Below are 57,671 nucleotides of genomic sequence, written 5' to 3' on the forward strand. Positions count from 1 at the left end.
GCCCTGATCAACCGGCGGATAAAATATAGTATTGGGATAACTGAAACCGTATGCCGAGTACAATGACGCTGTTGGGAAAAAGTTGCTTTTTACACCCTTGATCCTGGCCTCCTGGATTCTGATACTTTCACTGCTTTTACGGATAGCGTAGGCATTTACGGCCGTTGTGGTAACCAAACCAAGCAGGGTATCCACAATAGGCCTTGGCATAGCGGCCGAGTCGGTTGTAATAATACGGGTTGAATCTGGCAGGTTAAGCAGCACATTCAATTTCTGATTGCTGATGGCAATATCGTTTTGAACCTTGTCGAGATTTAGATTTACTGCCGACAGGTTAAGTTCGGCCCGCAAAACATCGCTGCGGGTAACTTTTTGGTTCCGATATAGCGCGTTAATATTTTTCAACCTTGTTTCTGCACGGATGATTTGCTCATCGATAAACCTTTTCTGATCATTTAACCTGATCAGATCAAGGTATTGGGCGGCCGATTGCAGGCTAACGCTGCCTGCCTGCTCCTGAGTGCTAACCGCTGCTAGGTCCTTTTTGCTGCTTTGCTCGGTTTCAAAGGCTTTTTGCCTTCCGCCTGCATATAGGTTAAAATTGGCCGATACACCCAAATCATCACCATTTGAAGTCGGCCTTTTAGGTACCGAGCGAACATCGCTTAATCCGTGACTGTAAAGTGTTAAACTGGAAAAGCGCTGGTAATCGCCGCTGGCCAGTATGGTGGGCAGTGCCGCGGCTTTAGCATCTTTAAAATCAGCATCACTGGCACTCTCTTCGCTTTTTGCAGCCTGTACCTGCTTGTTTTGAATTTTGGCGAGGCTTACCGCTTGTTGCAGTGAAAGCGGGTATACCGGGTTTTGCTGGGCCAAAACAGGCAGCTGGCATACAAAAACAAGGCAAAGAATGATTCCGGTAAGCCTGCTTGTGGCATGCCTAAATAGTATGATTTTCATGAAATTTATATTTAAGAATTAGGATCTGTAGATTATTCCACTTGATTGTTTTGCAGGGTATTATATAAGTAGGTCTTAATTTTTTCAACGGTGAACATCTGCCCGCCCGGATCAAAATGAGTATTAATGATCTCGTTCAATGGTGACTCGCAAACCAGGATTGTGAACAGCCCCAGAATACCAAAATAGGCCAGGTGTGCATCGCTACTACTAAAATAGCCTTCTTTTACGCCATCATTTACAAGCGTTTTTACTGTAGTTAAAACATTATCCCAGTAATTCCTGATCAGATCTTTTACCGGTGACACGTCCGAAAAAGCAAATTCCCGATTTAATAAAGTGAAGAATTTATTATTGCCGGATGTTTCCGCGTAAACATCCATGAATCCCAAAAGCCTATCTGGTACCGAGCCGGCCAATTTAGGGATGGCTTGTAAAGCTGCATTTAATTGCTGCAACCTGATGCGGAAGATCTCTATCAGCAGTTCATGTTTTGAACCAAAATAGTAGCTGATCAGCGACAAATTCAAACCTGCCGCTCCGGCTATCATACGGATGGATGTTCTGTCGAATCCATATTCAGCAAACAGTTTTTCGGCCACATGGAGCAGCAGTTCCCTGGCACCGCTTTTTTTAGTTATTAATGTATTCATTTTACACTATCATTTAAATTGTCCGGTAACTGAATAATTAGCAGATCTGTCTCTTTTTCAAAGTGGATGGTAATTTTCTCCTTTAACGACAGGCTCATTCCATCCCGATAGGTCATTGGCCTGTTATTCACGGTCATAGAGCCGCTTAAAACAAACAGGATGAGGTTATCATTTAATGAAGTCTGGTCAATAACATAGTCGGAATCCCCAACAAATCGACCTCTCCACAACCAGCTGTCAGTGTTCAAATCAATGCTGTCATCGTTTAGGGCTGGTATTGAAAATGAAAGTTTTGCTTCATCTTCTTCGCTTACCCTGGCCGGAAAAAACTGTCTCCTTCTTTCGGTAGAGTCTGTTGTCAGCCAAATCTCCAGGAATTCATTTTCCTCGTTCTCGTTGTAATTAAAGATGATAGTTTGAACCCCATCGCTGCCGTAGCCTACTAAAAGCGTATCTTTCTCCTTCAGTATTTTCCGATAACCTGTTGAATCGTAGTAAGCAGCTGCCCCACTGATTAATATAATAACCATTAATATGGGGCTGCCTGTAAAGTTTTGTATATCCTGCCTTCCGGGTAAAATAATTTTGTCATCAAACCTAAAAATATTGCCCCATGCTGTATCTGTGGGAGGAAATTTTACAGGAAAAATAGAATGATGAACCTTCAGGTCTATCATATCGATAAATTTCCTGTCTGTTTCTGCAATCTGTTTCATAAACATCGGTTTTGTGGTTCCGGATCAACTAAATCCTTTCCCTTATTGTACAAAACAAATGTCGGGACAATCAATGCCCTAAAAAGGGCGGCATGGCTGTACTTTTAGTCGTTTTTACTGTTCCTTCAATGTGTAACCGCTTATTTAACAGTTTCAAATCATTTGAACGTTAAAGAAATCTTTCGCATTTATTTAAATACATATAATCAGCAAGGGCGATGACTTAACCCGCTATTGCTTGAGACGAAGAAAAAAAAATAACTTATTTACAATCGCTTCCGATACTCCAAGGGAGAGATTCCTTCATGAGTTTTGAAAAACTTCCCAAAAACGGACTGGTCGGAAAAATTTAGCTGGTCACTCACCTGGGAAATACCGAGTTCTTTGTTCTGAAGCAATACTTTAGCTTCAAGAATAATGGCGCGATCTATCCACTCTCCAGCAGTTTTACCGGTTTGTTTTTTAATTAATTCTGAAAGATATTTTGGAGTAACGTTTAAATTGTCAGCGTAAAAACTCACCGACCTGTGTCGCCAGAACTCTTTGGTCAGTAGGTTACGAAATCTGATAAAAATCGAGCTCTGATCATCCGTTTTACTTACAACAACCGTCCTGTTTTTGTGCATGGCATCTACCTCGTGAATAAGCAGGTACGAATAACTACGCATTAATACCAACTCGTTCGGGTGATCTTTGTTATAGGTAGCGGCTATCAAATCGAAAATAGCGCTCAGCCTTCCCATTTCATGTTCATTGAGAACTAGAAAATGACGGTCATTATTTTCAAAAAAACGGTACTTATTAAGGTAAAATATATTAGCCCTTGTTTCCAACAGAAAGGAGTCGGTAAAAAAAAAGATCAATATTTCTGTCTCCCCTTCGCATTGCTGAAAACTGCGCGTAACGTTAGGGCCGATAGTCAACACTGCCGGCGCATCTATTATAAAATTAGTAAGATCGGCATGAAGATTCATACGTCCCTTTTTCAGCAACAGTATGGTATAAGTCTCCGTACGGAAGGGCTCGTCATTATACAACGGTTCTCTTCCCGGCCCGACATAAAAATAATCGGTTTTTCTCGTCGCGAGCTCAAAAGCCTTTTGCAACCTTGAAATAGAATATGTACTGATCTCGTCCATGGATAATTAAATTTACTGGGATTTAATTAGAGTATATCATAACCCGATCCATTTTAAACTTATGATGACATATCACGTCGAAATTTGCCGGTAACCGATAATTGGTACATCGCCACAAACGAGAAGATGTCGTTTTTATACCTGCTGCCCCTTTTTCAACGAAAGATACCTTTTGTAATAAGGCCTGTAACCTAAAGCATATGCAAAGGGCTTTAACAGCACAAAAACTATTCGTTGCAGCGCAAATGGCGGCCGCGCCAGCCGTAGAACATTGTTGAATTTGCCAGCCGTAAGTACCATCTGTAAAAACCTGGGCGTGCCCTGTTCATTAACTTTGCCATCATTAACCAATGCAAACATAGTTTCCAGTAAAAATTCTGTATTCATAGGCCTTGTAACTTTCCAATTTACAGCAGCCTTGCTCTCCCCATCGTTCCAAATGCTATGAATGCGGTTTGGTGATATGTGAAAGCTTTCGCCTGCCTTGTAAACGCTTATTTTGTTATCCATCCGCACCTTTATTCTGCCAGAAATTATTCTGAAATCTTCCGCACTATCAGGATGATAATGCATAGGGGGTTCTTTTGACAGCGCGCTATAAGTTGATTCCATCTCGAGCAATTGGCCTGAAGTATCCCAACTTGTTTGAATGAACTTGATGCTTTGTCCCGTTACCGGATTATAAATGATTTGATTTTGATAGGCCACCTTTATAAAAAATTATTTGTGTATATGCGATTAGGTTAGAAAGTAGAAAAAAAGATGCCTGGTGAATTCAATCAATCAATTATCATTAAACAGACTGTTGCTCAGCCCTGTATTAAAAAACAAATGCTATCTTCTTTGGCCAACAACCCATGCAGCACATTTACAGGTATTTCAAAATCATCATCCTTTTTAAGGTCAACAGTACGCTCCAGTTCGGAGTAAAGAATATGACCTTCGCTTACGATCAGGGTAGCTGGCACCCCGGTTTTATGTTCTTTCCAAACCATCCCTTTTTTTAAGCCGATGACTATCACCTTATAATGATCTGTATGTTTTATAAGTTTAGCTACTGGCCCCTGTGTAAGTTCAATTTGCTCCCGCACTTTTTTAATTATCATATATATATATTATTTAAAATTTAATTATAGATGCTTCTGATTTTCCTTGTCAACCCAAAACTCGTCTTCATAAAGCTCTGTGTAAGGCTGTTGGTGCGATTTCGTCAGCGCCTCACCAACATGGGCAAGCGTTTCTGGCGATAACTCGCTTTCGAGGCAAGGAAAAAGTTCCCGCTCTTCAAACCTTATATGGCTGATGAGTAGTTCAACAAACCTTATGTATTCATCATTACTGCCCAGTTCGTTATTTTCAGCCTTGACGAACCAGGCCTCAAGCTCTTGATGTTCACGCTTAGCCTTCTGAATCAATTCATTATCAAGCAGGCAAAATAACAGATGTTCTTCGTCTTGGAAATGATTCCGCAGGTGCGCTTTCCAAAAAAATCCGATATACTCATTAATGCGAGAAAATGCGATCTCCTTTTTAACCCCTTCCTTGATTTTCCATCCAAATAAAAGACCTGAATGATGATCACGGGAGAGTGGCATGATATGCGCGTTTCTTTTAATAGGCATTTCTGATCTCGATTAATTAACAACAATGGATTCTGGTTCTGCGTATCTGATCTGCGCGCCTTTCCCCAAAACGATCCACGCTTTAAAATCCGCGATGATCTTTAACATATGTTCTTCTCCCGAAGGAATCAAAAATGTTTGTCCCTTGTTCAATTCGTAAGTTTCGCCTGCGTAAATAAGCAAAGCGCTACCCTCCCCTACAATCAGGCAGGCATCGGAAGTTGCTATATGCCTTTTCATATGTGTCCCGGCAGTCAATTCAATTTTAACCACCTGGAAATTTTCATTTGCTTCAATCTGTTTCATTGTTTTAATTTTTAAAACTTATATATCTGCAGCTAAACAATCACTTTATCTGCTTCGTCTCCTACTTGCCCGCTCGCTCTGAATCATCCCAGTAAAAAAGTTCCTTTAATGAAGTTTAACGGAGAGTGATGTGATGATGAAATAACCCGTCCACGCTACAAAAAGGATGATGCCCACCACCAGCCACCATGGAATACTATGAGGTGTTTCGCTGCCTTGCAGCATAAAGCTTTTTTGATCGCCTTTGCCGTATGCGTTTATCATAAGAGGTAACACACCCTCCACAACTTCATCTTTTCTTAAACCCTCAATGGCAATAGCTGGGCCGTTACGTACTACAAATGGAATAAACTTAACCCCTTCTTTACCCAAATGATCTTTGCTTACTACTTTAAGCACATGGTTACCATCTGTTAATTTTTTGGTATCCAGATCAAATGCAACAGGGGCCGGAAACTCGCCCAGCGGCCTTGGGTCATCATCAATAAATAAGGTTATAAAACTTTGATCTCTCATTGGTTGGCGTCATTTAATATCATTCGTTTGATGTGCTCTTTATTCTTCTCCGCAGGGCGGGCTAAACATTTGATAGATGCTATCAAAACATACAAGGTTATAACAACCATAATGCCTACTATCAGGTAATCCCAGTCGCTATCCGGTCCGCTGCCATGTGTAATACCCCTTAGTAATTTGGGCTGCTGCTTATCACAAGCATCACAGGCTAATGCATTTATTTTAATTGATATTATGAGTAGCAGTATTGTGATTTTTTTCATTTTGCTTCTGTTTAATGATCCTATTTTTTAGCCGTTGTGGCTTCCCCTTTACCAAACGACGCGATGATCTTCTTCACCTCATCGGCAGTTACCATTTTGGAGTTATTACCCCAACTGCTTCGCTCGTGGTTTACAATAGCGGCAACCTCTTCGGATTTGAGGTTGTTGTTAGTACCCACTGGTGGCATAACGCCGTAACCCTCACTTGCCCTGCCGTTGTAACCTTTCATAATAATAGTTACCTGTACCTCTGCACTTGGGTCAAGTACTACTTTGCTATCTTTTAATGATGGGAAAGCGCCGCGTAAGCCTTCGCCGTTTTCCTGGTGGCAAGCCTGGCAATTGGTTGCATACAGCGCGGCACCATCAAGCCCGGCTTTGCCTGTACCTGGTTTACCTGGGGTTGAACCTGAAATTTCCGCAGTTTTTCCGTAAAGGAATATCGGCACCGGTTTACCATCGGGCAGTTTCACCTGTTTTAATGATTTTAAATAGGCCACCAGCGCCAGGGCTTTATCCGAGGCTACTATCCGGCCGGTAATCCTTTTCCTGAAATCATCGGGTACATTAACAACAACTTCACCTGGCCATGGATAATCCCGAACGGTAAAAAGCCACTCATACGAGGGCATAATTGAGGCCGCTACAACTGAACGCGGATTAAACAAATGCAGCAGATGCCAATCGGAACTGGGCTGACGAAGACCAATATTGGTTAAATCGGGGCCAGTACGTTCAGACCCCATCAATGTGGCGGTATTGCGCCATACATCCGTGCGGCTATTGTTTGCATAATCGGCCGAAATTCCTGGCCGAGTGCCCCAAACTTTATCCATATCCAGGTTACGCACTTGCTGGGTATGGCATGCTACGCATCCTTCGGCAATAAAAACGTTCTTGCCCTGGGTTTCCAGTTTGGTTAGCGGGATGCTGCCCGGTAAGGGTGCATTGTTATTTTGGTTTGATGTTGCGGGCACAATGGCTACAAAAAACGTGAGCAGCACAAAAAAGCACAGGGCAACGGTAAAAAGTTTTCGATGGTTATTGTAAATCTCCATGGGGCGGTGCTAATTAAATTTCTGCGTTTATGGGTGTGTGACTCAATTGGTCAAAAATCTGGTTCTTCATTTCAGATTCGGTACGGTTGCCGGCAAACATTACATACATGTTCCAGGCAAATACCAGGTGCGATGCCCACATCAGCGAGCCGCCAATTGCGCGCCATAACCAGTAAGGTGCCATTAGCACTACACCATCAATAAAAGGCTTACCCTGGGTCCAGGCTATACCTTTTAAAGTACCGCCAATCATCAATGGGATAGTATAAAATAACACGCCAATTAAGGCCATCCAAAAATGCGCACCCACAAGGCCCTGTTTGGGTTCTTTACCGGTAAGGCGCGGTACCAGCGTATAAATACAAGCCCAAAGCATAAATGCAATAATGCCGTACATGGTAAGGTGCGAGTGGGCTACTGTAAAATCGGTAAAGTGCCAGACGAGGTTGGTGCTCCTGAAAGCTTCGGCTGTTCCCTGTGTTGATCCTGTAAAATAAAACAGGACGCCTACAATGTAAAACGGCAATGTATAGCTTCGGCCTATTTTATGGTAATTGCCCTTAAAGGTCATTAAGAAATTGGTAGTGCCCGCAAAAACCGGGATCAACATGCCCATGCTACCCACAATAGCCACCGTTTGCAGCCACCAAGGTATCGAACTGAATAAAAAATGATGTGTACCTATCAGTGTATAAAATAAAATTTGCGCCCAAAAGGCCAGGATGCCCAAGCTGTAAGAGTATATGGGGGTATTTAGCTGCTGTGGCAAAAAATAATACACTAACCCCAGGTTAAAAAGCATAAACCACATCCCTACTGCCTGGTGCATATAATAGCCTTGTATAATAGTTTCGCCAAGACCATTTTGATATAAGGGAATATAGCCAACTACAGCAATCACCGTGATAAACATCATGGCCGAAATGATATACCAATTAGAGATGTAGATCTCTTTTGTTTTACGATCTGCAACGGTTTGCAAATAATTTACAAGCGATATCACAATGCCGGCGGCAAACAGCCCCATTACCGGCCATGTGTACTCCCTGTACTCGCCGCCACCATTATTAATACCCGCCATAAGCGATAAGCTGCCGGCAACCACTGCTGAGTTAATAAGCACCAGCGATTGATACCCCCTTTTGATGCTGCGTATTGCGGTATTACTTACTGTAGAAACTACATAATAACCCAGACCGATCATCGCCAGGGAGGACCAGCCCCAGAAAACCATATTAGTATGTACCGGCCTTAAGCGGCCAAAACTTAACCAGCTTACATGATCAGCATCGGGCGCTACGAACTTTATTCCTATATACTCCCCAATAGAGGTACCTACAACCAGCCATAGCGCCGCGGTACCTAAATACCACATAATAAGCTTAACCAATTCTGGATCGGCTTGGTGCCTGGCCGCCGCTTTGCGTTTGGCAGCAAAGAAACGCGGAGAATTGATTTCACCTACATTGAGCAGCATACCTCTCGCATCTTCCGGATCAACCTTACCGGAAAGCTCTTTGTTAGTCAATTTGTAATCAAGCGCTTGTTTTCTCTTTACCAGTTCTTCAAAAACAGCATCGTCGCTATCAACCGTTTCCGCCAGGTCATGAGTTTCTTTTTTGATGCGGCTATACCGGGTTTTATTAGCCAAATGCTGAAGCCTTACTCCAACAAAAAACATCACAGCCAATAACGGGATACAAATCAGCGCAAGCATAATGATCATGCCCGGGCTTGTTAAAACATGCTCTCCGCCATCCTCTGCGGTTTGCGCCCTGGCGGCTATGGATAACAGGCAAAACAATATCACAATGACGGTAGTTTTAAGTCCCGGCCTTTCAATATTTGGCTTACCCTTTCTTCTTTTAGAGTTCCTCCGTCTGATCAACAGCTCCAACTGTCTGGAGTCTAAGCCATTAATCTGCCGAAATCGCCATTTCTCCACCGTAATTTCCTTACTAGAGGTGTCTTCATTTAACTCTTTTGCAAGGCGGATAATCCATACCAGCATCAGCAGTATAAAAAAAACTGTGAACGCCACTATAAGACAGGCTATCACATTTACCTGCGGATTGATCTCAACCGGCACAACGGCATATACAGTATTAAAGGGGCTACAAGCCAGCAGGGCCGTAACCAAAATAAAAAATAAATAAAATCTAATTTTCATAATAAAATACATTAATACCTTTTATTTTTAGGATGAATTATTTTAAACACTTATTTTCGGACATCAAAAGCTAAAGTGGTTGCAGATATAAATCTGCTAACTCAAAAAATCAATTAATTTCAGAGCACCTGGGTTCAAATTTTCATTGAACTATCTATTGGTTATATTTTGTAGCATGACATGCAATTGGTTGTCATTCGTCAAAATCAAAGTCCGGAGAAATCCACCCTTTAAAGACTATTGCCAGTGTCTGATTGCAGGCGATTTCTATCTTATATTTCTGCAGTTTGCCGGGCGATAAATAAAACTACCCGAACTGTATACTCACATCTTTTTTTAATATTCCCGTTGCTTATAAGCAAATGTAAACATCAGGATTGATAATAAAAGATATTTTTATCTTTTATTATCTTCTTGCTTTTGGATGACTGTTCAGGCCGTAAGTTTCACCGCCTCCTGAACGGGGCAATTAAGTGTAATTTCCTGAAATACAGGCAAACTGAAATAAAATACAGCTCCTGCAACAGGGCCATTTTCTGCCCATACTGCCCCTCCATGCTTTTGAATTATGTTTTTTACTATGTAAAGACCAAGTCCTTTACTGTTTTTTTGCCTGGTAGATTGGCTATCGCACTGATAAAATTTTTGAAAAACAAGCTGCCCCTTTTCCTCATCAATTCCCGGTCCCTCATCTTGTACAGATACCGTTATTTCGGACGGTGCTTTGGTAACGCTGATAATAATATTAGAACAGGCAGGAGAAAATTTGGCTGCATTGGTCAGGTAGTTGATTAACACCCGAATGATCTTGTATTTATCTGCCCTTACAAGGATTGTCGCTTCTGCCGGGACTTTACGAAACCGGTGACCAGGATAAAGAAGCTTTACTTCATTGATAACTGTATTCACCAGGTTATCCAAATCAAAAACAGTTAAATTGAACCGGGGTTCCCGCTCATCATCAGTTGAGGTTGTAAGGTATTCATCAATAAGCTTTGTCATTCCATCAACATGATCATCAACCATATTTAAAAGCCTTACCGGCCGCTTATTAACACAATGCGACAGCTCGTTTATCAGGAATTGGGTGTTTAGTTTAATAAGTGTCAATGGAGATCGCAACTCATGGTTTACTATTGCCATACTCAGGCAGTCTTCTTTAACTTTTTGAGTAACATCCTCGATAGTGCCAACCATTTGTTCCGGTGCTCCCCATCTTCGGGAGTAAAGGATTCCCGAAAGTTGTATCCATTTTTCGTTCCCAAACTGAGTAACTATATGTATCTGTTTTTCGAAACGTGTACCATTAAAACAAGCCAGTTTAAATTCATGGATAAGCTTTCCTGCATGTGACGACTTTACCTGGGTCAAAAGATCTTCCAGGCCTTCATAGTCTCCTTTTTGCAACTCCAGTATTTTACGCATGCGCGGGCAGATAGATATTTTACCGGAGCTGAGTGCTATCTTCCAGTTACCTATATAATTGCCGCCAAGCATATAGTCGTTTAAAATATGCTGTTTATTGGCCTTGTATCTGATCTCCTTACTCATACTAAAATTCTTTTTTCGCTTTTAGACAATCCACCTGTATTTACATTTATCCTGAAAGTGTTATTAAACTTTGGCCACAAATGGATGAACATTCCATTTATATATGACCGATAGGAGCTCATCAAAATACCTTTTATATCATAATTGGTTAAGATTATAGCATATATGGCGCTGCCATTTCCCGTTGTGCTTTTACTTTCGCCATAGTATGTTTCAACGATTTCAAAATCGTCGGCTGCTATCAACACATTGCATTGCAAGCAACGGATATATTTTTGCTCCACGATAAAATCGTGATCGAATCCGCGTTCGTGCAGTGAAATTATGATATCAATTATTTTATCATCGTTTTTCATACCGATTTCTTAAACACCTTCCAAAACAATCTGAACTGCATCCGGAATCGGTAATACGTTTTCTCTGTTTATTACATTTTCGGTTTTACGATTAAGAGCAAGTAAGGAAACCTGCATGATCAGAAGGTATAGCGGAAATACTTCCGTACCGTTACGTACTACGATCCATAATCCAATGGTAATGTCCGCAGTCAGGAAACCAAGTGCGATTTGCTTTAGACCGGCTTCCGATGGTAATAGGGCCAACGTGCCTGCAGAATATTTTACTGTCAGCAACAATTGCAATATAAACAAGGTCACACTACCACCCAGCGCCAGTCCGGTTTGATCCTGTACCAACTTAATGGATAAACTTCCAAAGGAAAATGTGATAATGCCAGCTATAAAAGCGATTAAAAGACAAGTATTCTTTTTCATTTCAGGAACGATTTAATTATCCAACTAATGATTTGTCACTTATCATAAACTGTTGTAAAGTTCCGTTTGAATTGTTTTTTTATCAATGTATCAATTATGCATATAATAGTATATTTTACATATTTCGCCGCAATTAAGAAATTGTTGTAAAAAAAAAAACGCCCCTTAGTGGGACGGCGCTTGTGAGTTAATTTAAATGTTGAATAATACTTATTGAGTTAAGCAAATTAGCCGTCATTGGTGTATATCAAAATAAGTCTTCTTTTTTTATTCCCAATTTTTTTATTCTTGAATGCAAAGTAGTAGGTTGAATATCCAAAATTTCCGCAGCACCGCCTTTTCCGCCAATCCTTCCTTCGCACTTTTTTAATACCGTCAAAATGTGCTCCCTGCTAATTTCATCTATTGTTTTCAGCTTTTCCGTGTCTTCAAACATTTTAACAACCGGTTTATTACCATTGCCATTGTAGGGCTTTGGTAAAAATACCTGCCTTATCACCGTTTCATTGGTGAGCAGCACCGTTCTTTCAATAAGATGTTCCAGTTCCCGCACATTTCCAGGCCAGTGGTAGGTACGAAGTTGATCCATCACTTCTGGAGATACATCCGTTACACTTCTGGAGCTTTTAAGTGAAAACCGATGAATAAAGTGTTTCACCAAAAGAGGCAAATCTTCAATGCGTTCTCTTAATGGCGGAATGGTTATGGGAAAAACGTATAACCGGTAATAAAGATCGAGTCTGAAACGCCCCTCTTCAACCTCTTTTTCAAGCACCCGGTTCGTTGCGGCTATAATGCGAACATTAATTTTTATCGGCGCCTTACCTCCTATCCGTTCAATTTCCTGTTCTTGTAATACACGCAACAGCTTTACCTGCAACTCCGGATGCATTTCTCCAATCTCATCCAAAAAAACAGTTCCTTTATCGGCAAGCTCAAATTTTCCAATTCTTTTTTCGTTTGCACCCGTGAAGGCCCCCTTCTCGTGGCCAAACAACTCAGACTCAATCAGCGTTGCCGGAAGAGAGGCGCAATTAACAATAATCAAAGGTTTAGTACGCCGGGGTGATAAGTTATGTATGCTTTTAGCTATTCGTTCTTTTCCTGTTCCGCTCTCTCCTAATATCAAAACCGAGGTATCCAGCGGGGCCACTACCGATACAAGATCCTGAACAGTTAAAATCTGATGACTGTTCCCTATAATACCATCAAAAACAGATATTGTTGCCGCAGTTTGATTATTAACCGTCACCGGTAACGATATAGGCCTGTCTTGTCCACTATTTTCGAGTTTCAATATAGATTCAACAATGTTTGTAAGCGTTTGTTGAAGGCGGCTGAGCAATGCCAGGTGATCATTTGTATAGCAATTGCTTTTTCGACTGTAAAACGAAAACGTCAACACTTCACTATCAGCCATTAACAGCGGATAGTTTAAAAAGGAATTCATTTGAAACGTGTTTGCTATCGCCTTTTTAATAGGGTATCGTTCACCTATTTCCCTGAACTCGGTATTATTATAGAATTTTGTTTTAGTACTTAGCGGCGTCTTTTTTACCATGTTCTCAAAATCCTGTGCCGACAATCTGGCAGCGCTGAGAAAATCCTTAGCTCCCAACATTTGATATTCATCGAACCCTGTTCTGTAAAATGATATACCTTCAAATGATGATACGGTTTCTACGTTCAGGATTATACTCAAATAATCAAATGGTAGATATGGTTGCAAGCTGCTTGATATTTTGCGCAATTTTTGTCGCCAATCAATTTGCTCCTGCTCAATAGCTTTAAATTTCTCTTCAAGGGCAAACTCGCGTCGGAACCTCGATTCCATACTATTCCGGTGGCGGTAAAAGGCAACCTCTATTGCAATCAGTAGTTCGTTTTCTCTAAAGGGTTTCACCAAAAATCCATACGGCTGCGTACTCTTTGCCATATCCAATATACTTTCCTGGAAATTTGCTGACAGGTAAACAAACGCAATGTTCTGGGCGGTCAGATCGCGTGCTAGGTCTATCCCTGTTAGTGGGCCTTTCAGAAATATATCCAGTAAAACCAACTCCGGCTTCTCCTCATTAATAATTTCCAACGCTTCTTTAACGGAATCAGCGATTCCGCAAATTTGATATCCGGCCCTGGTTAGTATCAGCTTCAGATCAAAGGCGACTAATGATTCGTCCTCAACTATTAGTATTTTTTTTTCCATAGTGAATTACCTAATACTATTTAATCCTTCGCACGGTATTTAATCTATCATTGCGAAAACCTATCTCACTATATCCGCAGCTAAATGCAAAACAGGATACAACTCTACAATGATACTTCTAAGCCGCTATTGCCTTTTCATAAGCTTATTAAATAAAAATACGTTCTTTTTTTCATCATAAACGTAAAAACTTTCCTCAGGAGCAACATGAGGTTACCCATCGCGATGAGCAGTTCTTCAAGTGGTTATATTGAAAAAGTTTAAATCCATTTAACTGATATTTAGCATTCTCTGCAACACGGGTAGTCTTGTAACTAAAATTAAGTTGCGTTAAAAATGAATGATATTATGTGATATTAAAATGTACCCGTTATAGATTCTAATGTACTATTTACACCTTGCTTAAACTCTGCCGATTAGCTTTCCATAAGCTTTCTGTCGTTTCGGGTCCAATCCCGCTGTTATATGTTCATCAAATGGAGATACGAAATATCGTAATTCAATTCGCCGTTTTCGATATTTCGTATTTAAAAAAAGGTCTTAACTTTACAACCATACTAATAATCAACTAATTATAAGCTAAAATATAACTGGCATAGAAATAGAACATCGTTTACCGCCTTGAAACTCCTAAAATCAAAACCATGGAACAGTTAGAAACATTTTCGCCTTTGTATGTTGAAAACAAAAGAAGTGATCTTCCCTTTGATATGCAGAACCTGCACTGGGTTAACGAGGAACTTGGATATAACATAGACAGGTATCGCTCAAATAACCGCTACACTATAATATGGATTGTAGATGGGTTTGGCAATTATTATCAGGATTTCAACGAACAGATAATCGGCAATGACCATTTATTGTTCATCAGGCCAGGTGAATTGGCCAACCTGAAGCTTCCTAAACGCCTCAAGGGTTACATTATATCATTTACATCCGGATTTTTTGATTTTAACGACCATGACCATATCAACACAAGAATTCATCAGCTTTTTCACCAGACACATTATATGGAATTCAATAATGATACTATAGATGAATTTCAGGATATTATGGATATCGTTATGAAAGAATTCAATAAATACAACCTTTACAGGCCTGAAATTCTCAGGCGCTATTTCACCATATTCCTTATTTATTTATCGGGGCAGGCTCAGCCGCAAATTACTGCAAGGTATTCCCGAAATGAAGAGATATTTCAAAACTTCAGTTCGATTGTTAACAAAAACTTCAGGACACAGAAGATGGTCTCTGATTATGCTGATCAATTATTTGTAACTCCAAATTACCTGAACCAACTTGTGAAAAAGCTAACCGGCTATTCGGCAGGATACCACATCAGGCAACGAATTGCCGCCGAAGCCAAGCTTCAGGCAACTCAACCAAATAATTGTATGAAAGCTATAGCATATAATCTGGGTTTTGCCGACATGGCGCATTTCAGCAAGTTTTTTAAAAATACAACAGGAATTAATTTTTCTGATTTTAAGAAAAACAGCCCAATCCCCCAGCCTATTTGATCATTAATTCTGCAAAATGAGTAAAACACCAACCAATAAGGAGTTAAAATGTTGCGATCATCGGCGGAGGGTTTGCGGGGAATGAATAAGAGGATAATTTATCCGCATTCAAATATTTTGATCAGGAGCTAAATAGCTATTGCAGGGCGTCAAAATGCGATGGTGGACATATCCGAACAGGTAAAGTGCATGAGAGCGGCATTGTTATGGCTTTTGGTACCCCTGATATCAATTATACAAACTAAGTAAAGACATCGCTCAGCTGGATTACCGCTTATCTAACAAAAAATCAATCATTAAGAATGATTTTTAGGTCATAATTATAATCAACAAAACAATTAACTCAAAACCAAAAACAATGTCAACATTAGTAGAACTTATCCCCGGCAATTCCCTGATCACCGCAACGCCCGAAGAAGGCAGGCAGCTGGCCATCAAATTATCCAGACTCATTATTAAAGTCACACAACCTGACGCGGCAATACGGGAAAAACTACGCCCGGTTTATGCGGAAGATGCAGCGATGCTTATAGCTATTGGCCAAACAGTAGCTATTGAATTTGCAACTATCGCAGCCGCAAACAACTTCTGGAAATGATAATGGCTTTCTGATTCAAAGGCATTGCATAAAAGTTCAGGTAAACACCGTTGCTTCCTGGACTTGGGGTTTGAGATTGCCTGCTAACCCGCCCGGTTTAAAGTGCTGTTATTAGTTCCTCGCAATCTTGAATTGATCGGCATGGGCATGATCAAGCAAGTACTTCAAATGGAAAAGTCATCGATGACTTTTCCATTATTATACACAGATAGCAAGAAGCTCCTATAAAAACGGCCGGCGCACGTAACAGGTCAGCTAAATTCAACGGCCAGAAATAAATGCAGATACAAATGTGTCCAAAGGATTTTCCTTTAAGCCCGATGTCCGTCGCCATGGCTTCTGATACCATTTACCCTGCTATTATTACCGGCTATTTTTGACCATTTCAAATCGCCTAATAGCAAGGGTAGCCAAATTAAAAAATAATTATTCTGGTTGATTTCCAAAAGATACCCCCAGCCTGTTCCATGCGTTCATCATGGTAATGGAAAGGATAATGTTCGCAGTTGTTTTTTCACCAAAAATTTCAACAGCTTTTTCAAAGAGCTCATCAGTAACGCCGTGATTAGCTATCATCGTAACTTGTTCCGTCAGTTCAAGAATAACCTGGTCCTGCTCATTAAACCAATTCCGTGCTTCGCGCCACGCACTCATCACAAAAATACGTTCCTGCCTTTCACCATATTTAAGCGCATCTTTTGAATGCACATTAAGGCAATAGGCACATCCATTGATCTGCGACGTGCGTATCTTAATCATTTCCTTTTGAATTTTGGTAAGCTCTGTTTCCGCAAGAAGCTTATCAAGTTCTATTAAAGGTTTGTAAACCTGTGGCATTACCTGCGCTAATTTAAATCTGGGTTTCATAATTTATAAGTTTTATTATTATTTTTCTAATTATTGTAATTAACCATTGGCTATCAATGGCCCTATGAGCATTTTAATGATCCTATCGATTGTTCCTTAACCAATTTACATGGCAATTAGTGGCACTATCGAATATCTTACAGAACTGAGATAATTTATGTTGTTTTGCGGCTTTCACTCCCTAAAAACGGACGGACAGAAACAGCATGCGCTGCAAAACAAATTCGCATTAACCCCTGCTCCTTACTTTGTTTAAACGAATTGCAGATAATAAGTAATAAAATGCGCCAAATGCCGCATATCCGGCCAAACTTGCAATTCCCATTGTTGGCAAATGCGCCAGAATAATAAAAGAGCTGCCACCAATCATCGATTGTCCGCCGCTAATTATCATCGGCCACTGGCCGGCAACCTTCTTTTTGCGCCTTACTGCCATAATCAACTGTATGAGACCTGTCAATATCGCCCAGGCACCGAACACAATCAGCGCCTCAGGAACTCCGTTTTGTAGTGCTATTGCAACTGCTATTGTGGTTATAGCACTGATTATAGCATTAAAATACTGTGTTTTGCTATTCTCTACGTTGTTGGATACTTTGATGTCAATCAACGTGCCGACAACATCCCATGCCGGGTATAAGATCAAAAGGCCTATAGCTACTGATGCGTTATTTTTGGCGAAAATTGAAATTAATACCGCCCAAATTACCGAAAAAGCACTGCGGAGATAATAAAGGGTTCGCAAATTGGTTGCAACGGTAATATCATGTTCAATTAAGTAGGAATTTGATTGAATTGTTGTTTTCATTTTTTGTTGATTTAATTTTACTTGTAAATAATACTGTAAGGCCTTGTGATTCAATTTTATTCGTAACTTTTTTTCCTTAGCTTTAAATTAAATCACAAAGCAAAGCTGAGCAGATTACAGGACGGAAAAAGGTCGATAATGCTGTTAGTTTAGTCGGAATAGCTGTTTTGGTTAATTAACCTGTTCCAATTAAGATGTCCCAGGATACAAACCACTTATGCTCCTATGTGATGACCAGCCGCATTACTCATCAAATTTTGACCGATGCTTATTTATGGGTAAATTAAATACCAGTTATCAAATTAATCACACCGTGAAAACAAAGTTTCTAATTTGTTTTTTGTGTTTATTTTCAACTTTTAAAGTATTTGGGCAAAATACTTTGGGTGGCTTAGAAGTCCCTGCTGAAGATGTTACATTATTAAATAAATATGTTAAGAACCTTGATCGCGCAACGACCGATACCGAGAAGGTTAAATTGTGCCTTAAGTTAAGCCGAATTTACTGGTATAAAAACACCATAGGCGCTAAAGACAGCAGCATTTATTATGCTCAAATGGCCTATGATATAAGCCCTTCCGCAAATATGAGCGCTTCAAGAAAGGAGGCCCTTTTTCTGATCTGTAAAGCAATGGCTGAGAAAAACAACGTCGCAGGGGCCGATAATTTGATAGCAAGCGTAAGTGGTGAAGAACGCGCCAGGCTAATGCTTGTAATGGGTGAACATTTTGTATTCTCCAACCACAAATCGATCTACCAGCAGGAAAAAGGGTTGCCCTATATCTTTCAGGAGATTATCTTAAGTAAAAATATCAAATCGGAAAAATGGAAACATGAAGGATTAATGCTTTTAGGAAAATATTATTTCTCGCAGGGAGATTTTAATAAAGGAAAAAAAACCATTTTCGAAATCATATCAGACTATAAAACTACCGGTAATTCAAAGATGGAAGCACATTACTGGTCAGAGTTAGGCTTGTACATGCCGGAAACTGACAGCACTTACAAAGAAAAAATATTTTGCCATCAGGCAGCCTTTTCGATATATTATCGAATTAAACTTTACAAAGAAGCTGCTTACACCTTACGCGACATAGCTGTTCTTAACAAAAACCATAACAATCTGGATACCGCTGAAAGGCAAATACTTAAAATGCTTGCCATCCTAAAATCGGTCAATATTCGTCCTTCATTTACTACTTACCGGATAGCAGGAGATATTTCCCGGATTAAAGGTGATTACAATAAGGCGCTTTCTTATATCCTGGAAGCCCTAAACACTCCAGAGATATTACTTGACAGAAAAATGAACGGCTATGAGACATTAGCGGACATTTACAGTGAATTAGGTTTACCTCAAAAAAGCCTGTATTACTACAGGTTAGTGCTCAATTACGCAGTTTCCAGCGATAAACCTGGGATATTCCTGCTCTGTTATGAAGTGGTGAGAGAACAGATCAATAGCGGGGATGCCAAAAACGCTTTGCAGTTTTTAATACAGTTTACAGTTAAACACCCCCCAATTCTTACGATACAGAAAGAGTTATTAGCCGGCGCATACGGAGATGCCTACAGTGCTATGAATCAATTTTATAATGCTGAAAAATACTACCTCCAGATGGTTAGTCTTGACCGCGTTGTGCAAAAAGAATTAAAAAAGGAAATAGGTGATCATAGCTCAATTTCTGGAAGTGAGGCCTATTTTACAATTACAGGCAGCGAAGCGTATTATAACATTGGCAGGTTTTATACAGCGTTTAAAAGGTATAAAGATGCAAAACCTTACCTGCAGCAGTCGTTGACATTATCACCAAATTTACCCTCAGTAAAAAGAATAAAAGATATTGAATTCTTACTGTTCAAGGTCGATTCGGCGTCCGGGAATTATTTATCTGCAATTAACCACTTTGAGAAACATAAAAATTTAAACGATTCCATATTTAACGCCACTAAAAGTAAACAGTTAACTGAATTACAGTTAAAATATGAGAGTGCCCAAAACGCCCAGTCCATCAGACTTTTAAAAATTAAGAGTCAAAGCCAGCAAACCGAAATCCAGAAAGTAAATATGCAGCGGAATATTACTTTTGGAGGTATTGGAATGCTCATGGTTATTGCAGGCGTTACCTTTTACAGTTACAGGAATAAGCAACACACCAACCTAATGTTACAGTTTAAACAAAACCAGCTTGAAAGCAAACAAACTGAAATAAATGACAAAAACATCTGGCTGCAGAATTTACTCCATGATAAGGATAAGCTGATAACCGAAAAGGATTGGTTGTTAAAGGAAGTTCACCATCGTGTAAAAAACAATCTGCAGGTTGTTATCAGCCTGCTTAATACACAAAGTAATTTTCTTAGCCAGGGGCCAACATTTAATGCGCTGCGTGAAAGCCAAAACAGGGTGCAGGCAATTGCATTAATTCACCAGAAGCTTTATGGATCCAGTATGACAACATCTATTGAAATGCATATTTATATCAGTGAACTGGTCAGTTATCTCAAAGCTTGCTTTGATACTCGGAAAAGACAGATCAGTTTTGAACTTGACATTGATCCAATTTCCATGGATGTTATTCAGGCGATCCCTATCGGCCTTATTTTGAATGAAACGATAACCAATTCCATCAAATATGCTTTTACGGAACAGCCCGGTGAAATTAAAATTGAACTTAGCAAAAAAGATGAAAAAAATCTGTTGTTAACAGTCGCAGACAATGGTAAAGGTCTTCCGGATTTATTCGACCCCAAGAAGGCAAACACGATGGGCATGGAAATGATCAAAGCCCTTAGCAAACAAATCAACGGTATTCTTCTGTTTAGTGGTAACAACGGGACTATTATCTCTATTGAATTTCCTGATAAAAATTAAATTCACTGTCCATTTAATTGAAGCTTCTCAGCGCACAATATTAAAAAGAACGGAAGGTACAATATAGCAGTAGAAGCCCCTATCAAGAGCCCCCCTACTGGTACCCATGCATAAAACAGGAAGTAACCGACAATATCCTTTTCCTTGTATCTTTACTTGCTGTTCCTTCGGTAGCTTTCTAACGGCGTTAGTTCAGTTATATATTACTGATAGCATTGTTTAATTGCGTTGAAAATCAAATCTTCTTATGTTCAGCGGAGGTAAATGTGAATTTGCCTTCCAGTTTTATGGGGGTGCCGTCACCAGCATAGGTGACCTTTCCGAAGGATCGGATCCATCTTTCCGGCTTTCCATCCTTAGGTATAATTTTATAGGTCATAGAGAAGTCTGCTCCGGTCTTTAGCGAAATGGCTATAGCTGCCTCCACCTGCTTTCGGTATTGATTATCAACCAGATCCAGGGATTCCATCCATGTGAGTTTTGTATCCTCGGGATAACCACGAATCCGCAAACCATAATCAGAAAATAAAAGCTCATTGCTATAAAAATCGATCGACCAATTCCATAACTGGTTGTCATAGGACATGTTTAAATCCAGGCAATCCAATATATCTGATAATTGATCGCTAAGCCGATTCGATTTCATATGCATTAGTAATAATTCCTCTCCTAATGTCATTACCTGGGTTTTTAAAGCGGCAGCTTCTGCTTCTAATTCAATGTTTCGTTGGAGTAGGCCTTCATGTGCTAACTTATTAATATGATCAAAAAAAACATCGTCCTTGAGCTTGCCGTTATTTCGAATTTCTTTTTTAGCTGTACGTCGCCTCCCTTTAACTAAGAGTATATTTATTAATATCAGTAAGAGTATTAAACTATAAAATATTATGTTTTGTAAAAAGCTTCCTACACTTAAATACTTTACAAGAAGCTGGTAGAGCTGGGCAACGCTGATATTCATGATAAGGAGATAAGGATAGGCAAATTAACAGACGAAAGTTAACGATTAATGGTGTATTATCTGCTATCCTGGCATGGTGAGTGCATTTTTAGTGACCCTTATATTTTAAGCTGGGGCGCTAGTTTTCCAACGCGTTCCACTAATTGTAATATTTGATCTTTAAAATCCATGGTGATATTTTATTAGGGTGTAGTATTAGTCAGATTAATTTCATGATGCCCGGAACAGATTAAATAGTCTGCCAAGGGCGACGATTTATGCTCCCCCTTACCCCCACCAGGAGATTCGGCGTTGGTATTAAAAAAATGGCCCCGGTGTTTTCCGGGTCCAAATGATTTGCGATAAGGCCAACTCATCATTGGGCAAGGTTTAGGTTAATTTTTTTTTCATAGAGACTCGAAATTCCAAAGCATTCATTGTTGATTGCAAATCTTTCCATAGTTTCCCTCGTTGTGACTTTTCAAAAGTAGCCAGGACCACCGCGTTTTTTATACGGGAAACCGTAAATCACGAATTATTTTATAGATAATCAAACGCTGTTTGACAGATGTCCATACACTTTAGCTGTCTGATTATTGCCGTTACTCTTATTTGAATTCAGCTGGGGCTTTTTTTCGGAACGATCAACAACGACGATGTTAAAATGGGAACAAAGAAAATAAGTACGGCAACCAGACCACAAATAATATTTCACCAGGAACTTATCATCAGAACAGTTTATCAAGAAGATTATTTTTCCAACCCGCATAAAGTTTTCTGTTCTTTCTTTGCTCGCTCCAGCGTTATTTTTATGGTGCGGCCGGTACAATTACTCAGTCCGCGACAGCTTGATTTGTAATGGTACGTGGTGGCGCTCCTGCTATCACAGATGTAAACTATTGTTGGCCTTTTGCAGTTGATGCCGGCAAGCAAAATCAGCACAAGTAAGGCTGTTTTCAGGTATACTGTCCTTCACATGGCAAAAGTCCTTCCGTTCATGATGGGGTTATAACCACGCATAATTCATCAGGTGAGCAAGATTGTCGGTCATCTTATTATCCGGGTTTGATCTTAAATATTTCCTGTTGAACACTTCTACCTGCTCTCCATCCCGCCAAAAGCAGGTTTGGTAATCCCATATCCAGGTTACCGCTTCGTTCAGCGGATTACTGAGTAATTTTAAGGCGATAGTCTTGTCTGTTTTTTCTGCCCTGTAAATAATTGGTTCGATTACTTCATGAACTGCATAGTGCGTGATCACACCATTCGCATCTTTCCATACTCCTGAAATTTTAAACTTTGCCATTTTTTAATAAATCTCTCATTGGTTTAACAACTCAAAGTTATCCTGTCGGAAAGTTTATTTTTTACGGGAAACCGTAAAGGCTGGAATTATTCTTTTCTGGAGATCAGCGCTTTATTATGTTAACAGTGTAATAGTGTATTTAACGGCTCCTTATATTTATTGCTCTGTCGAAATTATGTAAATCATGCCAATCGACATAAAACATGGGTGAGATATGCTGTTGCCAACGCGGAACGACCGGTATGGAACAGTGCAAACAATCAGATAATTCCCATGTCTTTGCAATAGGCGACCAGCTGTTCGTTCTTGAAAAAGCCGAGGGTTTCCCTGATCTGGTTTAGCCGTTTTTCCATACTGCTTAAGCTGGCCGGGCGTACCTGGTTTTGCTGGAGATAGGCCGGGATATCTTTTTGGTGCATGCCTTTGGAAAGCTGGGAAATGATCAGGATATCATAAGAGGTAAAATCGTGTGCGTTTTTTTGTTTCATGGCCTGCCTGAACTCTATGGGAAAATGTTGTTTGTTTTTATAGATGTTCTCGATGGCGGCTTTGAGTTCCTGGGCATCACGCCGGGCTTTGCGGACGTAACCGTTGATATGACAGCCCTCCACAAGGTCCCCGATAACGGCTGTTTTATGCTCGGCTGAAAACACGATCACTTTCAGGCCGGGCTGCACCTGCCGGGCGGCGGCAATAAGGGCCGCCCCGCCAGCGAGTTTTTGCTCCCGGCCATCGTCCTCAAAAGAAAGATCGGTAATCAGCAACTCGTAAGGCTGCTCATCCCGAAGGCCCTGTTGGATGCGCAGGAGGGCGTCATCACAGTAATAGGCATAGTCTACATCGACGATACCGAGGTCCTTCAAGGTTCTTTGTACAGAAATATTGGCGCTTTCCTGGTCTTCTGCTATAAGTACGGTTTTAAACATAATGGTGCTATTTAGGCAGTCGGGAAGGCTATCTGAATGCCGAGCCCTTTGCCTGCGTTGTTGTCAAAAATAATACTGCCCCGGATCACTTTTATACGGTTTCCCGTATTGTTCAGGCCATTTTTATGCGGCGCGTTTTTGGGGATGCCGACGCCGTCATCACCATAGTGAATACGTATCCGGTGATCGTGCCTTTCAAACAGGATAGCAACATTAGCTGCCCGGCTATGTTTTTTCATATTCACCATTAGCTCCTGCAGAATATAGTATAATTCCTGCCGGACAGTGACGCTGACCGCTTTCCATAGCGCTTCAGTGTTTCCGACCAGGGCCACCCGGACCTGGTCTGTGGCGAAGGAGCTTAGCAAAGCAGATACCAGGGTATGGAAATCCTGTCCGCTGAGCCAGGGTTCGTCATAAGAGATATCCCGGGATTTTTCATACATCTCCTCTATCCTGTCCAGTAAATGCTCTTTATCCAGATCGACCTGGTTTTCAATCTCCGACATCATCCGGTATAAGCCGTTGGCGACGACGTCATGTACTTTTTTGGAGGTCCGGAGCTGGTTTTCCCGGATCTTTTCCTGGGCTTGGCGCTCCAGTCGCCTTTTTCGTTTTCGGTACCACCAGGCAGCAAAAACAGATCCGGCTGTCAGCAGAAAAAGGGAACTATACAGCAGCACGCCCTGTTTGAAAAGCTGGTATTTTTTTTCGGTATTGTCTTTTTGCAACCGGAGGTTGTCTATTTTGTTCTTTTCCACGCCATAACGAATGAGCGCGAACTGGTTTTTGGCCGCCTTGCGTGCCGCCTGCACGCTGTCACCGAGATGCTGGTAACGTATAAAATATTGCCGGGCATCAGCCGGGCCAGCTACCCGGACCAATTTCTCCAGGGCTTCCAGCTGGTCGTCCGGGCTCTTCAAACGCCGTGCAACGTCAAGCATGGCCCGGGCATAAAACAGGGCGGAATCCGGCTGCGAAGGAAGATAATAATCGGCCAGGTGGGCAAAACTCGAATTTTGTCCCCAGAGGTCTTTTTCCCGCGTCCGGATATTCAGGGCTTTTAATAATTCGGGAGCAGCATGATACCGCGGATCGGCAAGCCATTTCGTTGTGGCCATATTGGTTAATATCCGGGCATAACCCGAACCATTTGTTCCGGTTTGCCTGATTACCGAGCTGTAAAGCTTCAGCGCATACGGGTAGTCTTTCTTTTGCTGGTAAGCATTGGCTTTATTGTTCAGGATAACGGATATCCGGAGGCTGTCATCAGTAAACCGGATAGCCTGGTCATAAAAAGCGATAGCGGCATCCTCATTTTTAAGGTTAAAGCTGGTCATCCCCAATTCATTATAATCGTTAGCCAGGCAACTGCGATCCCGGGCATTCTTTTCATCTAAAAATTTTAAGGATAGCGACAGGCTTTCCTGGGCCCCGAAATCATCGCCGGCGTCGGATTGGATCACGGCCATATTGTTGTAGGCCATGGCGATCTGCAGGCTGTCCCTGGAACTGGAAACGATTTTATTAAAATAGTAAAACGCGGAATCATTTTGTCGGGACAGCCAGGCATAGGCTTTCTTGTAATCGCCCCAGTTGCTCTTCAGAACCGGTCGCTTGGTTTGCTGGCAGGAAAACAAGATCAACAGGCAAAGGGGAACGAAAACCAATAGTTTTTTCAAGGGGGATATTTTCTGCTAAAAATATAAAAAGCGATCCGGAACGCCAACCGGGTTGGCCAGTAAAAAGTAAGGTAAAATTTACTATGCCGGCCCCGCCGCTGATAAGAAATAAATTGCAGGCGCAAAAGACCATTGCCGTTAGTGGATTTATTACCAGGCGCATTATCAATAATAATGGGAGTATACAAATTCTGCTGACGGTGACTGACCTGGTAGCGCAGACGCTGAACAAATACTCGGAGCACGGAATCAAAAAGATCGAATTGCTGCAGGCCAAAGCGGCGGCAGGTTTCCGGGATGTCTACAACTGGCTGAAAGCAAAGATCATCAACGAAGAGCCCTTTAAGATTGGAATCACCATCGGAAATCCGGCATTATTGACAATGATATCAAGCACCAGCTCCGAGAGTCTATCGGCTTTTACGACCTGTGTTTCCACCAGATGATCAAATAAAAAGACAGGCAAGCCGGGGCCTGCCTGTCTATGAAATTTAACTGCCTGGGGGCGGCGGAAGATGTCCGTTATCGCCGCCGGTATCCGTGGTGGCGTTAGTCACTGTACCGGTGTTATTTTTATTATGGTGGCCTTGATTATGTGCAGGGCATGCGAAAGCCAGAAAGAGTGTAAAAAACAGGGTAAACATTTTCAAAAAATTTAAGGGTGAATAAATCCTGCAGCGGTCCGACAAACCACTTGGGAGCCATACTGCAAACCGCGTAAGAAGCGCTTCTTACCTTTTTTGGGAAGTGTGGGCATTGATCGCGGAGGCCGGCAACTGCTTCCCAAGCCGGCTGACGGCATCCGCTTTCTCTGCTTTTAATGAAACCTGCCTGGTGCACCAGACCCTGCCAGCTATGCAGGTTGTTACTGATTTCTGAAGCAAATGTAGGGCGGCATAAATCGCTTACCGGCAATGGATTCCGGAAATTCCGATCATTCCGGCGGGATTCCGGAAATTCCTTGAGGATTCCGAGAATTCCGTTAGCTTTACCTTAAATTGTTTTGGAATGTTTACTGATTACCAATCACAAGTCCTGCTGACCTATCACAAAATAAAAGCCGACCATCAGCTTTCGCCGAATTTATTGCACTCTACTCCGGCTAAGCTGCGGGCAGAATGTGTGGCGGTGCTCAATGAAAGATATCGGCAAAAGGATGAGGAGATACTCAAAATATTTTTTGGATCGCAGGAAAATGAAGCCGCGTACATGCGGACGATACGAAAATTTGAGGCAGACAAGTTTAAACCCCTGGATAATTACCTGAAGGGTAATACAGCTGAAACAGATGAAAAAAATATTGAATTGCTGGCTTGGCTGATCGATTTTAACGCAAGGCCCTACAGGTGGGATTTCTCCTATCGATCTGCGGACACCGACGGTAAACACGCGGCTGACCTGGAACAAAACGAAACAGAGCATGAGCCGGTTACACCGGTTCCCCTTAATTTCGCCGAACAACCAAAGGGCATTCAAATGATCGGGGTGTATGAAACGGATGATGTACAGCCAATATTCGAACCAAACAAGTTGCACGCCAAAACAATACCGGTACCCAAACTCAGGAACGCGATCATATTATTGCTCATGATGACCATCGCAGGCGGAGGAGTTTACATGGTAATTAACCCGACCGGGCAGGAGAAATGTATGTACTGGACGGGCGACCATTATCAGTCCGTTTCCTGTAACCAAAAAGCAGGCGATGTCCCGATATATGCCCTGGACACGCTTAGACTCACTCATTTCAGGAAGATTACAACACCCGACACGATCACCAGGAAATCTTTGGGAAGTGTCTGGTATTCAAAAATAGATAATGTGGTAGAATTCTACACCGCCGATGGGTTTCATCCGATGCACACCGAGAGGAAGCTGAAACCACTGACTGACTATATATGGGAAAAGTATATTGTTGGTAAAAAAGCAATACTATCAGCTTCCAGACATTAAAAGCGGCGCTGGCAAATCCGGTAAAGAGTTTAAGTGGCGAATGATCGATTTCGTTTGACCGATTACTCGTAACAATCTGTTTTGACAGGAAATAAAAAGCATTGCTTTTGTGCCTTGTCCTGCCTTGTCTAGGGCTACATACTGCGATATTTGAATACTTTTTTTAGGTTTATAGGTGAATATTGCCTCTAATTTTATATTTAGCTTCGGTCAATATCAGGTTTAGTACAAATTCCCCACCGTGGTCCTGGCCAGTTTTTACTATAATTGGTAATCACTTATCTTTAGGACAAATACTACCGTTTATGAAAAAGACCCTGATGATATTAGGCCTGCTGGCCATCCCTGTATTATTCATTTGCAGTCAACGTCGCGGTCATCAGGCAGGCGACGATAAAGGTTATGTGATTGATACTTTAGCGTCAAATCTTGTTGTACCATGGCAGATCGTATTTTTACCCGATAAATCTTTGCTGTTTACGGAGCGGCCTGGACGCGTGCGTTTGTTTCGCAACGGTAAACTGAGGGATAAGCCGATCCTCGTGGTACACGATATACCATTGCGCAATAAAACCGGCATGTTGGGAATGGCCATCCACCCCAACTTTCTCCAAAATCATTTTGTTTACCTGGCGCATGACTATGGGACTGCTGATGCGATGAACCTAAAAGTTGTGAGATATGAGTTCATGAATGACACCTTGATCAATCCAAAGATCATCATCGACGGATTGCCTGCCAATCAAAATCATACCGGCTGCCGGCTGGTTTTTGGTCCAGACCATAAATTATGGGTGACTACAGGCGATGCCGACCAGCCCATACGGGCGCAGGATTTGAAGTACTATAACGGAAAGGTGTTGCGCATTAACGACGACGGCACTATTCCTACAGATAATCCTTTCTTTAAAAATGATACCGCAAAAAAAGAAATATGGACCTATGGACACCGTAATGTACAGGGACTGGTATTTGAACCCGGCACCGGTACACTGTTCAACACCGAACATGGCCCAACTGGCGGCGATGAGATCAACATTGATAAAAAGGGGGATAATTACGGCTGGCCTATTATTCATCACCGGGAAAAGCACGAGGGTATGCATTCGCCGCTGGCAGAGTTTACACCCTCGATAGCACCAGGAGAAGCCTTGTTTTATACCGCAGGTGCTTTTCCGCAATTAAAAAACAATTTGTTAATAGCCTGCCTGAGAGGTGAGGGTATATTGCGCGTAACACTTCATCACGATACGGTTGCCAGTGAAGAGATGCTGCTAAAAAACACATACGGCCGCATCAGGTCGATTGCAACCGGTTCTGACGGATATATCTATTTTTCCACTTCACAGGAAGACCCGGTTGAAGGTAAGCACAGGCCTGGTTTTGATATGTTATTACGTATGCGGCCTGCGGGAAGCAGAAATACTGATATAGCGGGGCAAAAGCTCATGACAACTGCTCCGCAAAATACCAAACCAATAGCTGCAAGAACAGGAGCCGCGCTCTTTCAACAATTGTGTGCCAGTTGTCATGGCGACAGGTTACAGGGCAAAATGGGCAGCACGCCAAACCTCGCCGCAGGCAAATTCCTTCATGGGGCAGATAAAGCGTCCATTAACCGCAACATTACCAACGGCATTATGAACAAAGGTATGCCGTCATGGAATGGCGCCATCAGTAAAGCAGATATTTCGAGGTTGACCGAATATATTTACGCGCATAACCGTAAACACTCAATTAAAAAGACCAGTCATTGATAACGTGCAATTCAGGTACTTAAACCTTGATTTCGATTGCGGCCACCAGAAAACATGCATCTGCATGCGGTTTATTCACTAAACCGCTAGTCAAAAACTGGAAGAGCAGAAGAAAGAAAAAACAGGGAGAAATCTGTATCGTCAAGAGCACTGAACGGAAAAGATCACAATGGCTTGCAATCTTTCCCGTTTTTTTATACGCTAACTTGCTGTTAATCTGATACATTATGGACCAGTCCGAGAATTTATGGAATAATGAAATAAGTATTTATTTGGGAATCAAGTTCAATTCTAATATTCTTCTTAAGCGCTAACTTCAAGCTTATACCCCTTGCCACGTATAACAACAATGTTGATATTCGGATCAGGTTCCAGTTTTTTCCTAAGTTTTGATATGAACATATCCAGGCTGCGCCCCACAATAACTCCTTCATCTTCCCAGATCTCTTTTTGCAGCCGGCTTCTCTCTATTGTCTGGTTAGGAGACATCGCGAAAATGAGCAACAGACGCGTTTCAGTTCCAGTTAGGTCTATGGTCTTTTTATTTATTATCAACTGCCGTTTCTGCGCATCAAACAAAACTGAGCCTATAGTGAGTAACGTTGTAAACTGACCTTTAGGTAAAACGCTCCGCGGCTTAACAGATCTCAACAAAACAAATCCAACAAATGCTAAAAATGGCAGGCTGCCCAGAAGATATCCATTCTTTGCGGTATTTATGCCCGCCGGTTTGAATTTAATATTGATCATGTAACATGCTCTGGGTTGCTTTCTTCCTTTACACGCTACAATATCATCTTTTTTACTTCCGGATATAGCAAATCCATAGGCAACACTGGCGTTGCCACAGTTCAGAACGTTGACAACATAATCATATGCGAGCGGGTCTTTGGCCAACAAACGCCGGGTAGTATTCACCAGGGAGTCCGGTTGAAAAGTAAGCTCATTCTCAAACCTGATCTGGTATTCATTTTCTGCGATCTTTTTTACCGGGAGCACTCTTGATGTAATGTCGCCCGACTGTAAGAGCAGCTCATCTCCGACCTTTCGGAGCAAAACTTCCCTTCTCGCGATATTAAAGTCGTCACTGCCGATCATACTGAAAGCCGCGCAGATTACAGAGATAAACGAGAGCAATATTAATCCGCACAGGTACTTGCGTTTCCCGGAGAGGAGATTTCGGCTATCAAACATAATATTTGCAATTTATTTACAAAGTTTACATTTTTATTTACAATCCACATCTCTCAAGCCGAAAAACATCAAAGTAGATTTGCTAAATCAATTTTGATAGAATATGAAAAATAAAAGAAACGTTTTGTCCTGCCTGATTATTTGATTTTAAAAGTAAAGGAGGGCAGATTTTAGGTGTATTGCCCGACCTCCTAATTCCGCTAATTACTAATCAATATGTTTTACTTTAAATTTAAAAAAATGAAAAGATTATTTGTATTTGTTCCGGCTATCCTCCTGGTATTATTTCTACTAAATTCTTTTGTGCTAAAAGAAAAGGAAGCAGGGGAGAAAACAACAAAAGGGACTAAATCAGGGCTTGAAAACATCGTTTTCAGATCCACTGACGGTGGACAAACATGGGAGGACATTAGCAAAGGGCTGCCTGAAAATTTGCAGAGAACAGGTGTGTGGAGTCATGGTTTATTTGCAAATGACCGTGGGCTCTATGTACGTGCTGGCAATGGGGTTTATCTCAGTGAACCAAATTCCACCACTTCTTTTTGGACAAAAGAGATTTTCACTGGTGAACAGCGTGAGATTGCCCCTGGCAGGAATGGGATATTTGCATATAATTTCAGGGGACAATTTTTAAAAAAAATAAACGGAAATAGTGATTGGTCCCCCATGTACACAAACTTTCAAGAGCAAGCCGTACGCCTAAATGGAACGATAGATTGGATGTACAAGAATTATAAAGAGAAACAAGTATCCAGCTTTTTTGAAACTACGGGAGGTACAGTTTTCATCGGCTCCAACAATGCCTTTTATAAATCCACTAACAGTGGAAAAACCTGGAAATATGTGCATGTTGGAGGCTGGGTAATGAAAATGGTAGAGTCAAACGGTGTACTCCTGGCTGCCAGCACAACGGGAATATTAAGATCGACCGATGATGGTGAAAACTGGGATCGTGTTATTAATGAAGGGGGTGCTGGTATCGCTGTGGAACGTATTGATGGAGGATTTGCTGCTATAGCCTACAACATCATAACCCAAACCAACACAATACACATTTCACTGGATAGTGGAAAAACCTGGAATGACATAGGAGAAGGACTTCAGCCTTCCTGGAATAGTTCATTAATCAACCTAATAGGCGGACTTCAATCTTCGTTGAATATTTCATCAATCAAACAAGTGGGTAAATATTTAATATGTGGTCGCTCAGATGGTATATTCCGGTCATCTGATATGGGCAAAACATGGAAACTGTTACTTCCTTCTATAGAAAATAGAGGCTTCGATTTATCTGTTTCAGGCAACGTGATTTATGCCCTACCAAATAAAGGGTGTTGAAAAACTCCAAAGCCCTGTAATACAATTCATAAAAAAGGGCCGCCAGCAATATCAGTTTTATATTCAATAAACGTTTGGATATTCTTCCCGTCGGCTTATTCAAAATTACCGTTTTAAACAATTAAACGCATTAAAATTTCTAAATCCTCAATAAAGTGTTTGGAAATCTGTATCTTCATGAGTACAGCACGACGTACTATAAGGCTGTAAGTTTACTACTTACAGCTTTTCTTTTTACACCACATACGTATTTGCATACACTATTTTATAAAGCTCGCTCTATTATTATTTACCGATCTCATTATTGCAGTGATTTGAAAATAGATTAGGATTAGTCCGAAAAGTTGGCGGATAATGAAATAAGTATTTGTTTTGCATTAGAATAACAAATACACACCGGCTTAGTTGCCAGACCGATGGCATGGTTAATCTTAATTGCTGGCTTGAATGAATAGGCAATTTCAATTGCCAGGCGGATAAATCGCTTCCTGCAACTGGGTCGCCGTTTGCACTAAGGCCTTTTAATTCATCTTATCCCGCTAAATCACAAAAGAATTATTTCCGGCTTTCAGCATGTATTGTTTGGCCTTCCACACCAGTATACCAGTGGTTGCCTTGGGCAAATTAATATCTATTCGCCAACGGCCTTTTTCAAATTTATAACCAACAGCCACCTTGCCATTTGGATGAGGTATTTCCCCGCTAATAGTGGTTAATGTTCCCAAATGGGGTTCTATTTTTATTTTGCCAAAGCCAGGCGCATAGCTGTCAATACCTAAAACCGTTCTAAAAAACTCAATGTTAGGGCTGGCTCCCCAGGCATGGCTGTCAGAACGGGAAGTGTTAACGTCAGAATACTCGGCCCAGGTGGTTAAGCCCATTTGTATGTTCTCCCGCCATATCCCCAGCCAGTTCATATAATCATTACCCAAGCCTGCTTTTACCAGTGCCTGGTTCAGGTAATATTTAAAGTAAACTGAGCATTGGGTTAAACTTTTATCATTAAGCAACTCCTTAGCCACAGCAGGCATGTCAGCATTGCTCACCATACCGGTAAGTATCGCCAAAGAATTAACATGCTGTGAAAACCCATTTTTTTCCTTAGTATCAGCATACATTTTTTTAACCGGATCCCAATACTTGCGCTGGATAGTAGCCTTTAGCTGTGCGGCTTTTTGATTATATAGTGTAGCGTAATCCTTTAAACCTATTTTGGCTTCCATTTCCGCCGCCCACTGGTATGCCCATAGCAGCTGCAGATCATAAATAGCCGCGCTGCCGTCGCTGCCCTTAACCTCGCCCCACATGTTGCCTGCCCAGTCAACAAAGGCCCAGTATGGGGTGTCTTTTAAAGAGCCATCGGCCTGTTGATATTTGCTAAAAAAATCCAGCACGCCTCTTTCGCCAAGCAGTTTATTTTTAATAAAATCATTGTCGCCACGGTACATCCAGTAATCATGCAACATACAGATATACCATAACGAGAATGTTGATATAACCTGTGTGCCTTTTGAAGGATAGCAGCTACTGGTTACGCCTTCGGGTAAGCGCGAATGATCCATCTGGTTGAGCGCATTACGCGCCAGCCGGTCATCACTGGTATTGTAGTATGATATCATAGCCTGTATGCGGGTATCACCAATGTATTGCAGCTGCTCATAATAGGGGCAGTCCGTATAAGTTTCCCATGCGTTAAGTCTTACTGTACGCCAGCCTATATCCAACATCTGTTTAATTTCTTCATTATCTGTATTAAATATCGCGGTAAGTTTAAAAGGATAACCCGTAAAAGTGCCATAGAGGTCATCGATAACCAGCGGCTCATTCTTGGTTTTTACAATCAGCCTGATATAACGATAAGTGCGGAAGTTGAGTGTTGTAAATGATCGCCCCTGGCTCCCATCTGCTATCACGCTGTCTATCCTCCCTACAAACTCCTTCCCTTCTACCTCATTCCGGTTACCCTTAATAACACCCTTGCTGCCTTTTGTGTAAAGCGATTCGGCGTAGCCAAGCGATATTCCCGCATCTTTGCCACCGCTAAAATTTAAAGTTACATAAGCGTTTGTTTCAAAGGTTTGATCAAGCAATAAAGACACTGTAGTATTTGCAGGGATAGTTACCTGGGTCTTCGTTTCAGGGAACGTTGAGGGAACGCTTATACCAACCGCACTTCGCAATTTTTCAAGGCGCTGATAGGTCATTTCCCTTGGGGGCAGTGATGAAGGCACCAACGCCCAATCTATACCCCAGGCCGTGCCTTTAAGTTTCCCTTCAGACAATTTATCTGCCCCGAACCAGGCACTATCGTCATAGCCCACAGCTGACCAATCGCCTTTAACTGACTGGCGCATATCTACCATTTCGCCTTTGCTGGCAGCAAAAAAGTAGCCCGGTATAGCCTGATGACCATTATCACGGATGCACTTCCAGGTAGTGTTGGTGTTCAATATTTCTTCTGTTGCCGAATTACCCTGTAAAATAAAACCTGTGCGTACACTAATTTGCGCTGCGGGACTGTATTGAGCCTCATTCCAAACAAGGGCAGCTATCGTATTTTTCCCTGCAGATAGATATGGAGCCAGGTCAACCGTTTCGTAATTCCAATAATAGGTATCGCCCCTTGCCGGGCCCAATGATACCAGCTTGCCGTTAACATATAATTTATAACGGTTATCTGCCGATACATGCACCATAAAAGTTGCAGGTTTAATGACAAGATCAATATCTTTTCTAAAATAAAAAACGCCGTAACTAGTCCCGTTATCACCGGGTGCAGCTATCCATTGCGCATTCCATTGCCTCGGGGCAACATTAGGAACTGAAGGTTGCGCGCAGGCATATTTTGCCGGCGACAAAGTCATGACGATTAATAAAGTAAAATAGAAAAGTTTCATTGTGGTTATGTTATTGGTAAGGCAATAATATAACTTTATTACCTTAAAACCAAAATAAATCGTTTTAGCATATAATTATTCCATTTACCAAAAAAACAAATACCTGATAATGGTTTTATCATTATCCGGTACAGAAAAAATTTATAAAATGTTAATTCAGATACAGGATAAAACTTACAATTTTGATATTATTTTAACCTGATTTGAAGATAATCGTGAAAATTTACGAGACGCCTTTTAATGACGAGTTCCTGATCTTTAAATCGGTTTTTAAAATAATTGATTGCGGCTTGGTGGATACTGAGCTATCGTTCAGTTTCTCTAACAAAACACTGATCACATTATCGGCTATTTCCTCAACCGGCTGCGATATCGCGGTTACCGGGGGCGAATGAAGTTCAAAAACATCGTAATCATCAAAGGAAATAACAGCGATATCAGTCGGTGCTTTTTTACCCAGTTCCTGCATTATCTTTAGCCCGCAGGTACCAATGTGGTTGGTACCAAAAAGGATGGCATCAAGCTGAGGGTTTGCTTTCATAAAATCACGCAGCGGATTCATGATAAGTGCTTCGTCCTGGTTAAAAACAATCTCTTTAACAGTTGCTTCCAGGCCTCCGCTATTAATAGCATCCTGATACCCTTTCACCCTATCCACCATTTGGGTTTGGTGCGAGGCAAAGGTTACAAACGCAATATTTTTAAAGCCCTGATCTATGAGGTGCCTGGTGGCATTATAAGTACTAAAAAGGTTATCTACCTCTATAAAATCGGTACTTACATTGGGCAGGTGCCTATCAAACAACACCACAGGCATGCCATCTTTAATCAGCGATTCGATATCTTCCTCAATACCCTCGGGAGGGGCTATAATGTAACCATCCACATGCCTGTCACGAAACATATTGATCAGGTCCTGGGTTTTCTGGGTATCGTTATCAGTACTGCAATAAATAATCTTGTAGCCGTTTTTATAAGCCCGGTCTTCAATTAAGCGTGCTATGCTTGCAAAGAATGGGTTAGAGATATCCTCCACCATCAATCCAATGGTATTTGATTTACCCGTGCGTAAACTTTTGGCCAGCGAGTTTGCCTTATACCCTACTTCGGCCACATATTTCATTACCTTTTCAACCAGTTCGGCACCGATACGCTTCTCCTGTGCGCGGCCATTTAAAATAAACGATATCGTAGTCTTTGATACGTTTAACGCATTAGCGATATCGACAATAGATAATTTCTTCTTCACCCGTTTATATTAGTTATTTCAAATATAAGGGCAATATAGTTTATTGTATTTATAACATTAATAGTTAATCGATTTATTTTATTGGTAAATCGATTAACTAAACAATAATTTGATAAAATGCTGCAATAATAATATTTTGCCGTTATGCCGCCCGCTTGTTCAACCGTGGGTAACTAAACCCAAAGGCAAATATAACGAGGTAACAAATAATAGGCAAATAATAAGCTGTTGCCACGTTATGGTTGGCGATGAGGCCCATAAAGTATGGGAATAAGCCCCCTCCTACCACACCCATCACTATTAGCGATGATGCCAGCTGGGTATGCGGGCCCATATCTTTTATGCCCAAACTAAATATGGTTGGGAACATAATGCTGAAGAAAAAGTTGATAAACAGCAACGCGATGAATGACGGCCAGCCAAAACCCTGCGCAACAATAATACACATGATAATATTACAAAAAGCAAATGTGGCGAGTAGCTTATAAGGTTTAATAAAACGCATCAGGAAAGTCCCCGCAAACCGACCGATGATCATCATCACCATACTTAAGGAAAAATAATAGCCTGCATGCTCATCTGATAAATGCATTACATCGTGGCCGTAGTTAATAAAAAATGCCCAGGTACCACCCTGCGCAGCCACGTTAAAAAATTGTGTTATGGCAGCAAAAAGAAAATGACGGGGCCTGATATCTATCTTTTTTTCATCTACGTTAAGCAATGAATCATTGGCGTAAGAATCATCTGAAATAATATGCGGATCCGTCAACGGGGGTACTTTAATGAACGAAAAAAGAACAGCTACAACGGCTATAACCGAGCCAATAATAATATAAAGTTGTTTTACCGATACGAGGTCATTGGAATGCTCCTGCCCTGCCTTTAATATAAAATAACTGCCGATTACCGGACCGATTACCCCACCCACACCATTAAAGGCCTGCGAAAAGTTAATGCGCTGATCGCTGGTACGTTGATCACCCAGGGATGCTATAAATGGATGGGCAACTGTCTCGAGCGTTGCCATTCCACAGGCCAGTACGAACAAGGCTACCCTGAAAAATGTAAATGATTCGGCATTGGCCGCAGGAATAAACAGGAATGCCCCTATGGAATAAAGGATCAATCCCATCAGTACACCACTTTTATAACCAAATTTTTTCATAAACATCCCTGCGGGAATGCCCATCACGAAATAAGCGCCAAAGATAGAAAACTGCACCAATGCCGACCGGGATTTGGTGATGTGCAATACATTTTGGAAATGGCGGTTTAATACGTCGCCAAGCGTCATGGATACACCCCACATTAAAAACAGGGAGGTTACAAATATCAATACCACAAGGTACTTGCGTTCGGTAAATTTTGGCAGGGTGCTCATTATATAGGTTTAATCAGTTTTTCTATTGGTGGCGGTAAATTAATCGAAATCTTTGTAAATACACAGCAGTAAATCGATTTATTTTTGGTCACGGATTTAATGAACGGCTTTGGCTATTTAACATTACTCTGCTTTTATAGGATCGTTGTAAGGCTGAACCAATAGCACCGGGCTATCATTACCCAATACATTGGCATCAAACTCTATTTTGATGTTCCTGCTTTCGCCCCTCATCAAACTGAAATAATTATCATTCATTAAAGCAGGCAGTATTTGCTCGCCGTTGCTTTTCCTCACCGCTTGTGCCCTTATGGCAAAGGCTACAGCAGGAGATGATGCCGGGTTGGTTATGGTGGTATTGATGTAATATTTACCATTTGCCCTGGTTACCTTTGAGTTTACTTTCAAACTCACTTTGGGCAGGTTATTCAGCGCTGTAAAATCGGTGCGTTTGTTGCCGCGCCAATAAAAGTTATCGGATACCAGTTTGCCTGCTTTATCGATTAATTTTAGTTTGATGAAATGCACATCACTTAAACCGTTACTTTTTGGTTCGCCACCATACACTTCAAAATCCCAAAGCGAGTAGCCCCAGCCCGAGCCACGGTGTACACCCTTCATTTTTACATAGCGGGCCCTAGTTTCATCAAAAGTAAACTGCTGTACGCCGCTGTGGCCATCTTCGGTATCATACACATCGCGCCATTGTTTGGCATCGTTGGATACCTGGATTTTAAAGGCTTTGCCGTAAGCTTCTTCCCAGTTCAATTTCACACCATTTACAACCTGTTCGTTGCCCAGGTCTACATAGATCCATTCATTATCGTTTTGCCTGCTGGCCCAGCGGCTGCCACTGTTGCCGTCGGTTGCCAAAGCAGCCTCCATGTTTTCTGATGATGAGGCAACGGTAGCCTTGTTTAAAGCCAGGTTGGTATGTTCTTCGGTAAATTTGATGGTAAAGCAATTTACTGCTGTGTTGGCAATGGCATCTACCTGTTTGGTTTGATGATAATCGCTTACCGGCCTGCCATCGCTGTTGTATACTTCTACATCGGCCGTTAAATCGCTAACGTTGCTGCCGGTAGTGTTAATTACCTTAACCGAATTATTTACCGGGTTCCATTGAATGTGCAGTGGTTCGCAGGCTTTTTTTGCACCCCAGTAGGCACCAGTCAGGTCGTAATAGTAATCATAGGTTTGCCATACCAGCGATGGGTAGGCCGACTGGCTCATCCAGGTCATGATACCCGATGCATCTTCCCACATATTGTCTTCCCAACCCTCGTACATCGCCTTATTGGTTTCTATATTGAGCAGCTGCGCCTTGCGGCAATAATCCTGGATGCCGGTTGCTGTACCATAGCGTTTGTTAATCCCCTCATCATACCTATCGGGCCCCGCATTTCCTGCCGATGGACCAAAGAAATGCAGGTTCCACATCTCGTTTCGCGGCCATAGCTTATCCTTAGGAATAAACTTTTTAAAGCTATCGTAATTGGTAAATACCGCCGTGCCAATCTCGCTGCGCAAACCCCAGCCCGGCGAACCGCCGAAACCATTAGGGAACCTGCTGAAATACCAGCGCGGGTCGAAATTTGTCCAGGGCCCGCTGCCAGTTAAACTACCCGCGTGCGAATTGGGTTGATAACGCCTGTCGCCCCCGTCATAGTTGCTGATATCTTCGGCCAGCCAGCCGTTAAGCGGTGGCATGGGTGTCCCTTCGTTATCGCCGCACCAAATGGCTATCGACGGATGGTTACGGAAGCGCTTGATCTTTTCTATCGCGTTAGCATTAAAATTGTTCACATCGTTGGGCAGGTTAGGGATAGAGTTTAACCAAAAATCATCCCATATCATCATGCCGTATTTATCGCAGGCATCGTAAAATTCATCATCAGTAGTTGATCCTATCCAGTTGCGCACGATGTTAAAGTTCATTTCCCGGTGTAGCTTCAGTTTGGTATCGTATTCGTTGCCACGGCAGCGCAGCATATACTCGGCCATACCCCAGTTACCACCTTTTAAAAACACGCGGGTACCATTCACCAATACATGCAATACATTGCCCACTGTATCGTAACTGTATTTTTTGATTCCGAATTTGATGGTCTGGCTGTCGGATATCTCATCGCCCAGTTTAAGGCTGAGCTTGCAGGTGTATAAGTTAGGTTCACCATAACCGTTTGGCCACCATAGTTTGGGGCTGTTAATGGCCAGTTGTTCAAAACGCTTTTTATCCAGCTTCACTTCGGCGGTACTGTTGGCGCCTACAAATACTTTTTGGGTAAATGCTATGTTTCCGGGTTGAATAGTACCGCTCAATGTACCCGTTTGAAATTTTGAAGTACTGTTTTTTACCCCTAACGCGATAGATACGTCGGCCCGGGCATTGGTCGGCAAATCCGTTCTGATCCAGGGATCCTGGATAGTGATACCGCCTGTATTACTGAGGTAAACATTATCGGTTATGCCCGAGTTTAATCCCGGTACATACGGCATCCAATCCCAGCTGGCACTTGGAATATAAGTTGGGCTGGCATAGTTAACCAAAGGGTTAGCAGGGCAGTATACCAATACTGCTAAAACGTTTAAGCTACTTTTGCTGATTAAACCCGTAACATCAAAATTGCCCCGCTGCATAAAGCCATCCAAAATGCCAATTTGTTTGCCATTGAGGTAGATCTCGGCCTTGCGGTTGACGCCCTTAAAGTTAAGCCAGATCTTTTCTTTGGTATAACCGGCAGGGATGCTGAACTCCGTACGATACCAAAAGTTACGGTCGTATTTGGCCTTATCAACCTTGTAAATATTATCGCCAAAGTTGGGATCTTTTTCCAGGCCGGCCACCACGTAGGCATTAAATACCGTACCGGGCACTACCCCCTTAACCCAGCTGGCTACATTGTAGCCGGGTTTGTAAATATTGGCGCTATCGGCACCAACTTCGGCCTGGGCTTTCACTTTCCAGTTGGTTTGCGGGTTTGAGCTATTGAGGTAACCCAGATTCTGCGCCGATGCGCCGGTGAAGGCAGCAACGCAGATTATTAAAAGGGATTTTTTTAAAACTTTGGGGAAATTTAAAGGCATTGTAGGCTGATGTTTAGTTTGATGTGTTTTTGGAGAGCGAAAAAGGTTTGTCTTCGGCTGCCAGACCTCGGCTCATGTTGGGTTTATCGCCCATTTCAAAGTGCAGGATGCCGCCGGCCGTGATATCGCTGTGCTTAATAAAGTTGTGGGTATAAGGCTTCCCGTTAAGCGTTGCCGACTGGATATACACGTTTTGCTTACTGTTGTTATTGGCCTCTATCACAAACTTTTTACCATCCTCCAGCGTAATGGTCATTTTTTTGAATGCCGGGCTGCCTATCACATACTCATCTGTGCCGGGGCAAACGCTGTAAATGCCTGCCGCACTCAGCACATACCATGACGACATCTGCCCTTCGTCCTCATCGCCGGGATAGCCATTTTCGCCAGCGTTGTACATTTTGTCCATTACCTCACGCAGGTGTTGCTGTGCTTTCCAGGGCTGGCCGGCATAGTTATACATATACAATAGGTGATGAATAGGCTCGTTACCCTGCGCGTACTGGCCCATTTTAAAGGCCGCCATTTCGGTCATCTCATGAATTACCTGTCCATAGCCCCCAACTTTAATAGTACCCGGTTCGGTAAAAACCGAATCAATTTTATCTGTAAAATTTTTGTCGCCACCCATCAGGTTAATCAAGCCCTGCACATCCTGGAAAACCGACCAGGTCCAGTGCCAGGCGTTGCCCTCAGTGTAGGGGCCGCCCCAATCCATCGGGTCAAAAGGTTCAATCCAATTGCCTTTGGCATCTTTGGCACGCATAAAGCGCGTTTTTGGGTCGTACAGGTTTTTGTAATTATACATCTGCCGGCCAAAAACATTTTCGTAGTAGGTATTACCTGTTTGTTTAGCCAGCTGATATCCGCAAAAATCATCATAGGCAAACTCCAAAGTCCAGGCGGTTGCGCCTAAAGTTTGAGGCGTGTAGGGCACGTAGCCATCGGCAAAATACTCTTTCCAGCCGGGCCTGCCGTTAGCGCTGCCCCAAGGACCTTTATTGGTGGCTTCGTGGTAATATGCCGCCAAAGCCTGTTTAGGGTCGAAAGTATGAATACCCTTAACCCAGGCGTCTGTTAACAGTGAAATGGAATGGTTGCCCAGCATCCCGCCCGTTTCGGCAGGGAACGACCAGGCCGGCAGCCAGCCGCATTGCTGCTGTGCATCCAGGAGTGCTTGCACATATTGCCCCTGCATTTTAGGATGAATAATGGTATTAAGCGGAAATTGCGCGCGGAAAGTATCCCAAAAGCCATTATCGGTATACATAAAGCCGTTGTGTACTTTACCATCATACGGACTATAGTAATAAGGCTTGCCATCTTTACCGTACTCAAAAAATTGGTGCGAGAACAGGTTGGCATGGTACATGCAGCTATAAAAAGTGCCCTTTTCATCTTCGGTAGCGCCTTCAATTTTCATGCGGCCCAACAACGTGTTCCAAACCTGGTCGGCAGCTTTGCGGGTATCATCAAAGCCGCGGTATTTGCCCAGCTCGGTTTGTAAGGTAAGCTCGGCCTGCTCCGGGCTTATATAGCTTGATGCTACTTTGGCCTGCACCGTTTCTCCATCTTTAAATTTAAGGTAAGCGCCAATACCCTCGCCTTCGCCGTTTAGGTTTTTGGGCGATAGCTTGTCTTTTTTATTTTCCCAGGTACCATAATCAGCAAAAGGTTTATCAAAGGTGATCACAAAATAGTTCTTAAACCCTTGTGGCGCCCAGCGGCAATTGTTCACCCAGCCAATGATCTTACGCTCCTGGGGAATGATCTTCACCATACTCATTTTGGTGTAGCCATCCAATACCAGGTAAGAGCCCTGCCCCTTGGGGAAAGTGAAGCGTAAATGAGCTCCGCGTTCGGTAGGGGTCATCTCGGTGGTGATATTATTATCCAGTTTTACTTTGTAGTAACTGGGTTGGGCGGTTTCGTTCTCGTGCTTAAAGGCCGCGGCCCGGGCGTCTTCATTAACAACCAACTTACCGGTAACCGGCATAAAAGAAAACACCGCATAATCATTTACCCATGAACTGCACTGGTGCGATTGCTGAAAGCCGCGGATGGTATGCTCAAAATACTGATACTTCCAGCCATCGCCATTTTTGCCGGTTTGGGCCGTCCAGGTGTTCATACCAAAAGGCAATGCCGTGGCCGGGTAAGTATTGCCATAGCTAAACTCATATTTTGTATTAGTGCCCTGCCGCGTGTTAACATATTTAACCAGGTTGGCATCCTGCGCAAAAAGGCAGTTTATCCATAAAAGCGTGGCAAGGCAAGTAAGTAAGCGTGTTTTCATTGGGCGATATAATTTGGTTTGTGCCAATAAAGGATATTAGCACCTGGTGTACAAATATAAATAATAAATCGATTTAGCAAAATGACAAAACCTTATTTTATTTAAATAAGGTTTTGTAAAACAGATCGGCCACAAATTTATTACCCTCGTCGTTCAGGTGTACGCCATCTTTGGTTAATATGCCTTCACCTTTATTGGTTGGGTTATTTTTAACGTTATATTCGTGGCATAAGGTTCTGAAATCTACCAGGTCGCAATTGTTTTGTTTAGCCAGATCGCGGATGATGTTGGAGTACTTGTTCAGGTCGCCATCCAATTCATTGCTGTAGTCCGTTTTCTCACCTACGCTGGCCGGTGTACAGATGATCACCTTGATATTTTTAGCCTGCATTTTTTTGATCAATGCGGTGTAAAAGCGGCCAAACTTGTCCCAATCGGTACCGGTACCAAACATGCGCTTGTGCCATACATCGTTCACCCCTACCCAAATCACCACCTCATCCGGATTTTTTGTCAACACATCGTCTTCATAGCGCAAATACAGATCGTATATTTTATTACCGCCAATGCCTGCACCAGCAACCTCGTAATCCTTATCCTTTTGTTCGGCTTTAAGGCGTTGCTGGATCAGGGTGATAAAACCGGTGGGCTGCACACCGTACTCGGTAATGGAATCACCAAAAAACACCACCTTAACAGGCTTTTTAGTTTGGAAACTGCACAGCATGATGATGCCGGCAAACAGTAAGAATTTTTTCATTTGAATTGGTTAGCTAAATTGATTTAGCTAAAATATATGTTTTGTTATCAAATAGCAAGTGTTAGGTATGAAGATTTTAAAAACTATAGAAATGTCATTGCGAGTTGTAAAATTTCTCAAAACTCTGAAGGAGAAATAACATTTTAAAAGGTTTGTCATCCTGAGGAACGAAGGATCTATTTGCAGACAGTACAGGGCGAAAAAGCATGGCGACAAACAGATCCTTCACTGCGTTCAGGATGACAAAAAGTGTTTTTTTTTGCAAGAACGTCATAGGTAGGCACGATGAAAAGTCTTAATTCTTGACTCTTGATTCCTGACTCTCTTTCCCTATTTTCATCCTGATAAACCTCGGCCGATATAAATTAGGATGTTTCATCAAATCGGGAATGAAATCCACAGAGTTAATATTATAGCTGATCAGCAGTTCGCCGGGAGCAGACAAGCTTGGATGCGCTTTTGCATTGTAAACCACAAAGGTTTTTTCCTCCAGGTCGGGTTTGCAATCCCATATCTTTATTACTGGGCCAAACGGGCCGTAAGGTGTTGCGCCTATACGCATCCCTACGTCGGTACTCATCCCCCCTACCTGGAAAATAAGGGCGTACCGGCCATCTGGCAGGGCGGTAAGGCTTAACTCGTTGGATACGTTATCGGTAACATCGGCTACCTTGTTCATATCCTTTACCCAATTGGTACCATCGTAAAAAGTCCATCGGTCAAACTGTTCAAAATCTTTGGGTAACACGCGGGCTACCATCAATTTTTTGGCCATGCCGCGTACGCCGTAAATGTAAATATAGCCATCCGGTTTTGGCGCGTCCGCCTTTGTTGTATTTACATAGATACCTGCGCCAAATGAACCTATATCGTCGTTTTTATCGGTAAGATAAAAGGGCGTATCCATCTGTTTTAAACCGTGGTAAGGCGGCTGTGCGCCAGCGGGAATTTTGATGAGTGTATTGCCTACTTCCTTAAACCCGAATGCACCCGTGCCCACATTGCGCACCCTGTAGCCAAAAATGTAGATGGCATTATTTAGTTCCTGGTTTACAAAGCCATCGCCCAGCCAGTAGTAATCACTGGTATGGGTTTGGGTAGTGCGCGGTATAAATACCGATTCGGCTGCTTTGGCTTTATCAGTATCCCAGGTAAATTTCATTTTGAGATTTGCAGGTTGATTGCCCTTAAGCACAGCAACGGAGTTATGGATCATTTTATAACCAGGCGCCATGGTGCCATTTTCTATTTTACCGATCATACTATCGCTAAAAATGAATAACACCTTGTCGTTGGCTTTGGCCTGCCTGTTTTCTATACCGTTTAATGGGATAGTGTAAATACCGTCGCCTCCAAACCAGCCGGTTTCGCGTTTTAACAGGGCGCTCCACTCGGGAGCTTCTTCTACGGTAAAGTTAAGGTCGGTAAGGTTTACAGTTTTAGCACTGGTTTGTGCTTTGGTTTGCGCGTTTACAATAAAACAAAATATAAGGCTGATGATCGCAAACTTTCTCATAGGGATAATTCAAATAATTGGGCACCCAAATTTAAACCGACTATGGCTGCCTTTGCAAGTTATTTTTATGGTTTATGATTAAAAAAACAAAACCGGTTAATCCACCCAGCACCATCAGTAAACCAATAAAACCAGCCTGGGTTAACTCCATACCCAAGATATGATATTTGGGATTGATACGGATCAGCTCAATTAAAAAGCGTTCGCCGCCGTTAAGGATGAGGTATAAAAAAAACATAAAACCAGGGATAATGATCTTATTCCTAAAAATCCACATCAGCATAAAAAACAATAAACAAATAGTGGCTTCATAAAACGGTGTAGGGTACACGCCATGCACCAGTTGATTACAGTAATTACCTGTGCAATCGGGCAAAGGAATCCCGGCGTTAATGGCATTATGCGGATACGTGAACGACCACATCCATTGAGGCAAAAACCCTGGCTTTGCATGGTTGTTGACAATTCCCCAGTCACCATCGCCTGCAAGCTGGCAACCTATGCGACCAATGCCATAAGCCAGCATCATCCCGGGCGAACCGATATCGGCCAGGTGTACCAGTTTCATTCCTTTTTTATGACCTATATACAGATAAGTTAGAGCGCCAAATATAAGACCTCCATAGTAAGAAAACCCGCGAACGTTGAATAAGGTCCCCACCGGATCGTACCTGAAATTATCCCAATGTTCAACCCTATCAAAAAGCTTTGCCCCTATAAAGCCAAAAAAGCCTACCGAAAACAGGAGCATTCCCATCAGCTGGTAAGGGTGTACTGTTTCCGTTACCAACCGGGGCTCCTCCAGTTCGTTTTCCTTTTTATCAGCATAAACCCAAAAACCAAATATGGCGGCTGTAAGAATCCCCATAACCAGGTTACCCTTTAGTGATAAAAGGTACGACTGCGGATTGTCACTGAAGATAGTGTAGTTAAACATTGCCCCAAATGCTTTGAAGCCTAATAGAAAACCAAGGAAGGAATTGATGCTGATTTCGGCGAAGGAAGCTTTTTGCCCCAACATTACTTCGCGGGTAAATGCGGTGATCTTACCTAAGGCCTCGTACCGTTTAAACTCCGAGCTGAATACCATGTACGAGAACAAAAAAGACAAGGCCATAAATAAACCCAGCGTTTGAATCGGGAATGTAAAATTAATCCCGAAAAGGTAGTAAATAAGGTGGCCTATAGTTGGAAACATCGCACTAATTTAATGATAAATGAAATCATACTGAATAGTAAAATTCGGCGAAATTCCTAAGGGAAAACTACATCGTGATTATAGCCTCAAAGTCATGCCGAAACAAGTAATCGGCATGACTTTAGTAATATATTGGGCTTATTTAAAACCCGGCCTGTATACCAATATTAATTACCCGCTGGTTAATATAAGCATCGCCTGCTGTATTGGTAGCCACCTCCGGATCTTGTTGGTACTTTTTAAAGTTTGTCCAGGTAAACAGGTTGTAGGCACTCATGTAAATACGGGCGTTATTAATTTTAAAAGGCAATAGTTTGGTTGGCAGCTGGTAACCTATATCAACTGTTTTCAGGCGGATGTAATGCGCGTTGATCAGCCAGTAATCTGAAAAATAAGCCGTCGGGCTATTTACTGACGTAGGATTGGTGCTCAACCTCGGAAAATTGGCATTCGTTGTGTTTGTTGGTGTCCAGCGTTCCTCGTGAATGGGTTGAAACTGGCTTTGGAAAGGTTCAATACCTGTACCCAATACCGCGAAGCTGTAATTAAATGACCCCGCAAATAAAGCGCTAACACTAAACCCTTTATAAACAACCTGGAGTGATAAGCCAAGCGAAGTATTTGGCAGGTTGGGGTTACCGATATGTGTTTGATCGAACACGTTAATGATGCCATCGCCGGTAAGGTCCTGGTACTTCAAATCGCCGGGTTGCAGCGGTAAACCATTATCGGGTATTGCAATAGGATCGCCCGCGTTCGATCCGCCATGCGCGGCCTGGAATGCTTTAATATCAGCAATATCTTTTACGCTATAATATCCAATGGAGTGATAACCAAATTGCTGACCGATAGGCAAGCCTGTTCTGGCCAGGGTTTTATAAGCTGGCGCGGCCTCATCCATAAAGAGTATTTTATTTTTAGCATACGAGAATACAAAGCCTACATTGTACTGTACTTTGCCTGCGTTACTATGATAACTGATCTGCCCGTCGAAACCCTGGTTACGGGTTCTCCCGATGTTTACGGCAGGCAGGTCGACGCCGATAATCTCGGGCACACTTCCGGGAACGATCAGCTGATCATAACGGATATCATGAAAATAATCGATGGTGGCCGAGATCTTATCGTTAAATAAGTTGAGGTCCAAACCTATATCCGTTTTTTTGGCACGTTCCCAAACTACGTTGGGGTTGCTTAAGGCATCTTCATATACACTGCCATAGCCTTGCGGCGTTTCGCCAAAATAATACCCGCCGCCTTGCTTATATACCTGGTTGTACACATAGCGGTTACCCGGCGCTACATCAGAACCTACCAGGCCGTAGCTGGCCCGCAATTTAAACAGGCTGAACACCGGGAATTTGTCAGCAAAGAATTTCTCCTTTACCAGGTTATAACCAACACTTAAAGCCGGGAAATAACCAAAGCGATGATTGGCGGCAAACCTGTCGGTACCATTGTAGGCGATGTTAAATTCCAGTAAATATTTCTGCTTATAATCATATCCAATTTTGCCGGATACTCCCTGGAATTTTTGCGGCACGGCCACTAGTGCCCCATCCAACAGGGGTTGCGCATTATAGGTTTGCGATGTTTGGTTAAACAATAACAAGCCGGTTATGTGATGCGCGTTGCCAAACAAATGATCGTAATTGGCATATAGCTGCGCATCGTAATTATTGGAGTTAATATCTGTATTACCTGTTAATACATAGGTTTGGTACACATAACTTGCTCCCGGCTTTAACGTATACTGATTAGTTGTTGGATCGAAATGATAAGATGGGAAACCGCCGCCATTAAATGTTTGCTTGGTAAACTGCTCAATGCTGGAATAGGCTACCCTGCCGGTTAAAGACAGGCCTTCGGTAAGCGCGTCCAGCTTTTGAGTGGCGCCAAACAAAAAGTTAAAATCGGTACGGCGCGAATGCTGGTAACCACCTGTGGCCAGCCTGGCATTCAGCGTTGGTAAATGCTCGGGGTTAAAAGACGAGTAGGCATATGAATACGAGCCGTTAGGATTTAAATATGGCGCGGTAAAAGGCGTTTGCTTGGTAAAGTTATATACCTCGCCTACTGCATTCTGGTTATATGGCTGGTTCAGGTCCGAGAAACGGGTGGTTACATCCAAACGCAGATCCAGGGTTTTATTAGCTTTCAGGTCAAGGTTGGAGCGGAAGTTGTAACGGTTAAAATAGTAATTGGTGTTCACCAAACTTTGCGGATCGGCAAAGTCACGAACAAGGCCGTTTTGTTTCAGGATACCACCTGAGATAAAATATTTAACCGCGTTACTTCCACCAGAAATATCCATATTGGTATTTAACTGGTAAGTATTTTTTTTGAATATCTTATTGTACCAATCCACGTTGGGATGCCCATAAGGATCGTCGCCATTTTTAAAATGATCCAGATCCTGCTGCGTAAAGCTTTGGGGGATACCATCATTGGCCTGCGCCTCGTTGATCAACACCGCCGAGTTATAAGAATCAAGGAAAGTTGGCGTTTTGGTTGGGGCCTGTACACCTGTCTCAACCCTTAAGTTAACCTTTGGCGCTCCGCTTTTACCCCTGCGGGTGGTTACAACCAATACGCCGTTGGCACCTTTAATACCGTAAATGGCCGTGGTTGACGCATCCTTCAATATCGAAATACTTTCAATTTCGTTTACGTTGATCTGTTGCAGCTGATCATAGCTATATTGGATGTCGTCAACAATTATTAGCGGTTGGTTACCAGCCGGATTTAATGAACTAACACCACGGATATAAAAATCTGATGCATCCTTACCCGGCTGGCCTGATGCCTGCTGCGAGAAAAAGCCCGGTAATTTACCGGTTAAAGCATTTTGCACATTAGCTGTTGGAACGGTGCGGATATCTGCTGCAGATATAGAACTTACCGCACCGGTATTGGTAGGCCGTGAGCGTTTCCCGTAACCAACCACAGCTACTTCATCCAGGCCATTGCTGTTGGTTTGCAGAATAACATCGGCCGTGCTGCCATTTTTAAAGGCATACTCCTGTGGCACGTAGCCTATAAATTTAACAACGATTGCGTTAGATTGCCCTTTTAGTGTGAGGCTGAATTTACCGTTAGCTGTGGTAATTGTACCATTTGATGGTAATCCTTTTTCAACCACGGATGCCCCGGGCAAAACACCGGAAACATCGCGCACGGTTCCGGTTACGGTTTTATTTTGCGCAAATGCAACCACCGGAAGCATGAGTACTATTATTTGAAAGAAAAGTATGAATTTTCTCATAACTGCTTAATTGATTTGGTTAAATTAATTGAAGGACTACCATCCGGGATTTTGTTTCATATTCGGGTTCTTTAACACTTCATCGTACGGGATGGGATACAGGTACATTTGCGGCGCGGTAAACTTATTGGCCTGAGCAGTGACGACGTTATAAGTTAAGCTCGACCCAATTTTACTGATCGACATACCTTTAAGCGGTTCGTTCATTAGGGTGCCTGCTGTTTTCCACCTGCGCAGATCCCAGTAACGGCTTTCTTCAAAAGCAAATTCCAGCCTGCGTTCGTTATGGATAGCATCACGCATTTCGTCCTTGCTCATGCCGGCTTTTAACCCATACAGGCCATTTCCCCCGGCAGTTAAGCCCGCCCGTTTGCGAATCCTTATCATTGCGTCGTAAACATCGCCGGTAGCACCGTTAACTTCATTCTCAGCCTCGGCATAGCCCAATATCACATCAGCAAAGCGGATGATCAACCAATCGGCATTATGACTCTGGAAGCTATTGGTATTCTCCTCGTTGCCCATAAACTTGCGCATGTAGTAGCCCGTTTTGGTTTGCTGCAAGCTGGTGTTTGGTTTACTTTGGCCACCTTCATAAAGCTGCAGATCGCTGTTAAGCCAGCGTGCACCGTTATAAAACACGGTATAGGTAAGGCGCGGGTCACGGTTAACGTATGGATTATTACTATCATAACCGGATGATGGATCGGTTATAGGCAAGCCGTTGTTCATAGGGTAAGCATCAACCAATTGTTGGCTGGGGCTGGTTTGACCTTTTGATGCTGCACCGGGAAATCCTATAGGCGCATTAGTCGATTCGACAATATTATCAGACCCGGTTTGCCTGATCAGTATCATTTCAGCATTATTCTGTGTCAGAAAAATATCTTTATAATTAGTCAGCAACGCGTAACCGCCCAGGTTCATTACATCTTTTTCGGCCGCTGCAGCTGCTGCCCATCTTGCTGTACTGTTATCTGCATAACCGGTTAGCGGGTTGGCCGCGTCAATATTGCCGCCATTAAACAGCGGACTGGCGGCATATAACAAGGCCTTTGCCTTTAAGGCTAACGCCGCGCCTTTGGTTACCCGGTGCGCATCGGCATTGGGGTTATCAAATGGTGTAGTGAGTAACGTATCTTTAATGGCATCACACTCGCTTACTATGTATTTTATACAATCATCAAATGAGTTGCGCGGCAGGGCTACGTTATCGCTTATAGTAAATACTTTGTTGCCTAACAATGGCACACCACCGTAACGTTTCACCAGCTCAAAGTAAAACATGGCCCTTAAAAAACGAGCTTCGCTTTTCCATACGTACTTTTGCGAGTAGCCTTTGTATTTTGCCATTACCGGCACCAGATCAATGTTATTTACAAAAATGTTAGACTTGCGGATACCTGTATAATAATATGCCCAAAGATTCTCATCGGCAGGTATGGTATAGGAATTATAGGCTGCGGTGGATAGTATGGTAACCTGGTTTGTAGGACCCGAGGCCGACGACATGGCATCGTCAGACGCAGCGTCAAGGTAATCGCCCCCTACCCGGTTATGACCGCTTTTGAGTATAGGATAAATACCGTATAGAAATTCTTTAGCATTGGTACCTAAAGAATCCTTAGGATCAAACACATATTGAATACCCACCTTATCAACCGGAAATTGCTCATATTTTTTACAGCCCGATAGTATTACAAAAAGGGTAAGGACTGCTATGCTTATATTTTTAATTTTCTTCATGATCATGTTTTTAATGTTGGCCAAAAATTAAAGCTTGATGTTTATACCTGCATTAAACACCCGTTGAATAGGATATGCAAGACCATAAACCTCCGGATCAACTCCTTTGTAGCCGTAAAAAGTAAGCAGGTTTTCGCCGTTGGCAAATACCCTGATGCCCGACAGTCTGAGCTTGCGCGCCCACTCCAGCGGCAGGCTATAACCTACCTCGGCATTTTTTAGCCTCATATAATTGGCAGAGCGGATATACAATGTTGATAGCAGGCCATTATTGGCATTACCTACCGATGATAAGCGTGGCAGGGTGGCTACATCAGCAGTTTCGGGTGTCCATCTGCCTGTTAAAGCATCATAGCCCTGGCCCGAATAATTGTTACCAAACGGACCAACACCTGCAAAACCATTTATAAGGTTATTGTTATAAATGATCTGGTGATTGGCCACACCCTGCATCAGCACACTCAGGCTAAATCCTTTATAGTTTACGCCAAATGATAAGCGGTAAAAAATCAACGCTTTGGTATTGGCTATAGGCGATTGATCAAACTGGTTAATAATATTGTCGCCGTTGAGGTCTTTATATTTAACATCTCCGGCCTGTGGGGTGTAGCCCACAGTTGTAGCACCTGTGGCTGCATCCTGGGCGTTTTTAAAAAAGCCTAAAGCAGTATAACCGAAGATTACATCGTTTGATAATCCCGTGCGCCTTAACCATGGGTAAGGTGTTGCTTCCTCATCGCTAAATACATTTTTGGATGTTTGCCGGGTAGCGTTGCCGCTGATAAAATAGTTTAAATTACCTACGTGATCCTGGTAGGTTAAGGCAAGTTCGGTGCCTTTATAAAGTTTTACACCAATGTTCTCCGCAGAGTAACCGGTACCCAGCAGCGCGATGCTGTTGCCCCGAATCTGCAGCAGATCATAATACCTGTCGTGAAAATAGTCGGCGGTAATTTTAAAGTGGTCTTTAAACAAGGAGATATCGGTACCTATATCCAGCTTTTTTGCGTTTTCCCAGCGGATGTAGGGATTAGCCAGTGTATTTTCGTTATAGCTTTGTATCACGCTGCGGCTGGTACCCAAAGTATACGGGTAGCCGTTTGATGCGCTGTAGGTTTGCAAAAAGTTGTAGTAGCCAAAATTATCTACATTGGCATTACCGGTTTTACCATAGGTGGCGCGCCATTTCCATGAGCTTATCCAGCTTACGTTGTCTTTAATAAAACGCTCCTGCCCCATTTGCCAGCCTAAACCAACCGCGTAAAATAAACCATATTGGTTACCCGGCGGATACCTGTTATAACCGCTGCTGTTTACCGATGCTTCAAAAAGGTACTTGCTATCATAGTTATAGCCAAACTTAACCGCGCGGTTGGTAGTAACACCCGACAGATCATAGTTTAACACTGACGACCGGGTATCATACAATAACATACCACTTACATTGCTTTTACCAAACTGCCTGTCGTAATTTAAAGCAGCCTGTGCAAATGAGTAGCGGGCGCTTGATACCGTGGCAAATCCATTTGATTGCGCTATAGGGTTACCCACTGCCGAGTAACTGCTATCCCTGTTAAAAATGTAAGCGTTGTTTTGCAGCCCCCTGTTTACCAAACCCTGCGATTCAAAAGCAAGGTTGCCTTTTAGTTTTACCGATAGGCCTTGAGTAATACCGCTCAAATCGTAGTTGAGATCAAGGTTGGCCATTACATCATTGCTGTTGGTGCGTTGGTAGCCCGAATATTGTAACTGCGATAACAGGTTATTGGTAAATAAAGTTGTGCCCCCGAATGATCCGTTAGGGTTATAAACCGGGTAGGCGTTATTTGGTGTATTATAAAGCGTATTGAGGATACCACTGTAACCGGTTCCTGGCTGTGTGGCCTGTTGAATGCGACCAAACAATTGCAGATCAACCGTAAACTTCTTAGTTACATTTACGCTCAGGTCCGAATTGATGATATAGCGGTTTAAATCATTATTGGTATTGTATGTAGCATTAGGCGCTGTTTTAAACATCCCCTGCTGATCCAGGTAACTTAAGGATACGCTGTATTGCGCCACCCCGGTACCACCGTTTACATTTAATTTGTAGCTCTTTAATGGTGAATGATCGCGCAGCAGGGTGTTAAACCAGTTCACATCAGGATGACGCGCCGGGTCGGTATGATTGCGATAGGCATTGAAATCGTTGGCGGTATAAACAGTTGGTTTACCATCGTTTTGCAGTGCTTCGTTATACAGATAAGCGTACTGATAAGCTGGCAAAGGTGTGGGCAATGACAAGGGATGCTGAGATCCTGATTCGGCGGTGAACGAGATGCGGGGCGCGCCTGCCTGGCCACGTTTGGTGGTTATTAATAATACACCACGTGAGCTGTTAATACCCAGCAGAATGTTTGATAAGGCATCTTTCAGTACCGATACCGATTCGATGCTTTCCGGATCAATAGATGAAATTTCGCGTTGTACACCGTCAATGATCGTAATGGGCGTTTGTCCGCGCAATGATAAACCGATCTCGGTATTATCATTTGCCGAATAGTTGTTGTGCTGCACCACGTTGCCAACAAAATCGGCCACGGTTTGCGTACTTGTTTGCGGACTTGAAAAACCACTGTACTGCTGCGTGTACAAGCCAGGCAGCTGACCCGGCAAAGCGTAGGTATACAACGATGCAGGTGTAGAGGCAAGCTGGTTGGTATAAATAGAAGATATAGCCCCCAAATTAGCCGACGCTTTTTTGGTTCCATACAGCACGTTTATCTTTTCGGGCGTTTTTATATAGGCATCAAGTAGCCGTACTGTTATACTAATTTTATCGTGTACGGTAACCTGGCGCGTATAATAGCCGGCAACAGCAAGCACCAGTTTATCGCTGATAGCCGCGTTGATCTCAAACTTTCCGTCGGCACCGGTAACTACGGCATCGGTTTTCCCTTTTATGGTTACCTTAACCCCTTTTAATGGGTTGGCATATTCGTCAAGCACGATGCCGCTTACCCAGTCAGGATGGGTACTACCCCTGCCTGTGGTGTCCTGCATAGCTGCGTACCCGGTTTTTACCAGCATAAGCATCAATATGACGAAACCTGTAAAGCATTTCTTTAAGTAGCAATAAGCCATAGTATAAGATTTAAATTGTTGGCAATAATTGAAATATCGTTTTAGCAAATACCTGTCATTCCATTTGCAGAACAAGTAAGTATCATATTGTATTATAATTGGTTACGAACACTTAAAGGTGTACACAAAAGGCGCCAGCGTATTACCGTAGCCCACCTTGGTGGTTCCAGCTTTGTTGGTTATGAAATACTCCATTTTGGTTATGGTTTGTGTGCCGCTAACATTAAAGAAGCTTTTAGGCCATATCGTTATCTGGTATTTTTTGCTATTTGGGCCGGTTTGCACCATTTTGGTTTTATCAGTTTGCTCGCACACGCTAACGGTTTTGCCATCGCTGGTATAGGCGGTAGCACATAGGTAAGTTTCGGTAGCATTGCCAAGCGGGGTATTAACTACGGTACCGTCAAACGTTAGGGTAACAATGTCATTATCTAACGATTTTGGCGGGTTAATGGTGGTTAACTGCGGGTTACAAAAATCTATCAGGTCGCCAGTGCCACCGGTAACTTCAAAACAAGGCGTAATCATCGAACTGTAGTATGTACCGTTACCATCGCTGGTAAAGCCGTTACCACTATCGGTAATTACATATCCCAACTTTACCAGGGTGTTGTTACCATCCGCACCCACTTTTATTTTAATATGCAGATCGCCGCTAATGGTATTTCCTCCGCCGTGTTTAAAACCTTTATCTGACTGATAAGCTACCCATTCCATATCATCAATAAGGTTCCCCCCTATCTGGAATGTTTTTTTCATGTAGGCCGGCCATGTTAATCCGCCGCCATTTTTAGCTACCGTTCCATCCGGGATCAGGGTCATGTTTCCATCGCCCAGGGTTGGGCTGGTATAAGTTATTAATGTATTTTGAGCCGCTTTCCAGCCTTTAGGCACCAAAAAGCCAAATATCAGGTTATCCGGCCCGCCATCACCTACAGTAGGGATGCTGATGTGTACGGTAATAGGCACAACGGCACCTACAGTGGCCGTAGCAGGCTGATCTACACCTGTGATGATCTCGCCGCAGCAGGCTAATATGATGGCCAGGGTTATAAAAGCGCAAAACTTCCACAAACCTTTACCTTTTATATGTAAATATGATCTCATAAAATCTCTCCGTTTATTTTTTGTGGTTGGTGGTTAGTTAACTTTTTGAAGCACGTATACATAGCTGTTATTGGGGCAGCCCGGACTAAACGTAATGCTTAGCTGCCGTTTGCCATTTACTACCGGGTAGTTGAACGGGGTAGATACCGGTGCCGCTGCTCCTATAGCCGTAAACGTTATTTTAAAGGGATATTCAGGATCATCCAATGCAAATTTGCCATCGGCATTTACCAGGAATGGCAATGGGTTTTCAATGGTGTAAGCGCCATCCTTAAAGTTTACCCTAAATTTGGTAAAATCGATGATGCCTGTAAGATCCGTACCGTTGCGGGTAGCCCTGATAACCTGCCAGCTGCCGGTTATATCTTTGACTGATTCCTTAACAGGAAATGACTTTTCGGCTTTGCATGATGTCATCAGGATAGCAGCTATAGCTATCAGCAAAAAGCCGCATTGTTGAAATATGTTATTCTTTTTCATTTGCTTTTATCTTATGATGATCAATACCCTGGATTTTGTAACATCTCTGGCGATTTGGCGACCTCCGTTTGTGGGAACGGCCACAGGTACATTGCCGTACGGAAGTTGCGCTTGCGCACCGGGAAGGTTTTATAAGTTACTGAAGTATTGTTGCGGTCAACCTCCATACCATAGGTTTGAATATTCTCGGTCTGTTCGGCGATTTTCCAGCGGCGCACGTCCCAAAAACGGTGCTCTTCAAAAGCAAGCTCAATACGGCGCTCGTTTTGGATAACTTTACGCATCTCTGCCTGGCCTAAACCGGTTGGCAATTGGTACGGGGCTAAACCCGCCCTTTGGCGAATGGCCTCAACAGCCTGGTAAACCTGCGTAGTTGGGCCTTCATATTCATTGGCTGCTTCGGCGTAGTTAAGCAGGATTTCGGCATAGCGCATCAGCGGCCAGCATCTTTTGGTATTGTGCGTAAAATCCTGGGATACCGCATTTGGGTCCAGCATTTTGTTGGTGTAGTAACCTGTACGTGTGCCTACGTTTACCGCATCCGGGCCGGTTGACCTGCCCTGGTAGGTGCCGATAAAAATATCTATCGGCGATTTACCCGATGACAGCCGGTTTTGAATAGGTGTTTGGTCGCGGATTACCGTATAATCCAAACGGGGATCACGGTTGGCGTAGGGATTTTGCGGGTCATACCCCGATGTTGGATCGGTGATTGCCTTGCCGGTATTCATCGGGAAGGCATCAACAAGGCCCTGCAAAGGTAAGGCCCCATTTTTACCGGTGCGGCTTGGTGGTTGCCATAACTCCTCAAAATCCCGGTTATCAGGCCTCATACGTTGAAATATGTATTCGCCGTTTACAGGCAACGTAAAAAGCGTTTGAAAACCCAAACCAGCGTTTGAATTATCAGTATAGAGCTTATAAGCACCCGTACCTATAACTGCTACAGCTGCTTCTTCGGCCAATCGCCAGCGTTCTTTATCATAGGTTGGGTAGCCTACCAATTCTTTGGTGCTGCCAACTCCTATGGACTGCCCGTTAAACAACGGACTTGCCGCATATAACAGCACCCGTGATTTTAGGGCAAGGCAAGCACCTTTTGATGCACGACCATAATTTAAACCGCTTTGTACCAGGGGCAGGTCAAGCGCTGCAGTATCGCAATCGGCCAGGATATAATTGACGGTTTCGGCATACGTATTACGCTTAGCAGGAATAGCATCTGTATAATTGTAAATACTGTCTTTTACAATGTGCACACCACCGTAATGCTTTAACAAAATGGCATAGTACCAGGCCCTTAAAAAATGGGCTTCGGCACGCATCTGGGTTTTAGTAAAAGCATTTATGGGGGCTTTGGACAGGTTGGCCATCAATTGGTTGATAGCCCTGATGTTCACATAGCTTTTTTTATAGGCGTCATCGGTAATTACAGCCGGATTAACAGTGCCCGATTCAAAAGCCAGCGCGGTGGATCCTGCCGATGTGTACACCTCGGCTTCATCTGATGCAGCGTCGATCCCTCCATTTGTAGTAAACCCTGCATATAAAAAGCGGCCTGGGTCGGCACTAAAACCAACATTGCTGTAAATATTGGACAGGAAAGCCACCGTATTGGCGCTATCGGCAAAAACCGTAGGTTTGGTTAAGTTTGATGTAGAAGTTTGCCCCAGAAAACCATCCTTTTTACAGGATGCCATACCAAAAAGCGCAAGCCCAAACATCGAATAAGAAAGAACCTTAAAGTAAATTTTTTTCATATTATAGGGTTTATTTACAATAGCATATTTTCACACTACAAACTTCAATTCAATAAAATTGAAAATCGATTTAGCAACAATTGACAACCTTACGCAGATCGCC

The 57,671-nt window shown here is 42.6% G+C and carries 44 protein-coding genes (1 of these 44 running past the window's edge); 7 read left to right on the top strand and 37 right to left on the bottom strand.

Annotation, left to right across the window (positions count from 1 at the left end; translation table 11 throughout):
• From Q0R88_RS08880 to Q0R88_RS08955, 16 genes are all read right to left on the bottom strand, one after another.
• Positions 1 to 960, bottom strand: partial view of a TolC family protein gene (locus tag Q0R88_RS08880; RefSeq protein WP_295715176.1) — the 5' portion only. Its footprint begins 390 nt before the window's first position; 960 of the gene's 1,350 nt are visible here — the first part of the coding sequence; it begins with the start codon at positions 958 to 960; its stop codon lies beyond the left edge, outside the window.
• 32 nt (positions 961 to 992) lie between these two features.
• The gene (locus tag Q0R88_RS08885) at positions 993 to 1,613 is read right to left on the bottom strand and encodes a TetR/AcrR family transcriptional regulator (RefSeq protein WP_295715178.1); all 621 of its coding nucleotides are present in this window, start codon (positions 1,611 to 1,613) and stop codon (positions 993 to 995) included.
• The gene (locus Q0R88_RS08890; protein ID WP_295715180.1) at positions 1,610 to 2,329 is read right to left on the bottom strand and encodes a hypothetical protein; all 720 of its coding nucleotides are present in this window, start codon (positions 2,327 to 2,329) and stop codon (positions 1,610 to 1,612) included. Before Q0R88_RS08890 ends, Q0R88_RS08885 begins: the two co-directional genes overlap by 4 nt.
• Positions 2,330 to 2,595: 266 nt before the next feature.
• Positions 2,596 to 3,468 carry a helix-turn-helix domain-containing protein gene (locus Q0R88_RS08895; RefSeq protein ID WP_295715182.1) on the bottom strand — a complete coding sequence of 291 codons (873 nt, stop codon included), beginning with the start codon at positions 3,466 to 3,468 and terminating at the stop codon, positions 2,596 to 2,598.
• 135 nt (positions 3,469 to 3,603) lie between these two features.
• The gene (locus Q0R88_RS08900) at positions 3,604 to 4,080 is read right to left on the bottom strand and encodes a cupin domain-containing protein (protein ID WP_295715184.1); all 477 of its coding nucleotides are present in this window, start codon (positions 4,078 to 4,080) and stop codon (positions 3,604 to 3,606) included.
• Positions 4,081 to 4,277: 197 nt separating this feature from the next.
• Positions 4,278 to 4,574, bottom strand: coding sequence for a hypothetical protein (locus Q0R88_RS08905; protein ID WP_295715186.1), 297 nt, complete (start codon positions 4,572 to 4,574; stop codon positions 4,278 to 4,280).
• Between the two features lie 24 nt (positions 4,575 to 4,598).
• Positions 4,599 to 5,090 carry a hemerythrin domain-containing protein gene (locus Q0R88_RS08910; RefSeq protein WP_295715188.1) on the bottom strand — a complete coding sequence of 164 codons (492 nt, stop codon included), beginning with the start codon at positions 5,088 to 5,090 and terminating at the stop codon, positions 4,599 to 4,601.
• 12 nt (positions 5,091 to 5,102) lie between these two features.
• On the bottom strand, positions 5,103 to 5,396 hold the full coding sequence (locus tag Q0R88_RS08915; RefSeq protein WP_295715191.1) for a cupin domain-containing protein: 294 nt from the start codon (positions 5,394 to 5,396) through the stop codon (positions 5,103 to 5,105).
• Positions 5,397 to 5,501: 105 nt separating this feature from the next.
• Positions 5,502 to 5,912, bottom strand: coding sequence for a cytochrome C (locus Q0R88_RS08920; protein WP_295715193.1), 411 nt, complete (start codon positions 5,910 to 5,912; stop codon positions 5,502 to 5,504).
• Positions 5,909 to 6,175, bottom strand: coding sequence for a hypothetical protein (locus Q0R88_RS08925; RefSeq protein ID WP_295715194.1), 267 nt, complete (start codon positions 6,173 to 6,175; stop codon positions 5,909 to 5,911). Before Q0R88_RS08925 ends, Q0R88_RS08920 begins: the two co-directional genes overlap by 4 nt.
• A 20-nt stretch (positions 6,176 to 6,195) precedes the next feature.
• A complete protein-coding gene (locus Q0R88_RS08930) occupies positions 6,196 to 7,233 on the bottom strand; it encodes a cbb3-type cytochrome c oxidase subunit II (RefSeq protein WP_295715196.1) in 1,038 nt (345 codons plus the stop codon).
• Between the two features lie 13 nt (positions 7,234 to 7,246).
• Entirely contained in the window at positions 7,247 to 9,403 is a 2,157-nt protein-coding gene (locus Q0R88_RS08935; protein WP_295715198.1) for a cbb3-type cytochrome c oxidase subunit I, read from the bottom strand.
• Between the two features lie 432 nt (positions 9,404 to 9,835).
• Positions 9,836 to 10,954: an ATP-binding protein gene (locus Q0R88_RS08940; protein ID WP_295715200.1), complete on the bottom strand. Its 1,119-nt coding sequence runs from the start codon at positions 10,952 to 10,954 to the stop codon at positions 9,836 to 9,838.
• Positions 10,951 to 11,310 (bottom strand): hypothetical protein, encoded by a 360-nt coding sequence (locus tag Q0R88_RS08945; RefSeq protein ID WP_295715202.1) that lies wholly within the window; start codon positions 11,308 to 11,310, stop codon positions 10,951 to 10,953. Before Q0R88_RS08945 ends, Q0R88_RS08940 begins: the two co-directional genes overlap by 4 nt.
• A gap of 9 nt (positions 11,311 to 11,319) precedes the next feature.
• Positions 11,320 to 11,727 carry a hypothetical protein gene (locus tag Q0R88_RS08950; protein ID WP_295715203.1) on the bottom strand — a complete coding sequence of 136 codons (408 nt, stop codon included), beginning with the start codon at positions 11,725 to 11,727 and terminating at the stop codon, positions 11,320 to 11,322.
• A 247-nt stretch (positions 11,728 to 11,974) separates the two neighbouring features.
• On the bottom strand, positions 11,975 to 13,933 hold the full coding sequence (locus Q0R88_RS08955) for a sigma 54-interacting transcriptional regulator (protein ID WP_295715204.1): 1,959 nt from the start codon (positions 13,931 to 13,933) through the stop codon (positions 11,975 to 11,977).
• 644 nt (positions 13,934 to 14,577) lie between these two features.
• Here Q0R88_RS08955 and Q0R88_RS08960 point away from each other — a divergent pair.
• Entirely contained in the window at positions 14,578 to 15,453 is an 876-nt protein-coding gene (locus Q0R88_RS08960) for a helix-turn-helix domain-containing protein (protein ID WP_295715207.1), read from the top strand.
• 358 nt (positions 15,454 to 15,811) lie between these two features.
• Positions 15,812 to 16,051, top strand: a complete 240-nt coding sequence (locus Q0R88_RS08965; protein WP_295715209.1) for a hexameric tyrosine-coordinated heme protein — start codon at positions 15,812 to 15,814, stop codon at positions 16,049 to 16,051.
• Positions 16,052 to 16,477: 426 nt separating this feature from the next.
• On the opposite strand, the gene Q0R88_RS08970 is transcribed toward Q0R88_RS08965, so the two are convergent.
• Positions 16,478 to 16,918: a carboxymuconolactone decarboxylase family protein gene (locus Q0R88_RS08970; RefSeq protein WP_295715211.1), complete on the bottom strand. Its 441-nt coding sequence runs from the start codon at positions 16,916 to 16,918 to the stop codon at positions 16,478 to 16,480.
• A gap of 229 nt (positions 16,919 to 17,147) precedes the next feature.
• Positions 17,148 to 17,726, bottom strand: coding sequence for a hypothetical protein (locus tag Q0R88_RS08975; RefSeq protein WP_295715213.1), 579 nt, complete (start codon positions 17,724 to 17,726; stop codon positions 17,148 to 17,150).
• Between the two features lie 313 nt (positions 17,727 to 18,039).
• On the opposite strand from Q0R88_RS08975, the gene Q0R88_RS08980 reads away from it, so the two are divergent.
• Entirely contained in the window at positions 18,040 to 20,601 is a 2,562-nt protein-coding gene (locus Q0R88_RS08980) for a histidine kinase dimerization/phosphoacceptor domain -containing protein (protein WP_295715215.1), read from the top strand.
• A 235-nt stretch (positions 20,602 to 20,836) separates the two neighbouring features.
• On the opposite strand, the gene Q0R88_RS08985 is transcribed toward Q0R88_RS08980, so the two are convergent.
• From Q0R88_RS08985 to Q0R88_RS09000, 4 genes are all read right to left on the bottom strand, one after another.
• Positions 20,837 to 21,562 carry a PAS domain-containing protein gene (locus tag Q0R88_RS08985; RefSeq protein WP_295715216.1) on the bottom strand — a complete coding sequence of 242 codons (726 nt, stop codon included), beginning with the start codon at positions 21,560 to 21,562 and terminating at the stop codon, positions 20,837 to 20,839.
• 985 nt (positions 21,563 to 22,547) lie between these two features.
• Positions 22,548 to 22,847 (bottom strand): DUF3892 domain-containing protein, encoded by a 300-nt coding sequence (locus Q0R88_RS08990; RefSeq protein WP_295715218.1) that lies wholly within the window; start codon positions 22,845 to 22,847, stop codon positions 22,548 to 22,550.
• A 260-nt stretch (positions 22,848 to 23,107) separates the two neighbouring features.
• A complete protein-coding gene (locus Q0R88_RS08995) occupies positions 23,108 to 23,773 on the bottom strand; it encodes a response regulator (RefSeq protein ID WP_295715220.1) in 666 nt (221 codons plus the stop codon).
• An 11-nt stretch (positions 23,774 to 23,784) separates the two neighbouring features.
• Positions 23,785 to 25,455, bottom strand: a complete 1,671-nt coding sequence (locus tag Q0R88_RS09000; RefSeq protein WP_295715222.1) for an ATP-binding protein — start codon at positions 25,453 to 25,455, stop codon at positions 23,785 to 23,787.
• Positions 25,456 to 25,538: 83 nt separating this feature from the next.
• On the opposite strand from Q0R88_RS09000, the gene Q0R88_RS09005 reads away from it, so the two are divergent.
• The 3 genes from Q0R88_RS09005 (at position 25,539) to Q0R88_RS09015 (ending at position 29,165) form a co-directional block, all read left to right on the top strand.
• The gene (locus tag Q0R88_RS09005; protein ID WP_295715225.1) at positions 25,539 to 25,901 is read left to right on the top strand and encodes a hypothetical protein; all 363 of its coding nucleotides are present in this window, start codon (positions 25,539 to 25,541) and stop codon (positions 25,899 to 25,901) included.
• A gap of 562 nt (positions 25,902 to 26,463) precedes the next feature.
• Entirely contained in the window at positions 26,464 to 27,408 is a 945-nt protein-coding gene (locus tag Q0R88_RS09010; protein WP_295715227.1) for a hypothetical protein, read from the top strand.
• Between the two features lie 305 nt (positions 27,409 to 27,713).
• Positions 27,714 to 29,165 (top strand): PQQ-dependent sugar dehydrogenase, encoded by a 1,452-nt coding sequence (locus tag Q0R88_RS09015; RefSeq protein ID WP_295715229.1) that lies wholly within the window; start codon positions 27,714 to 27,716, stop codon positions 29,163 to 29,165.
• A 303-nt stretch (positions 29,166 to 29,468) separates the two neighbouring features.
• On the opposite strand, the gene Q0R88_RS09020 is transcribed toward Q0R88_RS09015, so the two are convergent.
• Positions 29,469 to 30,359 carry a winged helix-turn-helix domain-containing protein gene (locus Q0R88_RS09020; RefSeq protein WP_295715231.1) on the bottom strand — a complete coding sequence of 297 codons (891 nt, stop codon included), beginning with the start codon at positions 30,357 to 30,359 and terminating at the stop codon, positions 29,469 to 29,471.
• A gap of 240 nt (positions 30,360 to 30,599) precedes the next feature.
• Between Q0R88_RS09020 and Q0R88_RS09025 the strand changes: the two genes are divergently transcribed.
• The gene (locus tag Q0R88_RS09025) at positions 30,600 to 31,697 is read left to right on the top strand and encodes an exo-alpha-sialidase (RefSeq protein ID WP_295715232.1); all 1,098 of its coding nucleotides are present in this window, start codon (positions 30,600 to 30,602) and stop codon (positions 31,695 to 31,697) included.
• A 539-nt stretch (positions 31,698 to 32,236) separates the two neighbouring features.
• Here the strand turns inward: Q0R88_RS09025 and Q0R88_RS09030 are convergent.
• The 14 genes from Q0R88_RS09030 to Q0R88_RS09095 all read right to left on the bottom strand — a co-directional run bounded on the left by Q0R88_RS09030 (position 32,237) and on the right by Q0R88_RS09095 (position 57,568).
• Positions 32,237 to 34,594, bottom strand: a complete 2,358-nt coding sequence (locus Q0R88_RS09030) for an alpha-L-rhamnosidase C-terminal domain-containing protein (protein ID WP_295715234.1) — start codon at positions 34,592 to 34,594, stop codon at positions 32,237 to 32,239.
• Positions 34,595 to 34,817: 223 nt separating this feature from the next.
• The gene (locus Q0R88_RS09035) at positions 34,818 to 35,843 is read right to left on the bottom strand and encodes a substrate-binding domain-containing protein (protein ID WP_295715236.1); all 1,026 of its coding nucleotides are present in this window, start codon (positions 35,841 to 35,843) and stop codon (positions 34,818 to 34,820) included.
• Positions 35,844 to 35,985: 142 nt separating this feature from the next.
• Entirely contained in the window at positions 35,986 to 37,227 is a 1,242-nt protein-coding gene (fucP, locus tag Q0R88_RS09040) for an L-fucose:H+ symporter permease (protein WP_295715239.1), read from the bottom strand.
• A gap of 123 nt (positions 37,228 to 37,350) precedes the next feature.
• Positions 37,351 to 40,314 carry a discoidin domain-containing protein gene (locus Q0R88_RS09045; RefSeq protein WP_295715241.1) on the bottom strand — a complete coding sequence of 988 codons (2,964 nt, stop codon included), beginning with the start codon at positions 40,312 to 40,314 and terminating at the stop codon, positions 37,351 to 37,353.
• A gap of 13 nt (positions 40,315 to 40,327) precedes the next feature.
• Positions 40,328 to 42,610 (bottom strand): GH92 family glycosyl hydrolase, encoded by a 2,283-nt coding sequence (locus tag Q0R88_RS09050; protein ID WP_295715243.1) that lies wholly within the window; start codon positions 42,608 to 42,610, stop codon positions 40,328 to 40,330.
• A gap of 97 nt (positions 42,611 to 42,707) precedes the next feature.
• Positions 42,708 to 43,370: a GDSL-type esterase/lipase family protein gene (locus tag Q0R88_RS09055; RefSeq protein ID WP_295715245.1), complete on the bottom strand. Its 663-nt coding sequence runs from the start codon at positions 43,368 to 43,370 to the stop codon at positions 42,708 to 42,710.
• Positions 43,371 to 43,665: 295 nt separating this feature from the next.
• Positions 43,666 to 44,886: a hypothetical protein gene (locus tag Q0R88_RS09060; protein ID WP_295715247.1), complete on the bottom strand. Its 1,221-nt coding sequence runs from the start codon at positions 44,884 to 44,886 to the stop codon at positions 43,666 to 43,668.
• A gap of 40 nt (positions 44,887 to 44,926) precedes the next feature.
• Complete coding sequence (locus Q0R88_RS09065; protein ID WP_295715249.1) at positions 44,927 to 46,084, bottom strand: prolipoprotein diacylglyceryl transferase family protein; 1,158 nt, start codon at positions 46,082 to 46,084, stop codon at positions 44,927 to 44,929.
• 142 nt (positions 46,085 to 46,226) lie between these two features.
• The gene (locus Q0R88_RS09070; protein WP_295715251.1) at positions 46,227 to 49,349 is read right to left on the bottom strand and encodes a TonB-dependent receptor; all 3,123 of its coding nucleotides are present in this window, start codon (positions 49,347 to 49,349) and stop codon (positions 46,227 to 46,229) included.
• Between the two features lie 36 nt (positions 49,350 to 49,385).
• On the bottom strand, positions 49,386 to 51,095 hold the full coding sequence (locus Q0R88_RS09075) for a RagB/SusD family nutrient uptake outer membrane protein (protein ID WP_295715253.1): 1,710 nt from the start codon (positions 51,093 to 51,095) through the stop codon (positions 49,386 to 49,388).
• Positions 51,096 to 51,122: 27 nt separating this feature from the next.
• A complete protein-coding gene (locus tag Q0R88_RS09080) occupies positions 51,123 to 54,221 on the bottom strand; it encodes a SusC/RagA family TonB-linked outer membrane protein (RefSeq protein WP_295715255.1) in 3,099 nt (1,032 codons plus the stop codon).
• A 102-nt stretch (positions 54,222 to 54,323) separates the two neighbouring features.
• Positions 54,324 to 55,328 carry a DUF4961 domain-containing protein gene (locus Q0R88_RS09085; protein ID WP_295715257.1) on the bottom strand — a complete coding sequence of 335 codons (1,005 nt, stop codon included), beginning with the start codon at positions 55,326 to 55,328 and terminating at the stop codon, positions 54,324 to 54,326.
• 33 nt (positions 55,329 to 55,361) lie between these two features.
• The gene (locus Q0R88_RS09090; RefSeq protein ID WP_295715259.1) at positions 55,362 to 55,808 is read right to left on the bottom strand and encodes a DUF5004 domain-containing protein; all 447 of its coding nucleotides are present in this window, start codon (positions 55,806 to 55,808) and stop codon (positions 55,362 to 55,364) included.
• Between the two features lie 20 nt (positions 55,809 to 55,828).
• Positions 55,829 to 57,568 carry a RagB/SusD family nutrient uptake outer membrane protein gene (locus tag Q0R88_RS09095; RefSeq protein ID WP_295715261.1) on the bottom strand — a complete coding sequence of 580 codons (1,740 nt, stop codon included), beginning with the start codon at positions 57,566 to 57,568 and terminating at the stop codon, positions 55,829 to 55,831.
• Between the last annotated feature and the right edge of the window lie 103 nt (positions 57,569 to 57,671).

The sequence above is a fragment of the Mucilaginibacter sp. genome (assembly GCF_025362475.1).
In the GTDB taxonomy this organism is placed as follows: Bacteria; Bacteroidota; Bacteroidia; order Sphingobacteriales; family Sphingobacteriaceae; genus Mucilaginibacter.

Bases quoted from the DNA above. Each gene is read 5' to 3' on its own strand.
- Q0R88_RS08885 (WP_295715178.1), bottom strand. From the start codon at position 1,613: ATGAATACATTAATAACTAAAAAAAGCGGTGCCAGGGAACTGCTGCTC.
- Q0R88_RS08890 (WP_295715180.1), bottom strand. From the start codon at position 2,329: ATGAAACAGATTGCAGAAACAGACAGGAAATTTATCGATATGATAGAC.
- Q0R88_RS08895 (WP_295715182.1), bottom strand. From the start codon at position 3,468: ATGGACGAGATCAGTACATATTCTATTTCAAGGTTGCAAAAGGCTTTT.
- Q0R88_RS08900 (WP_295715184.1), bottom strand. From the start codon at position 4,080: ATGGAATCAACTTATAGCGCGCTGTCAAAAGAACCCCCTATGCATTAT.
- Q0R88_RS08905 (WP_295715186.1), bottom strand. From the start codon at position 4,574: ATGATAATTAAAAAAGTGCGGGAGCAAATTGAACTTACACAGGGGCCA.
- Q0R88_RS08910 (WP_295715188.1), bottom strand. From the start codon at position 5,090: ATGCCTATTAAAAGAAACGCGCATATCATGCCACTCTCCCGTGATCAT.
- Q0R88_RS08915 (WP_295715191.1), bottom strand. From the start codon at position 5,396: ATGAAACAGATTGAAGCAAATGAAAATTTCCAGGTGGTTAAAATTGAA.
- Q0R88_RS08920 (WP_295715193.1), bottom strand. From the start codon at position 5,912: ATGAGAGATCAAAGTTTTATAACCTTATTTATTGATGATGACCCAAGG.
- Q0R88_RS08925 (WP_295715194.1), bottom strand. From the start codon at position 6,175: ATGAAAAAAATCACAATACTGCTACTCATAATATCAATTAAAATAAAT.
- Q0R88_RS08930 (WP_295715196.1), bottom strand. From the start codon at position 7,233: ATGGAGATTTACAATAACCATCGAAAACTTTTTACCGTTGCCCTGTGC.
- Q0R88_RS08935 (WP_295715198.1), bottom strand. From the start codon at position 9,403: ATGAAAATTAGATTTTATTTATTTTTTATTTTGGTTACGGCCCTGCTG.
- Q0R88_RS08940 (WP_295715200.1), bottom strand. From the start codon at position 10,954: ATGAGTAAGGAGATCAGATACAAGGCCAATAAACAGCATATTTTAAAC.
- Q0R88_RS08945 (WP_295715202.1), bottom strand. From the start codon at position 11,310: ATGAAAAACGATGATAAAATAATTGATATCATAATTTCACTGCACGAA.
- Q0R88_RS08950 (WP_295715203.1), bottom strand. From the start codon at position 11,727: ATGAAAAAGAATACTTGTCTTTTAATCGCTTTTATAGCTGGCATTATC.
- Q0R88_RS08955 (WP_295715204.1), bottom strand. From the start codon at position 13,933: ATGGAAAAAAAAATACTAATAGTTGAGGACGAATCATTAGTCGCCTTT.
- Q0R88_RS08960 (WP_295715207.1), top strand. From the start codon at position 14,578: ATGGAACAGTTAGAAACATTTTCGCCTTTGTATGTTGAAAACAAAAGA.
- Q0R88_RS08965 (WP_295715209.1), top strand. From the start codon at position 15,812: ATGTCAACATTAGTAGAACTTATCCCCGGCAATTCCCTGATCACCGCA.
- Q0R88_RS08970 (WP_295715211.1), bottom strand. From the start codon at position 16,918: ATGAAACCCAGATTTAAATTAGCGCAGGTAATGCCACAGGTTTACAAA.
- Q0R88_RS08975 (WP_295715213.1), bottom strand. From the start codon at position 17,726: ATGAAAACAACAATTCAATCAAATTCCTACTTAATTGAACATGATATT.
- Q0R88_RS08985 (WP_295715216.1), bottom strand. From the start codon at position 21,562: ATGAATATCAGCGTTGCCCAGCTCTACCAGCTTCTTGTAAAGTATTTA.
- Q0R88_RS08990 (WP_295715218.1), bottom strand. From the start codon at position 22,847: ATGGCAAAGTTTAAAATTTCAGGAGTATGGAAAGATGCGAATGGTGTG.
- Q0R88_RS08995 (WP_295715220.1), bottom strand. From the start codon at position 23,773: ATGTTTAAAACCGTACTTATAGCAGAAGACCAGGAAAGCGCCAATATT.
- Q0R88_RS09005 (WP_295715225.1), top strand. From the start codon at position 25,539: ATGCCGGCCCCGCCGCTGATAAGAAATAAATTGCAGGCGCAAAAGACC.
- Q0R88_RS09010 (WP_295715227.1), top strand. From the start codon at position 26,464: ATGTTTACTGATTACCAATCACAAGTCCTGCTGACCTATCACAAAATA.
- Q0R88_RS09015 (WP_295715229.1), top strand. From the start codon at position 27,714: ATGAAAAAGACCCTGATGATATTAGGCCTGCTGGCCATCCCTGTATTA.
- Q0R88_RS09020 (WP_295715231.1), bottom strand. From the start codon at position 30,359: ATGTTTGATAGCCGAAATCTCCTCTCCGGGAAACGCAAGTACCTGTGC.
- Q0R88_RS09025 (WP_295715232.1), top strand. From the start codon at position 30,600: ATGAAAAGATTATTTGTATTTGTTCCGGCTATCCTCCTGGTATTATTT.
- Q0R88_RS09030 (WP_295715234.1), bottom strand. From the start codon at position 34,594: ATGAAACTTTTCTATTTTACTTTATTAATCGTCATGACTTTGTCGCCG.
- fucP (WP_295715239.1), bottom strand. From the start codon at position 37,227: ATGAGCACCCTGCCAAAATTTACCGAACGCAAGTACCTTGTGGTATTG.
- Q0R88_RS09045 (WP_295715241.1), bottom strand. From the start codon at position 40,314: ATGCCTTTAAATTTCCCCAAAGTTTTAAAAAAATCCCTTTTAATAATC.
- Q0R88_RS09050 (WP_295715243.1), bottom strand. From the start codon at position 42,610: ATGAAAACACGCTTACTTACTTGCCTTGCCACGCTTTTATGGATAAAC.
- Q0R88_RS09055 (WP_295715245.1), bottom strand. From the start codon at position 43,370: ATGAAAAAATTCTTACTGTTTGCCGGCATCATCATGCTGTGCAGTTTC.
- Q0R88_RS09060 (WP_295715247.1), bottom strand. From the start codon at position 44,886: ATGAGAAAGTTTGCGATCATCAGCCTTATATTTTGTTTTATTGTAAAC.
- Q0R88_RS09065 (WP_295715249.1), bottom strand. From the start codon at position 46,084: ATGTTTCCAACTATAGGCCACCTTATTTACTACCTTTTCGGGATTAAT.
- Q0R88_RS09070 (WP_295715251.1), bottom strand. From the start codon at position 49,349: ATGAGAAAATTCATACTTTTCTTTCAAATAATAGTACTCATGCTTCCG.
- Q0R88_RS09075 (WP_295715253.1), bottom strand. From the start codon at position 51,095: ATGAAGAAAATTAAAAATATAAGCATAGCAGTCCTTACCCTTTTTGTA.
- Q0R88_RS09080 (WP_295715255.1), bottom strand. From the start codon at position 54,221: ATGGCTTATTGCTACTTAAAGAAATGCTTTACAGGTTTCGTCATATTG.
- Q0R88_RS09085 (WP_295715257.1), bottom strand. From the start codon at position 55,328: ATGAGATCATATTTACATATAAAAGGTAAAGGTTTGTGGAAGTTTTGC.
- Q0R88_RS09090 (WP_295715259.1), bottom strand. From the start codon at position 55,808: ATGAAAAAGAATAACATATTTCAACAATGCGGCTTTTTGCTGATAGCT.
- Q0R88_RS09095 (WP_295715261.1), bottom strand. From the start codon at position 57,568: ATGAAAAAAATTTACTTTAAGGTTCTTTCTTATTCGATGTTTGGGCTT.